This is a genomic window from Lysinibacillus sp. AR18-8 (assembly GCF_001705465.1).
GTDB lineage: Bacteria > Bacillota > Bacilli > Bacillales_A > Planococcaceae > Lysinibacillus > Lysinibacillus capsici.
Genome location: NZ_MDGU01000023.1, coordinates 230,686 through 273,090, shown reverse-complemented (window position 1 = coordinate 273,090; position 42,405 = coordinate 230,686). Strand labels below are relative to the sequence as shown.

The 42,405-nt window shown below is 36.9% G+C and carries 41 protein-coding genes, 8 tRNA genes and 1 rRNA gene; 7 read left to right on the top strand and 43 right to left on the bottom strand.

Going from position 1 to position 42,405, the window contains the following annotated elements; all coding sequences use genetic code 11:
• The 21 genes from BFM98_RS24165 to acpS form a co-directional block, all read right to left on the bottom strand.
• A 16S ribosomal RNA gene (locus BFM98_RS24165) occupies positions 1-171 on the bottom strand; the annotation flags it as partial.
• Positions 172-370: 199 nt separating this feature from the next.
• Positions 371-444, bottom strand: a tRNA-Gly gene (locus BFM98_RS17635).
• A 17-nt stretch (positions 445-461) separates the two neighbouring features.
• Positions 462-538 (bottom strand) — tRNA-Arg (locus BFM98_RS17630).
• A 22-nt stretch (positions 539-560) separates the two neighbouring features.
• Positions 561-646, bottom strand: a tRNA-Leu gene (locus BFM98_RS17625).
• Positions 647-712: 66 nt separating this feature from the next.
• Positions 713-785, bottom strand: a tRNA-Lys gene (locus BFM98_RS17620).
• A gap of 15 nt (positions 786-800) precedes the next feature.
• Positions 801-875: transfer RNA gene (locus tag BFM98_RS17615), tRNA-Gln, on the bottom strand.
• Positions 876-880: 5 nt separating this feature from the next.
• Positions 881-956: transfer RNA gene (locus BFM98_RS17610), tRNA-Asp, on the bottom strand.
• A gap of 30 nt (positions 957-986) precedes the next feature.
• Positions 987-1,058 (bottom strand) — tRNA-Glu (locus BFM98_RS17605).
• A 1-nt stretch (position 1,059) separates the two neighbouring features.
• Positions 1,060-1,136 (bottom strand) — tRNA-Asn (locus tag BFM98_RS17600).
• Between the two features lie 91 nt (positions 1,137-1,227).
• Positions 1,228-1,689, bottom strand: coding sequence for a SprT family protein (locus BFM98_RS17595; RefSeq protein WP_066038034.1), 462 nt, complete (start codon positions 1,687-1,689; stop codon positions 1,228-1,230).
• 67 nt (positions 1,690-1,756) lie between these two features.
• A complete protein-coding gene (locus BFM98_RS17590; protein ID WP_066038033.1) occupies positions 1,757-3,928 on the bottom strand; it encodes a Tex family protein in 2,172 nt (723 codons plus the stop codon).
• A gap of 135 nt (positions 3,929-4,063) precedes the next feature.
• Entirely contained in the window at positions 4,064-4,849 is a 786-nt protein-coding gene (gene sigB / locus BFM98_RS17585; RefSeq protein ID WP_066038032.1) for an RNA polymerase sigma factor SigB, read from the bottom strand.
• On the bottom strand, positions 4,827-5,297 hold the full coding sequence (gene rsbW / locus BFM98_RS17580) for an anti-sigma B factor RsbW (RefSeq protein ID WP_016993413.1): 471 nt from the start codon (positions 5,295-5,297) through the stop codon (positions 4,827-4,829). Before rsbW ends, sigB begins: the two co-directional genes overlap by 23 nt.
• Positions 5,297-5,629: an STAS domain-containing protein gene (locus BFM98_RS17575; RefSeq protein ID WP_016993414.1), complete on the bottom strand. Its 333-nt coding sequence runs from the start codon at positions 5,627-5,629 to the stop codon at positions 5,297-5,299. The genes rsbW and BFM98_RS17575 overlap by 1 nt, the downstream gene beginning before the upstream one ends.
• 63 nt (positions 5,630-5,692) lie before the next feature.
• Positions 5,693-6,643: a PP2C family protein-serine/threonine phosphatase gene (locus BFM98_RS17570; protein WP_048394289.1), complete on the bottom strand. Its 951-nt coding sequence runs from the start codon at positions 6,641-6,643 to the stop codon at positions 5,693-5,695.
• Between the two features lie 58 nt (positions 6,644-6,701).
• Positions 6,702-7,103 carry an anti-sigma regulatory factor gene (locus BFM98_RS17565; RefSeq protein ID WP_048394287.1) on the bottom strand — a complete coding sequence of 134 codons (402 nt, stop codon included), beginning with the start codon at positions 7,101-7,103 and terminating at the stop codon, positions 6,702-6,704.
• Positions 7,104-7,464: 361 nt separating this feature from the next.
• Entirely contained in the window at positions 7,465-7,815 is a 351-nt protein-coding gene (locus BFM98_RS17560; protein ID WP_004232054.1) for a type II toxin-antitoxin system PemK/MazF family toxin, read from the bottom strand.
• Between the two features lie 4 nt (positions 7,816-7,819).
• Complete coding sequence (locus tag BFM98_RS17555; protein WP_004232053.1) at positions 7,820-8,083, bottom strand: hypothetical protein; 264 nt, start codon at positions 8,081-8,083, stop codon at positions 7,820-7,822.
• 301 nt (positions 8,084-8,384) lie between these two features.
• Positions 8,385-9,506 (bottom strand): alanine racemase, encoded by a 1,122-nt coding sequence (alr, locus tag BFM98_RS17550; RefSeq protein ID WP_066038031.1) that lies wholly within the window; start codon positions 9,504-9,506, stop codon positions 8,385-8,387.
• Positions 9,507-9,684: 178 nt separating this feature from the next.
• A complete protein-coding gene (locus BFM98_RS17545) occupies positions 9,685-10,743 on the bottom strand; it encodes a LolA family protein (protein WP_048394283.1) in 1,059 nt (352 codons plus the stop codon).
• A gap of 124 nt (positions 10,744-10,867) precedes the next feature.
• On the bottom strand, positions 10,868-11,221 hold the full coding sequence (acpS, locus tag BFM98_RS17540; RefSeq protein ID WP_066038030.1) for a holo-ACP synthase: 354 nt from the start codon (positions 11,219-11,221) through the stop codon (positions 10,868-10,870).
• A 65-nt stretch (positions 11,222-11,286) separates the two neighbouring features.
• Between acpS and BFM98_RS17535 the strand changes: the two genes are divergently transcribed.
• Positions 11,287-11,910 carry a rhomboid family intramembrane serine protease gene (locus BFM98_RS17535; RefSeq protein WP_048394279.1) on the top strand — a complete coding sequence of 208 codons (624 nt, stop codon included), beginning with the start codon at positions 11,287-11,289 and terminating at the stop codon, positions 11,908-11,910.
• 60 nt (positions 11,911-11,970) lie between these two features.
• Here the strand turns inward: BFM98_RS17535 and BFM98_RS17530 are convergent, their stop codons facing one another.
• The 8 genes from BFM98_RS17530 to BFM98_RS17495 form a co-directional block, all read right to left on the bottom strand.
• A complete protein-coding gene (locus BFM98_RS17530; protein WP_054549589.1) occupies positions 11,971-12,546 on the bottom strand; it encodes a GNAT family N-acetyltransferase in 576 nt (191 codons plus the stop codon).
• 111 nt (positions 12,547-12,657) lie between these two features.
• The gene (locus tag BFM98_RS17525; protein ID WP_048394275.1) at positions 12,658-14,124 is read right to left on the bottom strand and encodes a PH domain-containing protein; all 1,467 of its coding nucleotides are present in this window, start codon (positions 14,122-14,124) and stop codon (positions 12,658-12,660) included.
• A complete protein-coding gene (locus BFM98_RS17520) occupies positions 14,117-14,596 on the bottom strand; it encodes a PH domain-containing protein (protein WP_004232029.1) in 480 nt (159 codons plus the stop codon). The genes BFM98_RS17525 and BFM98_RS17520 overlap by 8 nt, the downstream gene beginning before the upstream one ends.
• Positions 14,597-14,732: 136 nt before the next feature.
• Positions 14,733-16,256: a degradosome RNA helicase CshA gene (cshA, locus tag BFM98_RS17515; protein WP_066038029.1), complete on the bottom strand. Its 1,524-nt coding sequence runs from the start codon at positions 16,254-16,256 to the stop codon at positions 14,733-14,735.
• 352 nt (positions 16,257-16,608) lie between these two features.
• A complete protein-coding gene (locus tag BFM98_RS17510) occupies positions 16,609-17,301 on the bottom strand; it encodes an alpha/beta hydrolase (protein WP_054549593.1) in 693 nt (230 codons plus the stop codon).
• A 75-nt stretch (positions 17,302-17,376) separates the two neighbouring features.
• Positions 17,377-18,744, bottom strand: coding sequence for a UDP-N-acetylmuramoyl-tripeptide--D-alanyl-D-alanine ligase (locus tag BFM98_RS17505; RefSeq protein WP_066038028.1), 1,368 nt, complete (start codon positions 18,742-18,744; stop codon positions 17,377-17,379).
• 11 nt (positions 18,745-18,755) lie between these two features.
• The gene (locus BFM98_RS17500; RefSeq protein ID WP_048394267.1) at positions 18,756-19,835 is read right to left on the bottom strand and encodes a D-alanine--D-alanine ligase; all 1,080 of its coding nucleotides are present in this window, start codon (positions 19,833-19,835) and stop codon (positions 18,756-18,758) included.
• Positions 19,836-20,058: 223 nt separating this feature from the next.
• On the bottom strand, positions 20,059-20,811 hold the full coding sequence (locus BFM98_RS17495) for a hypothetical protein (RefSeq protein WP_048394266.1): 753 nt from the start codon (positions 20,809-20,811) through the stop codon (positions 20,059-20,061).
• Positions 20,812-21,164: 353 nt separating this feature from the next.
• On the opposite strand from BFM98_RS17495, the gene BFM98_RS17490 reads away from it, so the two are divergent.
• Positions 21,165-22,352, top strand: a complete 1,188-nt coding sequence (locus tag BFM98_RS17490) for an FtsW/RodA/SpoVE family cell cycle protein (RefSeq protein WP_036079404.1) — start codon at positions 21,165-21,167, stop codon at positions 22,350-22,352.
• Between the two features lie 57 nt (positions 22,353-22,409).
• Here the strand turns inward: BFM98_RS17490 and BFM98_RS24040 are convergent, their stop codons facing one another.
• The gene (locus BFM98_RS24040; protein WP_004232019.1) at positions 22,410-22,547 is read right to left on the bottom strand and encodes an Lmo0850 family protein; all 138 of its coding nucleotides are present in this window, start codon (positions 22,545-22,547) and stop codon (positions 22,410-22,412) included.
• A 368-nt stretch (positions 22,548-22,915) separates the two neighbouring features.
• Here BFM98_RS24040 and BFM98_RS17485 point away from each other — a divergent pair, with 368 nt between their 5' ends.
• The gene (locus tag BFM98_RS17485) at positions 22,916-24,076 is read left to right on the top strand and encodes an MFS transporter (RefSeq protein ID WP_066038027.1); all 1,161 of its coding nucleotides are present in this window, start codon (positions 22,916-22,918) and stop codon (positions 24,074-24,076) included.
• A 186-nt stretch (positions 24,077-24,262) separates the two neighbouring features.
• A complete protein-coding gene (gene cls, locus BFM98_RS17480) occupies positions 24,263-25,720 on the top strand; it encodes a cardiolipin synthase (protein WP_048394260.1) in 1,458 nt (485 codons plus the stop codon).
• Between the two features lie 49 nt (positions 25,721-25,769).
• On the opposite strand, the gene BFM98_RS17475 is transcribed toward cls, so the two are convergent.
• The 4 genes from BFM98_RS17475 to BFM98_RS17460 all read right to left on the bottom strand — a co-directional run bounded on the left by BFM98_RS17475 (position 25,770) and on the right by BFM98_RS17460 (position 28,735).
• The gene (locus BFM98_RS17475; protein ID WP_066038026.1) at positions 25,770-26,549 is read right to left on the bottom strand and encodes a M15 family metallopeptidase; all 780 of its coding nucleotides are present in this window, start codon (positions 26,547-26,549) and stop codon (positions 25,770-25,772) included.
• A 149-nt stretch (positions 26,550-26,698) separates the two neighbouring features.
• The gene (locus tag BFM98_RS17470; RefSeq protein ID WP_054549596.1) at positions 26,699-26,947 is read right to left on the bottom strand and encodes a hypothetical protein; all 249 of its coding nucleotides are present in this window, start codon (positions 26,945-26,947) and stop codon (positions 26,699-26,701) included.
• A gap of 55 nt (positions 26,948-27,002) precedes the next feature.
• Positions 27,003-27,764: a membrane protein insertase YidC gene (gene yidC / locus BFM98_RS17465; RefSeq protein ID WP_004232011.1), complete on the bottom strand. Its 762-nt coding sequence runs from the start codon at positions 27,762-27,764 to the stop codon at positions 27,003-27,005.
• 176 nt (positions 27,765-27,940) lie between these two features.
• Positions 27,941-28,735: a helix-turn-helix transcriptional regulator gene (locus BFM98_RS17460; RefSeq protein WP_048394255.1), complete on the bottom strand. Its 795-nt coding sequence runs from the start codon at positions 28,733-28,735 to the stop codon at positions 27,941-27,943.
• A 505-nt stretch (positions 28,736-29,240) separates the two neighbouring features.
• On the opposite strand from BFM98_RS17460, the gene BFM98_RS17455 reads away from it, so the two are divergent.
• The 3 genes from BFM98_RS17455 (at position 29,241) to BFM98_RS17445 (ending at position 33,062) form a co-directional block, all read left to right on the top strand.
• Positions 29,241-29,891 (top strand): LytTR family DNA-binding domain-containing protein, encoded by a 651-nt coding sequence (locus BFM98_RS17455; RefSeq protein WP_004232004.1) that lies wholly within the window; start codon positions 29,241-29,243, stop codon positions 29,889-29,891.
• A gap of 352 nt (positions 29,892-30,243) precedes the next feature.
• Entirely contained in the window at positions 30,244-31,764 is a 1,521-nt protein-coding gene (locus BFM98_RS17450; protein WP_004232003.1) for a succinyl-CoA:acetate CoA-transferase ScpC, read from the top strand.
• A 155-nt stretch (positions 31,765-31,919) separates the two neighbouring features.
• A complete protein-coding gene (locus tag BFM98_RS17445; RefSeq protein ID WP_066038025.1) occupies positions 31,920-33,062 on the top strand; it encodes an MFS transporter in 1,143 nt (380 codons plus the stop codon).
• A gap of 17 nt (positions 33,063-33,079) precedes the next feature.
• Here BFM98_RS17445 and BFM98_RS17440 read toward each other — a convergent pair whose 3' ends face one another.
• The 9 genes from BFM98_RS17440 to BFM98_RS17400 all read right to left on the bottom strand — a co-directional run bounded on the left by BFM98_RS17440 (position 33,080) and on the right by BFM98_RS17400 (position 42,354).
• Complete coding sequence (locus tag BFM98_RS17440; protein WP_004232000.1) at positions 33,080-33,388, bottom strand: hypothetical protein; 309 nt, start codon at positions 33,386-33,388, stop codon at positions 33,080-33,082.
• Between the two features lie 499 nt (positions 33,389-33,887).
• The gene (locus BFM98_RS17435; protein ID WP_009370656.1) at positions 33,888-34,169 is read right to left on the bottom strand and encodes a GNAT family N-acetyltransferase; all 282 of its coding nucleotides are present in this window, start codon (positions 34,167-34,169) and stop codon (positions 33,888-33,890) included.
• 228 nt (positions 34,170-34,397) lie between these two features.
• Positions 34,398-35,312, bottom strand: a complete 915-nt coding sequence (locus BFM98_RS17430; RefSeq protein WP_048394252.1) for a DUF1002 domain-containing protein — start codon at positions 35,310-35,312, stop codon at positions 34,398-34,400.
• 158 nt (positions 35,313-35,470) lie between these two features.
• Positions 35,471-36,328 (bottom strand): CvfB family protein, encoded by an 858-nt coding sequence (locus BFM98_RS17425; RefSeq protein ID WP_048394250.1) that lies wholly within the window; start codon positions 36,326-36,328, stop codon positions 35,471-35,473.
• 29 nt (positions 36,329-36,357) lie between these two features.
• Complete coding sequence (mntR, locus tag BFM98_RS17420) at positions 36,358-36,777, bottom strand: transcriptional regulator MntR (RefSeq protein ID WP_004231993.1); 420 nt, start codon at positions 36,775-36,777, stop codon at positions 36,358-36,360.
• Positions 36,778-36,899: 122 nt separating this feature from the next.
• Entirely contained in the window at positions 36,900-37,196 is a 297-nt protein-coding gene (locus tag BFM98_RS17415; protein ID WP_369700627.1) for a late competence development ComFB family protein, read from the bottom strand.
• A 170-nt stretch (positions 37,197-37,366) separates the two neighbouring features.
• The gene (locus BFM98_RS17410; protein WP_066038024.1) at positions 37,367-39,490 is read right to left on the bottom strand and encodes a heavy metal translocating P-type ATPase; all 2,124 of its coding nucleotides are present in this window, start codon (positions 39,488-39,490) and stop codon (positions 37,367-37,369) included.
• Complete coding sequence (locus BFM98_RS17405; RefSeq protein WP_054549600.1) at positions 39,471-39,842, bottom strand: ArsR/SmtB family transcription factor; 372 nt, start codon at positions 39,840-39,842, stop codon at positions 39,471-39,473. Before BFM98_RS17405 ends, BFM98_RS17410 begins: the two co-directional genes overlap by 20 nt.
• Positions 39,843-39,984: 142 nt before the next feature.
• A complete protein-coding gene (locus BFM98_RS17400) occupies positions 39,985-42,354 on the bottom strand; it encodes a penicillin acylase family protein (protein WP_083225398.1) in 2,370 nt (789 codons plus the stop codon).
• Between the last annotated feature and the right edge of the window lie 51 nt (positions 42,355-42,405).

The window sequence follows — 42,405 nt, the reverse complement described above, 5'->3', positions numbered from 1 at the left end:
GGGATACCTTCAGAGTTATAAAAGAAACAGCTAAAGGGTAGGTTGCCAACCTTTAACTCACCCGTCCGCCGCTAACGTCAAAGGAGCAAGCTCCTTTTCTGTTCGCTCGACTTGCATGTATTAGGCACGCCGCCAGCGTTCGTCCTGAGCCAGGATCAAACTCTCCATAAAAGAAATTTGATTAGCTCAAATTGTTTTGCTGGCATCATGTTTGATGTCCAAAATTTTTGTTTTGTTCACTAACCTAAGCTAGCTACTTAAAACTTTATTGATTACGTTTTGCTTGTTCAGTTTTCAAGGTTCATGTCATCGCCCTTTTGGACAACTATTTAAATTTACCATACAACCAAGAGGTTGTCAACACTTTTTTTGGAGCGGGTGATGAGAATCGAACTCACGACATCAGCTTGGAAGGCTGAGGTTTTACCATTAAACTACACCCGCATATATTTTCTTGAAAATGGCGCGCCCGGCAGGAGTCGAACCCACAACCTTCTGATCCGTAGTCAGACGCTCTATCCAATTGAGCTACGGGCGCATATGAAATTAATTAATTGACTTGGTGCGGCCGAGAGGACTTGAACCTCCACGGGGTTGCCCCCACTAGGCCCTCAACCTAGCGCGTCTGCCGTTCCGCCACGACCGCATTCAATTAGTAACTTTTTTATTATACTATGATAATTCAAAAAGTCAACTCTTTTTCTTAAAGAGATGAGCCATGAAGGACTCGAACCTTCGACCCTCTGATTAAAAGTCAGATGCTCTACCAACTGAGCTAATGGCTCGAATTAAGAAATGAATGGCTGGGGTACTAGGATTCGAACCTAGGCATGACGGAATCAAAATCCGTTGCCTTACCGCTTGGCTATACCCCAATAAGTGGCGGTCCCGACCGGGATCGAACCGGCGATCTCCTGCGTGACAGGCAGGCATGTTAACCGCTACACCACGGGACCAAAATATTATTTACATTAAATTATGAAAAATGACCCCTACGGGATTCGAACCCGTGTTACCGCCGTGAAAGGGCGGTGTCTTAACCACTTGACCAAGGGGCCATGGCTCCGAAGGCAGGACTCGAACCTGCGACAACCTGATTAACAGTCAGGTGCTACTACCAACTGAGCTACTTCGGAATAATTCATGTTATGTTGTCGTCGTTATCTTGTCGACTTTTACTATTATAGGGACAACTCAACAAAACGTCAACTATTTTTTAAACTTTTTTTACTCTACTAATTTTAATTTCCCCAAACACTTACTGCAACAATACCTTTCAACATTCATTTTTATTTTCCGTATATATAATTGGTGGCAATTGACACAAGTATATGTATAGCGTCGTCGTTGTTTTTTAACTGTAGCTTTCGGGACATGTAAAACTGCGCAAAATCGAGGGGCATCTACTTTCCTTAATAATTCTCTAAAATCTTTATCTCGATGCTGATACCCTTTACCTTCAATATGTAGGTGATAATGGCATAATTCGTGTAAAACAATACCATGAATCTCTTTCAAACCGTATAACTCATAGGCTTTAGGATTAATCTCAATATTATGGGATTGTAAAAGATATCGTCCTCCCGTTGACCGTAATCTCGGATTAAAGTAGGCTTGATGCAGAAAAGGCCTCTGAAAGTTTTCTAAAGATAAGCGACGAACAAGCTCTTGTAATTCTTGATTGTCCATAGTAATCACCTCTAACAACAAGAATACCACACTGCGTAGTATAGACAGTGTGGCAAAAATTTAGTACTCAAACTAATGCTTGATTTTTAGGAGGGAGCATCGTTAAAGAGATACGCCCTTTCGTTACATCTATTTGTTCAACCCAGACAGTTACAATATCCCCAAGTGCCACAACTTCTAATGGATGCTTAATACGTTTATTTTGGAGTTTAGAAATATGCACAAGTCCATCTTGCTTCACGCCAATGTCAACAAATGCGCCGAAATCTACTACATTTCTTACCGTCCCCTGCAATTCCATACCTACTTTTAAATCTTCCATTTTTAATACATCAGTCTTAAGCAATGGTTGTGGGAATGCATCACGTGGGTCACGACTAGGTTTCATTAAGGTATCCACGATATCTTGAATTGTCACAACTCCTACTCCAAGCACATCACTTAATTTTTGGATATTTAGTGCTGCAATAGCATCCTCTGCCTTCTGTGTCCCTAACTCTTTTTTATCTATTTGAGCCTCTGCTAATATTTGCTCAGCAAGGGCATAGCTCTCAGGATGAATACCTGTAGCATCAAACGGATTTTTTGCTTCTGGGACACGTAGGAAACCAATAGCTTGTTCATACGTTTTGGCGCCTAACCTTGGAATCTTCTTTAATTGCGCACGTGTAGTAAATTGACCATTTTCCTCTCGCGTCTTTACGATATTCTCTGCAACAAGTTTTGATAGACCAGAAACATATTGTAAGAGTGATGATGAAGCCGTATTTACATCTACACCAACTTGGTTAACAGCTGTTTCTACTATAAAAGATAGCGATTCATTTAATTTTTTTTGAGAAACATCATGCTGATACTGACCTACACCCACAGCTTTTGGTTCAATTTTCACTAACTCTGATAAAGGATCCTGTAAGCGACGTGCAATGGAGACAGCACTACGTTGTTCAACCTGTAAATCAGGAAATTCTGTACGTGCAATTTCAGACGCTGAATAAACAGATGCCCCCGCTTCATTGACAATCACATAGGCTATGTCAGTAGTAAGTTCATTTAATACATCCGCGATAAATTGTTCTGTCTCTCGAGATGCTGTACCATTACCAATGGCAATTATACTTATTGGATACTTTGCCAAAATTCCTTTTACAATAGCTTTGGATTTTGCCACATCTGGTTTCGGTGGATGTGGGTAAATAGCTGTAACCTCAAGCATTTTCCCAGTTTCATCTACAACCGCTAGCTTGCAACCTGTACGGTAAGCTGGATCAACCCCTAAAACATATTTACCTTTCATAGGTGGTTGTAGCAATAGGTTACGTAAATTTTCGGAAAAAATATGAATAGCCTGTGCCTCAGCTTTTTCTGTAAGCTCGTTTCGTAATTCCCTTTCAATTGAAGGCTGAATTAAACGCTTGTACGAATCCTCGATTGCTAGTTTAACTTCTGCAATAGCAGGAGACGAACCAGTTGCAGGTATCCATTCTTTCCACATAATCATTAATACTCGGTCCACCGGCACATGAATAGAAACCTTTAAGATTTCTTCTTTCTCTCCTCGGTTTATTGCTAAAATACGGTGTGGTACAATGCGACTAACAGGCTCTTCATATTCGTAATACATTTCAAAAACATTTTTCTCGTCGATTTCTGTATTTTTCATAGACGTCACAAGAATTCCATCTTTCCATGAATAAGCTCGGATTTTTTCACGAATAGAGGCATCGTCCGCAAAACGTTCTGCTAATATATCTCGAGCTCCTATCAGGGCTTCTTCCGTATTAGCAACTTGTTCGTTGTCCACAAAGTCAGTTGCTAATTGCTCTAATGCATCATCACTAAATGCTAACAGGAGATCTGCAAGAGGCTCTAAACCTTTCTCTTTTGCAATCGTCGCCTTTGTACGTCGTTTTTGCTTATATGGTCTATATAAATCCTCAACACGTTGTAAGATTGTTGCAGAAAGAATAGCCTGCTCTAATTCTGGTGTAAGCTTTTCTTGCTCTTGGATTAATCGTATAACTTCTTCTTTTCGTTGTTCAAGTTGCTGTATGTAGTGATAACGATCTTCTACAGCTTTAATTTGCACCTCATCAAGTGATCCTGTAACCTCTTTTCGATAGCGCGCAATAAATGGTACCGTATTTCCCTCTTCTAATAAGTTAATAACAGCTTCTACTTGCCCTGGTTTGACTGCTACATCCTTTGCAATGAGCTGTAACATTTGCTTTTGCTCCACATCATCACTACCTTTTTCTTTTCATTTTACCATTACACTTTACTAAAAATGCAAAAAAATAGTCTACTCAGACGAATATGAGTAGACTATTTCCATTCATTTTAAAGGTATTTTTCATTAAACACCCACGAAAGATTAGAGCGAAACACCGCCACTTGCTAGAATAGCCTCTTGTAATTTCTTTATTGCTTTCCTTTGTATCCTCGATACATGCATTTGAGAAATCCCTAATCGTTCTCCAGCTTCTTTTTGACTAAGTTGCTCTAGATATGTAAGCTGAATAATTTGTTTTTCCCTCTCATTCAACACAACCAGCGCCTCTGAAACAATCATTCGTTTATTGGTCATTTCATAGCCATCGTCTTCCCTGCCCAAAATATCGAATAACGTGACTGTACTACCGTCTGAGTCTGACTCTATCGAATGGTCCATAGAAAGAGCTTGATAACTACGGCTCATTTCCATAGCTTCTAGTACCTCTTCCTCTGCTACTTCTAATCGTTCAGCAATATCTTTAATGGATGGAGAACGCTGTAATTCAATTGTCAGCGCCTCCACAGTTGATTTAATCCTCGGCCCAAGTTCCTTTATACGTCTAGGCACATGCACATCCCATGTTTTATCACGTAAAAAACGTTTGATTTCCCCAACAATTGTTGGCACGGCAAAAGCTTCAAAACTACGACCAACATTCGGATCAAAACGTCTTATTGCACCTAACAATCCCAGCATCCCTACTTGAACAATATCATCATAATATGATTTACCATTCGAATATTTACGAGCTATAGATTCAACTAGATATCGATAATGAATCACTAAATTGGTTTGTGCTTCATCATCCTCCGTTGACTGGTACAATTCAATCCACTTAAGTACATCTTCTTTAGATGAAGATTTATGTAGTGATTCTTTCGACATTTTTCTCCACCTGCTCCCTAGTGACATACTTTGTCATGAAGACAGTTACGCCACCATCGTTATTGATCATCACCTCATCCATCAAAGTTTCCATTAAATAAAGTCCCAAACCACCTTCTCTTAGCCCTGCAATACTTTCTTCAGGATGATACGGCCCAATCTTAGACTTAATCTCTTCAAAATTAAAACTATTGCCGTAATCCGCAATCATCATTTCCATTTTATTGTCGTACAGCGCACACCCGATGACAATTTCACCCTCTTCTTCGTCTTTATAAGCATGGTGAACAACATTTGTCACAGCCTCACTTGCTGCAATTTTTAAATCTTCAATATCATCATAATTAAAGCCAATCCTACTCGCTAAGCCCGAGACAGTTAATCGAATGACACTGACAAATTGCGGTTTAGCAGGAACTCTAATTTCAATATAGTCAAATTCCTTCATTATCTTAATTCCACCTTTTTATCAGTTTCGATATCCATCAAATCACTAAGACCAGTAATTTCAAATAATCTTTGTAACCTATTCGATAAACCAACGAGCTTTACTTTACCATTTTCACGTAATGCTCTTTTATAAAAGGCAACAAAAATCCCAAGTCCTGTACTATCCATGTAATTTACCTTTGATAGATCAAGCTCAATTTCTAAACCCTCTGTAATCTTTACAGCTTCTAATTCGTCTCGTAATCCTGAAGCAGTAAACGTATCAATCTCACCCTCAACAAAGCCAAATAATTTATGATCAATTTCTTTAAAATGTATCGTTACGTCCATATAGCACACCTCCACCATATTTGTTAGACTATTTTCTCTACCCTGTTCAATTTAAACTTAAACCTATTTTTTTAAAATAACTACAGTAAAATCATCAAATAGTTTAAAATTTTGCACTCTCTCTATTTCCTTATAAAGGAGCTGACACAATTGCTGGGCAGATAAATGTCTATTTTCTTTTATTAAAGTTGTGATTACCTCTCGCGAATTTAATTCTTCTTTCACTCTAAATTCTGTCACACCGTCGGTCATCATAATAATCAAATCATTCTCTTCTAACACAATTTCATGAAACGTATAGTTTGTTTCAGACAATACACCCAATAGTAAACCTTTAGCCTCTAAGGTAAAGAACTGATCGTTCTTTGCACTATAATGTAAAGCTGGTTCATGGCCTGCCGAAGCATAAGAAAAAATGTTTTGCTCTACATCTAAGCAGCCATAAAACATCGAAACAAACATACTGTCATCCACACCTTTTTCTATTACCCTATTAATAACTTCTAAAACATATGAGGGATCTTTATATGCATATACTAATGTTTCAAGTCCATATTTCACCATCGACATACATAAAGCAGCAGGAACTCCTTTACCGACAACATCTGTCACAGCCACACTCAAATATTCTTCTCCATCATGAAAAAAATGTACATAATCGCCGTTCATTTTTCGAATAGGTACTGAAATCATACCTATATCAATATTTTGCATATTCGGCACATAAGTTTTCAACAATGTTTTTTGGATGTTTGTCGCTATTTTCATTTCCATTTCATATTCAGCTTGCTTTTGAAGTAAACTTTGATGCTCTCTATGTGCCATTCCATAATGCACCATTACTTCAATCAAAAAATCATAAGCAGGCTGTGATTCGTTCATTTGATTCGGAAATATTTGTTCTACAGCATTTTTATGAATGCTAATAACATCCTCGGGAGAAATATTTTTTTGAATTAACTGACGTGTGAAGTTCTGAGCGATATATAAATTTCTTTCTGTTTGGTTGACCATATAATCTGCTAATATTTTTTTATACTGAGCTTCTAATTGTTTCAGTTTTCTTCACGTCCTAACGCAACCATTTTTCCGCTCTTATCGTTGTTCCCTCTCCAACGACAGATTGAATATCTAAACTATCCATCAATCGTTTAACACCTGGCAAACCAGCACCTAGCCCCCCCGAGGTGGAATAACCATCCTCCATTACTTTACGAACATCTTTAATACCAGGCCCTTGATCTGTTGCAACAACAACTATTTTCTTTTCAGTATCTGCTTCAACCCTTTCAATTGCTATGATACCTATACTTGCATATAAATAAATATTTCGTGCTAATTCACTAATTGCCGTGGTGATGCGGGCTTGATCAACAGTGCCAAATCCAAGTGCTTTTGCTTCATTGCGCCCCAGTTGTCTAGCTGCAACAATATCCCACTCTGTAATAATTTCAACCGAAGACCTATATGTCACTGCTGTCCCTCCATTTCCTTTGGAGTTATACTCTTACACTTTTATTCAAACTGCTTGCCATCATTTAAAATGAATGAATTGCCTCTATAAATGGAATATTCTATGTAAATTTTCATATACCTTTTAAGAATTTTTTCAAAAATCTATTTTTATTAAAAATCTTGTGTATATCTTAAAGCTTTTTGTAACATTTATCAATTACACCTTGGCTTAATTATTTCAGGTACTTCATCTTTCGTAGCAAAATCGCTTGCTGAGCAAGATCTATCGTAATTCAAATTATGGTAAAGACATTTCAAGGATATAAGACAAAAAAGCATCGAGATATCATAATCTCGATGCTTCTATACACATATGTATATCAAAATTTAACTAGACCTAAACTAATCATCAACGCACCATCAACTTTTTCCATCACAGCATGATCCAGTTGCGTAATACGATCCGTCAATCTTGACTTATCAATTGTCCGCACTTGTTCTAGCAAAATAACCGAATCACGTTCAAAACCATACTTTTCAGCATTGATTTCAACGTGTGTCGGTAACTTTGCCTTTTGAATCTGTGCAGTGATAGCTGCGATGATGACAGTCGGACTAAATCGATTGCCAATATCATTTTGAATAATCAGCACCGGCCTAGTGCCTCCTTGTTCAGAACCTATTACCGGTGATAAGTCTGCAAAAAAAACGTCACCACGTTTTACATTCAAAGTGTCATCCCCCGCTAACGAGACGCTCCACCATATGTTGTGCTTCATACTCTGCATGCAAGCATTCGCTCGCAATCATTAAATTAATATGAGACATTTCAACATATCCTTTAATCATAGCTTCCCGTATTTGATTTGGTTGCTCCTGCATTAAATTTTTGCGCGCCAAAATACGCACAAAAGATTCACCTTCAATTACTTCCTTTGTTTGTAGAAATAGTCTGTCTTGAACAGCAATTGTAGCTTCTCTTAACTTTTTCTCGTACACAGCAAGCACCTCCAACGGAACCATACACTTTTCATTACTTCCCATTCTATCATTGAAAGATATTGTTGAAAAGACATGAAATGACAAAATATCTGACAATTTGAAGTACAAATTGTAAAAATATGTTGGTTGTCGAAGGTATATGCTGAATAATTATTATTGCAATGTGTTTTCAAATATGAGCCATTACTATGTTTTGGAAAAGAAATAAGTTCTCCAGTGCTAATTTATTTACCAAATTCAACTTGGAACATTGCTCATGACATTACATTGAGATTTGACTTATTCTAATGAAAGACAACTAAAGATATGTTCTAGGAACTCTTGTTGTTATAATGCATGGTATTTCATAATTAATTGTTTCGAGCTTTGTTGCCCATTCATCGATCGATACTCCAGTATTTCCTTGTCGACCAATGAGTGTTACCTTCTCACCTATATCATATGCTTTTGGTAGGGCAACCATACATTGGTCCATACAAATTCGTCCAACAATCGGCATTCTTTGTCCATCAATTAAAACCTCTTGTCCACCTAACTTGCGAATCACGCCATCTGCATAGCCAATTGGAATTGTTCCTATCCACATATCTGTCGGAGCAACATATGTAGCTCCATAGCCAACTGGATCACCTGATTTTATTTGCTTTACATGAACAAGTTCACTTTCAAGCGAGAACGCTGGTAACAAGGGAAAAGGTAATATACTTTTCACATATGAAGAGGGTGATAATCCATACATCGAAATACCAAATCTAACAGCATCATATTGTAAATGCGGATCTTTTACTAATGAGGCGGCTGTATTAGATGCATGAACAAGTCGCGGCTTATTAGGTATTACAGCTAAACATTTCTCAAAAAATTGTACCTGTTGATCAAAATGTAGCGTATCCTCTTCATCAGCTGTCGCAAAGTGTGTAAATATTCCATCCAGCTCCATGTGATCTGTAGACTGTATTGTTTGATAGAGCTCTAATAATTCCTGCTCTGAGCGAATACCTATTCTACCCATTCCGCTATCTATTTTTATATGAAGTCGTAAAGGAAGCGCTTCATCTACTAAAAGAGAAGCAGCTTGCTGAATCCAATCATCGGCAAATGCCGTAAGTATAATACGTTGCTGCGCTGCATAAGGAGCAAACGAAACTGGAGATGCACCTAATATTAATATGTCTGGTTCTTCAAAATGTGCTCGAATATGTAATGCCTCATCGGGCGTTGCCACTGCAAGTACTGTGGCACCAGCTTTAAGAGCTGCCCGTGCAACGGCTACATCTCCATGACCATACGCATTTGCTTTTACTACAGCGATAATTTGAACATTAGGTCGTAAAAATTCTTTTAAGTTTTTTACATTTTGTTGAATTGCTTGTAAGTCTATTATTGCTTTTGTTGGACGAAAAAACTGCTGTGTCTTCATAAGAATACCCTCTTTATTTTTAATTAAAACATTATGTAGGACATACATATTGCAAAGTATGTCGATTTAGCTTGTACACACAAAGTTTTAGTTTTCGGATGAGCCTATACTTTATAGGTTCATTTTAATTATCAATAAGCTACAGCCTCCGTATTCCAGAAGGCTGTAGCCAGAAAAGTTACTTCATACTACTTATCGTCATAGATGTAGCAACTTCAATCATTTCTTCTCGCGTTAATTTACTTGATGCTACAAAGAATTCAACGCCATCTTTTTCCCAACTAATTGATGTATCTGTAATAGCACCAATTGTATAGCCTAAATCAACTGGATCACCAGGTGACGATACAGGTAACATTGAATTTTCCTTCATTACTGGTTGCTGCATAACAGTAAATGCCTTCTCACCATCGTATGTTAAGATTACTCGTTCCATTCCACTTTCCTGCACAACCTTTTCATTCGCTAATTGTGCCCAATTTACAACAGGATAATGTGTTTGGAATTCTTGATATTCAACTTCTGCTCCAACAGCTTCCTTATCCTCATTATCTTCTTGCCCTTCTTTTTCGGCAGGTGTAGCTTGTTCACCTTTCGTGTTATCTTTATCAGTGAATTGCTCAACTGCATACTCTTTTGCAGCATGTTGTACACCTAGCTTAATTTTCTTAAATGTGATTTTGATTTGCTCTTCTTTCACATCATTCATAATCACTACTGAGGTTGGCAATAAAGTTTTCTTATCTACTGTTATAACCTGATGTGGCATACTGTTCTTATAGCTATTTCTAGTAGCCGCTTCAAATATATATGCTTTTTCTTCTTCTTTCATGACAAGATTTTTATCTTCTGCTAAATCTTCTGCTAGCGCTCCAATTAAGTATGCCTGACTATTTTTCTTTGGCCAATCACTTTGGAATTTATACATTTTGTTTAATGTCGGTGTTACGACAAAAACACCATCAGCATTACGTACAATCATTTGAGAAACATCTTTCCCACTTTCAACTACTTCTACTCGATAGAAATCAGGTTTTGTGTGCCATACTGTTACATCATAATTTCTAGGTTCCCCACCCGATTTAATTTCCATCGATGCATTTAATTCATAACCATTCGTCTCTGCCCATTTACCATTCACTTTCTTCAACACTTTTTCCTGTGAGGCTGCACCACATGCCGACAGAAGTAATATCGTACAAAGTAAGACGAGCCATTTAACTATACGGTTGCCCACGCTTTCACCCTTTCTTCTTTCAAATCCACTACGACAATATATGAACCGTATTTGTCAGTTATGTCATTTGAAGAAAGGGCAATATATTTAAATTTACATGCAATCCTTTTAGACAAGTTAAGTACTATTCTAATAAGATTACTTGAGCAGCTGCGTATTGCTTAGAATGCGTAATACTAACAAAACCATTGACAAGTTCATCCTTAAAATATAAAACAGGATTGCCAGCTGCTCCTTTTAACACTTCCAAATCATGAAGCTTACATTGTTCCCCAAGCCCTGTTCCCAGAGCCTTCGAAAATGCTTCTTTTGCAGCAAATCGCCCAGCTAAAAATTCTATTTTGCGAGTTTCCGAATAACCATCAAATATTTTTTTTTCATTTATCGTTAAAATGCGGTCTTTCAATTTATCTGTTCGTTTCATAGCCTTTGCAATACGATCAATCTCTACAATATCGAGGCCAATTCCCTTAATCATGTGAACCTTCTCCTTTACCTATTTCCAACAAGGCATGTATAATAATTGTAAATTGAGGTGGAGCCATGTTTAGTAGAACGGAAAATTTTAAGCAATATACAAAGTATTACCCTGTTGTTTCAACTTTAATAGCAATAAATCTTACTCTTTATGTATTGTCTCTCATACCCAGCATAGGAACACTCTTGTGGAATTACGGAATCCAAGCAAATTTCCTGATTCAAAGTGGTGAATGGTGGCGTGTTTTCTCTGCCATGTTTTTACATGCAGGTTTTATGCATGTGTTTTTTAATATGTTTTCCTTATATCTCTTTGGACCAGAGCTAGAAAAAATCGCAGGGAAAGCACGTTTCATTACAATTTATTTAGTATCAGGTATTGTAGGCAACATGGCAACCTATATATTCTATGATAGTAGTTATGCGAGCCTTGGTGCAAGTGGGGCTATTTTTGGAATTTTTGGTGCATTTGGGGCATTAGTTTACTATACTCGACGTACAATGCCCATGCTTCGTAAGCTCATTTTACCAATCATCGTCATCAGTGTCATTATGACCTTTCTCCAACCAAATGTGAATGTCTTTGCTCATTTAGGCGGTCTAGTAACCGGATTTATCCTTGGACTTGTCTATTTACATCCAAAAAGAATTTTAAGCTGGCGCAAACAAAAGATGGCTGGTAGACCATAACATTAAAAAGAGGAGCTGCTCACCTATAGAGCAGCTCCTCTTTCCTTACAATGACCTCCATTATAAAACCACTGTAGCTTCATTTGACATCTTTATTTTTTTCCATTCAGTTGCTGTTAAACCATAAACAACCTGATCTACGTAGTGATCATATAGCCACTCAGCATCCCTTAAACGCCCTTCTTCATGAAAGCCCAATACCTTTGGGATTGTACGACTACGAATATTACCAACTGCAACACGCACTTCTATACGATTTAACTTTAAATAATTAAAGGCAAAATCAATCAATGCTTTCATGGAATTCGTAACGAGCCCCTTTCCTACAAATTCATTCCCTAGCCAGTAGCCAATACTTGTCCATTTATGTTGCCAGTTGATTTGGTGATAGCCGATAACACCGGCAAGCTTTCCATCATAGTAAATCCCTGCTTGTATGCCATTGTGATCAGCATATTGTTGCATAGCATTTTTTACGAATTGCTCAGTATCCTTTACTGTTTTGACATCATCTACAAAGGGCAACCATTCACGTAATGTATCCCTTGAACGGTCAGTTAAAGCGAATAACTCTTCTACATCACTTAAATCCAAAAGCTTTAAATAAGCGCTTTCATTAATGTCATATTTAAACAATGTCTCCACCCCTTTTGTTCTATTTATTTTATTATAAACAGCATCTCTATTTATTTATAGTTAAAAAAGCTAATCCTTCCATAAAATTGAAAGGATTAGCTTTTTAGTTCATTAATGTTCGTACCATGTTAAGATCGTCTCGGCATCTTGTTGCTCTAAGCTGGAAACACTCCCCGTTGTACCAGTTGCTCCTGACATGACGGTTGCTTTTACAGACATAACATTCTTTCTTTTTTGAAAGTATGATTGTGTACTTTCAATAGATTGAATTCGCTTCTTCTCCATGATTAACGTAATTCGACTAAACACACGATACTGCATAGCCAGTTGCTTGCCATCTATTTGATAGCCTGCTGTTTTATGTTGCCAAATACCAAGTAACATTGTTAATGGAATTAACAGCAACGACAATAGCCCGTATGGATAAAAGAAATAGATAGATGCACCGATAATCGGAACTAGCCAGAAAAAATCAATGCGATAAAAAAATGGTCTTGCCCTTTTTGGTGAGCGAGTAAATGTAGGCTGCCAATTCATTTCTGGGAAAAGCTGTTCTAATGTTTGCATACAATCCGGCTTCTTAATAAGTGGAAATAGCGTAATTTTTTTATCATTTCCATTTTCACCATTACCACCAGCACTTTCAACAACCACTGTAGCATAGCCTGTTAACTGACGTAGTGGATTTTCCACAATACGAATTGCCTGAATTCGATTCAACGGCAAAGTAATACGCTTTTTTTCTAACAGTCCCTTTGTGATAATCAACTTTTCTTCCTCAATGCGGACAGTGTAATCATAATAATTTATCAGTGTGATGACCACTGATACAATCCAAGCAACAATTAAAACAACCATCACCGTCAATGCCACTAAAAATGCGCCGATTTTCACGAAATCAGCTAACTCATGAAATACAGTTTCATAAGGAATAATGTCGGAAAATTGTGAAGCAACGGCTGCAAGACCTGATAACACAACACCAATTCCACCAGATGTTGTTGCTAATACTAGTAAATCTCGCATTGACATATGGTAAATCATCGGAGTTGGTATAGCTTCCTCTACAACCTGCATTTGATCCTGTTGTTGAACTGCTTCGTTTTTAGCATGACGCATTTCTAATTCAATAACATCTGCTGCTGCTTTGCGAATGGCTGTCAGCTCAACCTCAGGTTTTCCCCCTTTACTACCAGCAGTCTCCACCTGAACTTTCACTAAACCAAAAATACGATGAAAAACACCTTCATTGTAATTCAAACTTTGAATACGTTCAAAAGGGATATAACGTTTCTTTTTAACAAATAATCCATATGTCACACGCAACTCCCCATCTTCAAACCAGTAAACAAATGTCCGCCATTTTATGATTCCTCCCACGAGCGCAAGAAGTGCTGCTACTCCCCATACACCGAAAAGTAAAATGGTTTCAAAAAAATGATCACTACGAAAATTCAAAGAAAAATTAAAGCCGTTACTTATGATAATAATGGCAATTGGTAATATCATACTTTTCAATGCTTTTACACTCGTTATAATTGCAGACACTGGGTGTAAACGATTAATTTCCTTAGACATCATCTTCAGCCACCCTTGCTAAATCAGAAATACGCGCACGCAGTACGTCTGCTTCATCCATAACAAGTGCAGGAATCGTATGTACAGTTGCAGCTGTAGAAATAGAGATATTACCTAAGTCGTATTTTTTTAATATCGGCCCTTGTGTTGTATCAACATGTTGCACACGTACCATTGGAATTAATGTGCGTTTCACAACAAATAAACCATGTTGTACTTCGATTTCATGCTCTCGAACTTCATAGCGCCATCTTTCCCATCTTATTTTCGGGAAAATAAAAATAGATAATATCGCACTTAGTAAAACAATTGCACATGCTATGAAGTAAATAAATGAAGGCCATTCAAAATAATAAGTACCATAGCTTACAAGTCCTGCTACAACTAACAGCACCAATGTTTGTATGACTCCATATAAACGCCACACTGTTAGCCCTTTACGAGAAATTTGATGAATCGGTTGTGCTCTCATTGTCGTTCCCCCTCTTTCTTCATTAGGTGTATACGAATTCACTCACCTTTTTGTTTCAACTATAGCCGAAAAAAAACCTTACAGCCATCATGACTGTAAGGTTTACTGTAAAAAATTAAGTGTATTTCGTCTAAAATTATCCTTCGTGACGTCTTGGAGAACGAGAACGACCTTGTCCACCTTCACGACGTCCGCCTTCACGGCGTCCACCCTCTCGACGGCTACTGCTACTGCGACGCTCTCCACTGCGAGCATTGTCACGACGTCCGCCGCCAAAGCTACGGTTAACACGGCCACGATCACCGCCACCACGGTTATTGCTAGAACGTTCACGACGCATTGGTAATGGACGTTCTTCTGTGATTGTTACTGGTGTATCGTCTGGCTCTCTCGTTAATGAACGCAGAGCAGCTGCAACAACATCAACAGCATCATGATTGTCTAATAATTCTGCTGCAAGTGTACGGTAATCACCTAAATTGTTATTAGCAATAAGACCTTCCAGTGTTTCAACAGCTAAGCGTTGTTGACCTTCTAATGCTTCGTCCGTTGTTGGTGGGCGAAGAGGTGTCATACGTTTTTTCGTAGTTTCTTCTACAATACGTAAGTAACCCATTTCACGAGGTGTTACAAATGTTACGGCAAGACCTGATTTACCTGCACGACCTGTACGTCCAATACGGTGAACATATGATTCAGGATCTTGAGGAATATCAAAGTTATAAACATGTGTTACACCAGAAATATCAAGTCCACGAGCGGCTACATCAGTCGCAACAAGGATATCGATTTTATTTTCTTTAAACTGACGTAATACTGAGATACGCTTCGCTTGGCTTAAATCACCATGAATACCTTCAGCTAAATAACCACGAATAGATAGTGCCTGTGCAAGCTCATCTACACGACGTTTTGTACGACCAAAAATAATTGCAAGCTCTGGTTGGTGTACATTTAATAAACGAGATAAAATATCGAATTTTTCACGTTCAGCAGACTTAACAAAATATTGATCAATGTTATCAACAGTTAGTTCTTTAGCTTTAATTTTTACAATCTCTGGATCACGCATAAATGTTTCTGCAATTTTACGGATTGCTGGTGGCATTGTTGCTGAGAACAGTAATGTTTGGCGCTCAGAAGGTACGTTTTCTAAGATTGAATTAATATCATCAATAAAGCCCATGTTTAACATTTCATCTGCTTCATCCAATACTAATGTTTGAACATCTTCTAATTTTAACGTACGACGATTAATATGATCAATAATACGACCTGGCGTACCAACAATGATTTGAGGTCTATTTTTCAGTGCACGAATTTGACGACCTATTTCTTGACCACCGTATACTGATAATAATTTTACGCGTTTGTCATAGCCAATTTTATAAAGCTCTTCTGAAACTTGAATTGCTAACTCACGAGTTGGAGCAATGACTAATGCTTGAATATTAGGGTTTTTTGGATCGATTTTTTCAATTAGTGGAATCCCGAAAGCGGCAGTTTTACCAGTACCTGTTTGTGCTTGACCTAATACATCACGGCCTTCAATCGCAAAACGAATAGTACCTTCTTGGATTGGTGTTGCTTCTTCAAATCCCATACGCTTTACTGAGCGTAATGTAGATTCGCTAATATTTAATTCTGAAAAATTTGTCAAACTTCTCAATCTCCTTTTTTTCCTTTTAAGTTGACAAATGGTTACATTTTCAGATGAAGTTGTCGGCAAATTCGAGCCTGTGTAGTGGAACGTTTCCGTTACTTAAAAATTTTCTCTACATGATAGTCCATATAGAGCTCTCTTATATGAAAAGGAAAGCCCGGTCTTTACCGAGCGGTTCGATTCTGTCGTAATTTTTCACTTTAGAATAAAACCGTTGTGTTCAAAAAAAAGTACTCTTCAACCAAATATGAAGAGTCTTCGCACAAAATGTATCCATTGCTTACACTAGTCTAACATGGCTTTAAATCCTATGCAACGATAACGCATGAGTCGTAATAATCTGACTACTTTATTTACCTTTTAAAAACATTAAAACCTGTGGAAACCATTCAGAGCAATCTTCCTCAAAACATATATGGTGCTTGCCATTATCAGAAAAATACAAAACCTTGTCTGTAGAGGCTAATTCATCAAAAAGAAATTGAGCCGTATGATAAGGCACTATCCCATCCAACTTCCCCTGCACAATATATACAGGAATTTGAATATGCCGATAATATGGCTCCACCATTCTTACCAACTTCATAAATTCTACTGTTGAGGCAAGTGGCACATTGTTAAACTTCTGATGGTATCGTAGATAGAGTTCGTTATTAGTTAAATTATGGTGATAGGCTTCAGTAGCTAACATTTTAAAATCTTTGACTAGCTGTTTAGGGCTCACATACTTTGCAGCAGCACTTAGTAATACAAGCTTTTTCACTTTATAGCGTTTAGCTAAATATAGCGCTATAATTCCTCCCATTGAAAAGCCAACAACGATTACCTCGTCAACTTTTTTTGCCAACGATCGGAAAGCTAATTCGGCATCCATTAACCAGTGTTTCGCCTTAAAACCACTCATATGTAATTCTTCACCATGTCCAGACAATGTTGGCTCTTCAATTATCCAATCTGTATGTGAACGTAAATAACTTGTGAATGGCTTCACCTCATATGGTCCACCTGAAAATCCATGAATACATAGTACACCTACTGACAAATTCTTCACCTCATTTAACAAAGATAAACCTACACAAATAAATCGGTGAGCGTTTCTCTCACCGATTCATTGCTACTATGACGTAAATGCCTTTAAGATTGTCTCTAATTTCATACCACGTGAACCTTTAAGTAAAACAATAGATGATTCATTCGCTTGTTTTAGCTTTTCAATAATAGCCGTATAATCATCTTCTGTATACAATAAACGTTCAGCCTCAAAGCGCTCTTTTAATATTTTGTAAAGATATAGCATCCGAGGGCCAAACAAACAGACATAATCAATTTCATCCTCATTAATATGCTCAGCCAGACCCTCATGGAAACGTTGCTCATTTGGTCCAAGCTCTAGCATATCTCCTAACACAAGCCATTTTTCAGGTCGAATAGTTGATGTAGCCATAAATTGAATGGCAGCTTTTACAGAGGTTGGAGCTGCATTATAGGCATCATTGATAAATAGAGCGCCATTCGTTCCTAGTACCTGTTGCATCCTCATATCAGTTAATACGACATGCTCTAAGGATGTACGTATTTGTTCATTGCTTAAACCTAGCTTATGAGAAATTAACATGGCCACAAGTGTATTTTTTACTTGATGCTTGCCAAGCACTGAAATAAAGAAATCACCCTCGATCATACCGTGTGTAGTGAAGTTGCTGCCATCAGCGTTAGCATGAATATTGTCAGCGTATAAAAGATTATTGGATTCTAACCCGAACGGCACTGACTGTAATTGCTGTTCTTTTGCCACTAATTCCTTGAGCAAAGGTTCATCACCATCATAGAATAATAGACCATCTTCTTGCATTCCTTGAATAATTTCAAACTTAGCTTTTGCAATACCTGCACGTGACCCCAAATCCTGCATATGGGCCTCACCAATGTTGGTAATAACCGTCATATGTGGACGAGCAAGCTTCGTTAAAAACTCAATTTCACCAAATCCACTCATGCCCATCTCAAGGACAGCCACATCTGTATCTTCATCAAGCTGTAAGATAGTAATAGGCAAGCCCAATTGATTATTAAAGTTCCCGATCGTTTTTTGTACTTTAAAGAATGGAGCTAGTGTTCCCGCTAAAATATCCTTTGTTGATGTCTTACCATTTGAACCTGTAATGCCTATAAATTTTGCTTTATGTTCATTACGATATGCTCTAGCCATTTCTTGCAAAGCTAATTCTGGATCATCCACAAACAACAACGGGTAACCTTCTGGTGGATTCGGCTCATCCTTTTGCCAAAGAGAAGCTCCGGCACCTTTCTTAAATGCCTGCATTACAAACTTATGCCCATTTGTATGCTCACCACGAAATGGAACAAATAGGTCTCCTTGTTGAATTGTTCTTGTATCAATAGAAATTCCTGACACAACAGTGTCACCCAAAGCCGCCATATCCTCATTTAACCATGCAGCTAATTGTTTTAAAGTTTTTTTCACGATAATCCCACTCAGTCTTTTTTATAGTGAAGCTGTTGTTTTTCTTCATAGCGCTCAATTGCTAGGGTAATTAAACGGTCAATCAGCTCTGGATAACTCACATCTGTATGCTGCCATAATAATGGATACATACTTACAGGCGTAAAACCTGGCATTGTGTTTACTTCATTAATGTAAACGTTATTTTCAGTTGTTACAAAAAAGTCCGCACGAACTAAGCCGCTACCATCTATAGCCTTAAATGCACGCTTTGCCAGTTCTTTTAAGCTTGCCACAGTTTCTACTGGAAGCTCAGCTGGAATAATAAGTGCTGTAGAACCGTCCTTATATTTAGAATCATAATCATAAAAATCAGTAACGGGTTTAATTTCTCCTGGCACTGATACTTCAGGATAGTCATTTCCTAACACCGCTAGTTCAACTTCACGAGCGACAATTCCCTGTTCAACAACGATTTTACGATCATATTGTAAAGCAACCTCAATTGCTTTTACCAATTGCTCGCGATCTGTTGCCTTGCTAATCCCAACACTTGACCCTAAGTTTGCAGGCTTCACAAACATTGGCCAATTCAGGTTATTTTCACAGCGTTCAATGATTGCGTGTTGCTCATTCTTCCACTCACTACGAATAAAATACGTATAGGGCACTTGAGGTAATCCAGCAATTTCAAATAATTGCTTCATTACCACTTTATCCATTCCAGCAGAGGATGCCAATACACCATTTCCTACATACGGTAAATTTAGAACCTCAAGTAAACCTTGCACTGTTCCATCCTCACCATTCGTACCATGTAACAATGGGAAAATGACATCAAACTTTACCTCATTGCCATTTTTATCAAGCAAAAAATCAGTGATATTATTTTCTAAAATTGTAGTATTATCACCAAATTGTAGTTCTTCTATTGCACTGACGGGTTTTTCTAAACGCTCTCCACGGCGCCATTCCCCGTCAGTTGTAATGAAAATCGGATATACTTCATACTCCTCGAAATTCAAAGCTCCTGTGACTGCACGTGCTGTCGATAACGACACTTCGTGCTCCGCTGACTTTCCGCCGTATAATAAACCGATTCTTTTTTTCATTTTTGTGCCCTCCACATACTTCTTGAGTACTATTAGTTTATCATGAAACGTCTTGACAAATGACATAAAAATCTCACCGTATTTTTAACGGTGAGATTTTGCGTGTACATTTCTTCGATTATGCCCCAGCATCAATACTTCCTGCTATTAAATTGTACAGGAATAATGCAACATAAATATTGTCTACCAACATCTTAGTTCTTTGATTGCGTCACCATGAAGTTTAAATAATATAGATTAATTCATCATGCTCTGTTTTTAAAATCGTATTTAAGTCATCCCAAACTTCGTCAGGAAAAGAATATTCAGACAGATTGCGAACTTCTATTCCATACGCTACTTTTGGTTTCTCAATCCGATACAAAGATAGTAACGCTCCATCTTTCGCAAAGGATCGGTAAGAACGTAAAAAATCTGGTGATATAGCGGGAATACTCGCTTTTACTTTTCGACGCCAAAATCCAGTGCTGCGTTCCTTTTCACGAATTAAACTATTAAAAACATTGGCAACCAATAAATCCGAATCACTTAAATGACGAAAATAAATTTTAGTCATTTTCTCTAAGTCTGAAGAATAATAGACGAATCTATTTTGTAATTTATTAAAAAATGCTGACGTAATTGGTTCTTTCTTGTGACTTATGTACAGCAATTCTCCTTGTTCCATCGGTGTTAAATGATCTAGCCTCTTCTCGTCCATAAAATCTACCCAGCATAATTCTTTAGATTCAGCAGATTTTTTCACAAAACGAGGAACATCTTCTTCTAATACATATTCAAATTGTGTATGCATATTAAAAGAACCGTCTTCATAGGAATGTTTTAATAACAGTAAGTGATGTAGTGGTTCAAGTGCAGCCACAAATTGCGAGAATTTTAACCCGCTAAATATAACAAATTTATCGACATCATTCATATGAACATAAATATGATACATAAAATCATCAGCTGACTTTAATTTTTTAGCCACAACCATCACCCCATTCTTCACTACATTATAAGACTAAACATGATTTTTTTGAAACATTTTATGTTAATTGTCGTCACTACTATATACGCAGGCATAAAAGTAATTTTTGCGTTATAATTAGGAATGTTAAACATGCATTTGCATATAAAGTTTAGATTACTCAATGAGTTCAAGTATTTGCTTAAAATTCCATTGACAATATTCAAAGCAAATTGCAAGCTTATCAATAGATATGAGCTATTTTCACACCACTGCTGGTTATTAATTTGCTTTCTTCTTTGACCAATTATAAACGAAATAGGGAGAATCGCATCACATTTACTCATATTGAGATACTATTTTAATTTTAGGTGGCTTTTATGGAAAATAAACGAAATTTCGCAAATCGTTTTGACTGGACACTTGCATTTATACTCTTCACTTTTCTAGTCATTAGTTTGTTAGCTATTGCATCTGCCCAAACTTCAGGACAATATGGCATTAACTACGTACCAAAACAAATGCAATGGTATGTGATTGGTGCAGTAATTATTGGTATAGTCATGTTTTTTGAGCCAGATCAATATAAAAAAATGTCATGGTATATGTATGGAGCAGGGATTGCCTTACTGGTACTGCTTATTTTTATGCCAGAAGGAGAAGGTCAAATCGGTGCACCCGTTAATGGTGCTAAAAGCTGGTATCATACGCCGATTGGAAATATTCAGCCTTCTGAGTTTATGAAAACTTTTTACATTTTAGCACTAGCTCGATTAATTAGTAAGCACCATGAAATTTATTCATTACGATCAATTAAAACAGACTTTTTGCTACTAGGTAAAATCGCTATCACCTTAATCGTACCATTAGCTATTATTTTAAAGCAGCCTGACCTAGGTTCAGCACTTGTATTCTTTGCCATTACGGCAGCACTTATCATTGTAGCAGGTATTTCTTGGAAAATCATTCTACCAACATTTTTAGGTGGCATGGTAGCAGGCGGTACCCTACTGTGGATGGCACTCTATATGCAGGACTTTCTAGAAAAAACATTTGGTTTTAAGGCCTATCAATTTGCTCGTATTTATTCTTGGCTAGACCCCTATTCCTATTCATCCAGTGATGGCTATCATTTAATTACCTCTTTAAATGCCATTGGATCAGGTGAAATTTTTGGTAAGGGATTTAGAAATCGTGAAGTATATGTAGCTGAAAACCATACCGATTTCATTTTTACAGTTATCGGCGAGGAATGGGGCTTTATTGGCGCTAGTATTGTTATTTGTATTTTCTTCTTATTAATTTATCATTTAACAAAGACAACCCTATTATTGAAAGATCCCTTCTCGACCTATGTATGTGCTGGGATTATTGCTATGATTACCTTCCACGTTTTCGAAAATATTGGTATGACTATTCAATTATTACCTATCACAGGTATTCCACTTCCGTTCATTAGCTACGGAGGAAGTTCACTTATGGGGAATGCTTTAGCGATTGGGCTAGTCTTTAGTATGCGATTCCATTATCGAACGTATATGTTTACCACACATGATGAAGATGAATAACTATAGAAAAAGGGAAGTCTCGCGTATTGAGACCTCCCTTTTTCTATTGGAAACGAGTTAAGCTTGAACTTGCGGAGTTTGCGTTGGTGGTGTTAGCACTTTTAAAAGTTCTAGTCGAGACTTTGTTACAGTGGCTGTTACACCCAACTTAGATAAATTCGAAACAATCTTTTTCAAATCTACTTCTTTTGTCATACATTCCACCTCAATCTTTCCTCGATTTTATATAACGTTTTATTTACGAAAAAGTTTCATTTTTCTACGAGTATGATGTCTGACAAATTTATCATACCATTTAACTTACCTTTAAAATTTTTCAATTTTGTTACATTGTAAATTTTTCACATCATCAAACTTTTCCATCAAACATATTTAAATTACCCAAAATGGCTACATTTTATTCAAAAATCAGAACATAGATTTAAAAAATCTAAAATGCTTCATTTCTTTCTTTACTAAATTGTTCCACTTTATTCAAGCTTCCCCTCCCCTATTGTTGTAATCGCAAGAACAAGAGAGGTAGAATATACATATTGAAATATCGTATGAAAGCAGGGAACTGTATGAAAAAGGCTATTTTACTATTGATGTCTGTTCAATTCCTCGTTTATCTAGGGTTCGGCATTATTATTCCCGTCTTACCAGAGGTAATTGTGCAGCAAAATTGGCATGATCTCCACGTAGGTGGTTTATTGACCGTTTATTCACTTGCAAGTTTTTTCACAGCACCGTTTTGGGGGATGCTATCTGATAAGGTAGGACGAAAACAACTAATCCTTACTGGTCTAATTGGCTTTAGCCTTAGTTTTGTTATTTTTTCACTATTTATAGATAACCTAGCTATATTGTATGTTTCACGTATTATTGGTGGTTTATTTTCAGGAGCATTATATACAGCAGTAACAGGATTTATCGCCGATATATCTAGTGAAGAGGATCGCAATAAGTATATGGGCTTTATGGGCATGTCCATTGGTCTTGGGTTTATTTTTGGTCCAGCAATCGGGGGAATGCTAGGCCATTATAGCTTGCAGTTACCGTTTACTGCATCAGCATCATTAATTGCACTATTATTTATTTATGCAAGTTTCGTCCTAAAAGAACCTAAAAAACGAAAAGATTCAAATAAACGTGCTATAGTGCCAAAGGGTGCTGCAACAATGTTACAATTCCGTGTGCGCTATCTATTTATGTTTTCTTTTTTAGTAACTTTTATGCTAGCTGGCGTAGAGGCTACATTTCAGCTATTTCAAATCGAAAAAATTCACATTACACCATTACAAATTGGTTACTTGTTCATGTTTAGTGGATTTGTCGATGCTGCTATTCAAGGAGGGGTCGTTCGACGCATAAAAAATGGCAGTGAAACGACATGGTTAATCGGTGCACAAATTGTAACTGCTATCGGCATGCTTTTATTTACATTGACAGCTAATCTTTTTATCGCTGGGCTTGCCCTTTGTGTCTTTACAGCAGGTAATGCACTTGCAAGAACATGTGTTGTATCACTCTCCTCTAAAGAATCTGGAGGACAATATGGAACTGCCGCTGGACTGTCCTATTCAATGGATAACTTAGGACGTATTCTTGGTCCACTCTTTTTTACATGGTTATTTACCGTACAAGCAAGTCTTGGTTATTATATTTCGGCTGCAATAGCCATTTTTTCTATAAGCCTAATCTTTATATATAAGGCATCCCGTAAATCATTACGTCTTCCGTAAAATATAGTAGGTTGCATTTTATAAATTTCTAACTATTAGAGAATTACTAATTAAACCATGCGGATTATTCCTATATATCAAAGGGATAATCCTTTTCCATGCTATCTAGCCATTTCATATCTTCTTTCCGCATTTGAAGTAGGCTATACTAAGTATGTTATTAACAATACAAAGGCAGGTGTAGAAATGAGCATTTTTACAGATATAGAATATTTAGTTCCTTTAACTTTGTTTTTTAATATTTTATTAGCCATGACCATCATTTTCTTAGAACGTAAAGATGCTACCTCTACATGGGCATGGATCCTCGTGTTATTTTTCCTGCCATTAGCTGGATTTATTTTGTACTTATTACTTGGAAGACAATTACGAAGAAAGCACCTATTCCGTTGGGAAGGACGCAAGGATATTGGGATTGATAATCTGATTACCTATCAGATGGAAGCGATTCGTGATGAAACGTTTGAGTTTCGTATTGCGAATGCAGAAAATTATCAAGAGATGATTTATATGCACCTCAGAACAAACAATGCGGTCTTAACACAGGACAACCATCTGGATATTTTTGATGATGGTGCCGATAAGTTTGAGCAGCTCCTTAAAGACATTGAAGCAGCTAAAGATCACATTCACATCCAGTATTATATTTTTAGACTTGATGACTTAGGTACACGTATCGTCAATGCATTGATAAAAAAAGCAAAGCAAGGTGTTAAGGTGCGTCTTCTCTATGATGAAATGGGATCACGTAATGTTAAAAGACGCCATTTTAAAGAGTTGCTGCATGCTGGTGGTGAAGTAGAAGTTTTCTTCCCATCCATTTTGCCACTTCTTAACCCTCGTTTAAATTTTAGAAATCACCGAAAAATCGTTGTCATTGATGGTCGAATTGGCTATATTGGTGGTTTTAACGTCGGTGACGAGTATTTAGGTTTACAAAAAAAGTTTGGTTATTGGCGAGATACACACTTACGTATTGAGGGTAGTGCCGTACATCCTTTGCAAACACGCTTTTTACTCGACTGGAACCAAGCTAGTGCACAACAAAAAATGGGGTACTCTGATCGTTACTTCCCTGCCATCCCGAAAAAAGGTGATGTGGGTTTACAGATTGTTTCAAGTGGACCAGACTCAGACTGGGAGCAAATAAAAATCGGTTACTTAAAGCTTATTAATATGGCTCAAAAATATATTTATATTCAAACACCATATTTCATCCCAGATGTTAGTTTTTTAGACGCCATTAAAATTGCCACCTTGTCAGGCATCGATGTACGCATAATGATTCCTAATAAGCCTGATCACATGTTTGTATATTGGGCTACTTATTCTTATGTGGGTCAATTATTACGTGCTGGAGCCAAAGTCTACATCTATGAAAAGGGCTTTATCCATGCTAAAGCTATTATTATTGATGACGAGGCTTCCTCTGTCGGAACAGCGAATATTGATGTACGAAGTTTTAGTCTAAATTTTGAAGTCAATGCCTTCATATATGATGCAAATATATCGCACCAATTGGCAGAACTGTTTGAGAAGGATATTTTTGATTGTACGGAATTAACATGGGAAATGTATAAAAACCGTTCAACACTGATTAAATTTAAAGAATCTATTTCCCGTCTATTAACACCCATTTTATAAAAATAAAAAGGAAGAGAGCCTGTTCACAGAATGGCTTCTCTTCCTTTTATTATTTTACGCCTAAATATTCTTCCAACGTAATGTTTTTCTTTGTTATCTCTTTTGCAATCTCTTTGCCCACATAACGATAGTGCCATGACTCATACATATAACCTGTTATCGCTTCTTTGTTTTGAGGGAAACGCAAAATAAAGCCATACTCCTGTGCATGTGCAAATAGCCATTGCCCTGCTGGAGTTTCCCCAAACTCTTCTGTCAGCCACACATCTTCTTTTCCACGCTCTCCTATATCAAACGCTAAGCCTGTTTGATGTTCTGAGTAGCCAGGACGAGCACTATATCGATCTGCCGCTGCCTGTCCATCACGTTTAACATAGTTATCATAAAGGGTTGTTTGATATTCAAAAGATCGGTAGCCACTAAATGCAACTAAATCAAATCCTTGCTGCTTGGCAGCTGCTAACATTTGATTTAACGCTTCTCGTGCTTCTGGATTTTCTTCAGGTGCAAAGGTAGATGGAAGCGGATAAATTTTATTAGCTAACAGAATTCCATTGATATAGGTTGGTTCCGTAGGTAATGTTTGATTTGGGAGATATCCATTTTCGTCTGGTTGTTGCTCTGGCTTTGCAGGAGTTTCAGTATTGTCTGGTTTCTCTGTTACAGTAGAATCTTGTTCAGTTGTTTTGTTTGTTTCTGTTGTTTTTGGCTGCTCATCAGATGCACTATTTACTTGATTATTTTTATAGTTATAGACTACAAAAATTGCTACAATTAACGCGATAGATATGAAAGCACCAACGATAAGCGGAAGACGATTGTTTTTCACTCTTTATACCCCTTTTAAAATATCAGGTATCTAAAAGGATATTTAAAGCATTTCACCTTGAAAATACCTATTTTATTGTATTACTAGTTATAATCTTATTTTAGCACTGTTCACATTTTCAGGTGTAAATTTCCCACGTAAATATTCAATTAATCTGTTAGAACGATGACAAATACTACTATAGATGCAATTGCGAAAAAAATTGCCATATACTGCATCCATTTTGCTTCTTTTACATAACCTTGCTCTTTAAAGCTTTTTGCTCTAAACCCATTTGATAAGGCAAACATGATCGTCATTGCAAGTACAGCAAAATTAAATTTCCCCATAATAATAAATACAAGTGCTGCAATACTAAAAATTGCGACAAGAATAGATGATAGCCATTTTTTGTTCATCTTGCTGTCCTCCTAAAAAAATCGAGGCAGCAAAGGCGCCTCGACATCAATCAATTTATTTTTTTGCTTTCTCAGGATGTTCCGAATAATATTTACGCCCAATATATGTTTGAATAATCAACAATGCACCACTGACAGACCAATACAAAGGCAGTGCTGCCATAGAAGACATGGAGATAAAGACAATCATAATTGGTGAAATATAAATAAACATTTTCATCTGCGCTTTTTGTTGCTCTGGTACCGTCCATAAAGATACACGAGCCTGGATTAGGTAAACAATCCCAGCAACAATAGTCATCACGATATCAGGTGAACCTAAGCTAAACCATAAAAACTCATGGGATTTAACATCGGCAGAATACAAGATCGAGAAATACAGACCCATAATAATCGGCATTTGAATTAACATCGGTAAACAACCCATATTAAGTGGATTAATGCCATGCTTTTGATATAGAGCCATCATTTCTTGTTGATATTGCGTTTGCTCTTCTTTTGTCTTAGCTTCCTTCATTTTTTTCTGAACGGCTTCCATTTCAGGTTTAAAAGCATCCATCTTCGTTTTCATTAATTGCTGTTGACGATAGTTTTTTAGCATAATCGGCATTAATACTAAACGAATTAGAACAGTAATCGCAATGATTGCTAAACCATAGCTCCCTGAAAAGATATCATTCCCGAAAAACTCCAATAAAAATTCCATAGGTTTTACAAAGATACTATAGAAAAAACCTTCTTTGTTTTGCACAGCTTGACAGCCACTAAGAACAAAAACGGCAATACCAAGCATTGAAAATAGCTTCAAATTTTTCATTTTTCCACCTACTATTATTTATCAACTACTGTGAAGTATACCTTATAGGGTCTCTCTTTATCAAATAGCAAGTGCTACTTATTCCTTAAGCTGGTTCCTCAGATGATTCATCAAAAAAGATGCGAGCTTTAGCAACGCTAATATGTTCGCACCTTCTCATTTTCTATGCTCAAAATCTACACATTTTGTAATTCAGCTTCTGCCATTTCAAAACGATAAAATTCATGATGAAGCTCGTCTCTAAAATGTTTTGGCGTAACTCCAGTATATTTTTTGAAAATACGAGTAAAATAACTTTGATTACAGAAATGGAATTGATCTGAGATAGAAGTAATACTTTTGTTTGTATGTCGTAAGTAGTATTGTGATTCTTCTACACGTCTAACATTTAAATACTCAACCAATGTAATGCCCACATGTTCTCTAAAAATACGTGATAAGTGACTAGTACTTATATGAAAGTTATTTGCTATACTTTCAACAGTTAAATCATTTTCAAGCTCGTCATTTATATACATTATCACTTTGTTAACAGTTTGATGTCGGAAAGTCGGTTGTTTGCGATCTGCAATAAAGTAAACAAAGAAATCAATTAAATCATCAGCAAATTGTAAAAACTCTGCGTCTTTCATTTGATTTTCTATCATATCGTTACACGCAATATTGAAAGCAAATGCTTTTTTCGAAGGTACTTGATTGTCCAGCAATTTACGAGCAACAATTGATGACAAAACAGAAAAATAACTTCGAACGATTTTAATGACCTGTTTGCCAAAACGAATTGAGAGAATATCAATTAACTCATGCAAAGATTTTTTCGCTTTTGCAGATTCTAAATGGTAAATTTCAAAAATTAATTTCGACTCAATATTAAAAAATTCTTCGACACCGATATATTGATTAATATTATCGATTTCTTGGAAGTATCTTTTGGATATCGTTTCTGACATAGAATGTTGATGTAGTTGCATAATCTTCCCCATCTTTCCTCAGAGTGCACGAATTGCATGACAATATTTGACACCAATCCCGACGAATTAAAAATAAGAAAATAGTATTTACTTATTCAATATAAGAACTGAGTCCTATTTCACAAATTTTATTAACAAATAAATCAAAAATAACCCTACTAAAACACCAGATATAAAAAAAATAGACTATACAGTGAATTTTACCATATTCTGCGATTTCCTTTCAACCACATTTTAATTGCTACTCTAGTTCTAATTTATCACATATGCATAGTAGAAACCTCGTAAACTTATTCCTAACAATTAAATTTTACCATATACATATCAAAATAAATTAGTCATTTTATAAATTTATTTACAAATTATACAAAACAACTTACATCATTCTAATGGATCATTCGACATTTTTCTATTTTATTCCTAAATCTTCTCTATATAATTTATATGAATATGTAGTAAAATAGATGATAATACTATTTTTAAAAGTTTAGACGAGGTGTTTAAAGTGGATCCAAAACAAATAGAAGAGATCATGGAAATTATTAAGGAATTCTTCCCTGAAAATACGTCCATCGCTATCTCTGATACAAATGAATATTTGTATTACCAACCAAGCAAGAAAGTTGATTTAAAAATTAAACCTGGTGACCCTATCAAAGAAGGTTCAGCCGCACACAAAGCATTAAGCTATGGTCAAAAAATCAGCTCTTATATCGAACCTGATGTATTCGGTGTCGCTTATTATGGCATGAGTATTCCTTTAATGGAGGAAGGCGAAACAAAAGGAGCTATTACTGCTATCTTCCCGCAAAAACCATCAGCATTCTTAACTAACTACATTACAATCAAAATTGATGATTGCTGGTACCCAATCAAACATGATCAAGTTATTTATTTAGAAACACAACTCCGTAAAACATTTGTTAAAACAATGACACGTGAAGGTTATCACCGTTTAAACTTAAGTGATCTAGAGCTATTTTTAGCACCTGACTCATTTATTCGTTGTCACCGCTCTTATATCGTTAACATTGACTACATCGATGAAATTCAACCAGATTCACACTCAACGTTTTTATTAATTATGAAAGATGGTACACGTATTCCTGTTAGCCAACGCTATGCAAGCTATTTCCGTCGTTCTTTAGGTTTCTAATTTGTATGAACAGCGAGCAATTTTTATAATTGCTCGCTGTTCTTTTTTGCGCACAAATCCGCCTCATTTACCTCAACATTTAACTATTTTTGCACTATTTTTAATATAGAAAACAACTAAATTTATACAGCTCTACAATAAAACGTTTTCTCTGTCGAAAAATCATCTTAATGCTCGATTTTCCTTTTTTTACTCAATTTAATGCTAATTCTAAAGTTTTTGTGACAATTTGGTGATAGTATTATTCAAATGGTTGGAGTCATACTACAACTGAATAAACAGAAAATTCTTAAATGTTTTTTCTAGTTTTGTAATCGGTTTCCATCAAAATTATTTAGGGGAGGATTTTTTTATGGATGCAAATGTTCAAAAACGCCTAGGTTTAAAAGAACTTGAGAGTAAAATTGTAACTGCTGAAGAAGCAGCAGCACTTATTTCTAATGGTGATGTAGTTGGGATGAGTGGTTTTACTCGTGCTGGGGATGCAAAAGTTGTTCCAATGGCATTAGTTGAGCGCGCAAAAAATGAAGAATTCAAAATTGATGTATATACAGGTGCATCATTAGGACCAGAAGTAGATAAGTACTTAGCAGAAGCTGGTGCCATTCGTAAACGTGGACCATTCCAGGGTGATGCGGGTATCCGTAATTTAATTAATTCTGGGGATATCTTATATGTAGATGCTCATCTTTCTCATAATGCTGAGCTAGTGCGCCAAGGAATTATCGGACCAATCAAGTATTTAATTCTTGAAGCGGTTGCTATTACTGAAGATGGTTTAATCATTCCAACAAACTCTGTAGGTAACTCACCTATCTTTGCAGAATATGCAGAAAATATTATTATCGAGTTAAATATCTCTCATCCAGAAGCTTTAATCGGTATCCATGATATTTATGTACCTGGAGAACAAGGTAAACGTGAAGCTATTCCAATGACAGATGCTATGCAACGCCTTGGTGATATTGGTATCAAAGTAGATCCAGCTAAAATTAAAGCAATTGTTATTTCTGAAGAGCCAGATGCTCCTTCATTAATCGTACCTCCAGATGAAGAAACACAAACGATGGCAAACATTTTATTAGACTTCTTCCGTGATGAAATTAAAGCGGGTCGTTTAACAAATCAATTAATGCCATTGCAATCTGGTGTAGGTTCTGTAGCAAACGCTGTACTTGATGGCTTTGCAGATTCAGAATTTGAAGATTTAATTGTTGCATCTGAAGTACTTCAAGATGCTGTATTTAACTTAATCGATGCTGGTAAAGTTAAATTCGCTGCTGCAACTTCAATCACACTTACTGAAGAATTACAGCAAAAAGTTTATGGTAATTTAGAAAAGTATGCTGATAAAATTTGCTTACGTCCACAAGAAATTTCTAACCACCCTGAGCTTATCCGTCGTTTGGGTCTAATCTCAATCAACACAGCTCTTGAGTTAGATATCTATGGTAACGTTAATTCGACGCATGTTTCTGGTACTCGTATGATGAACGGTATCGGTGGTTCAGGTGACTTCGCACGTAACGCACGCCTTGGTATTTTTGTTACAAAATCATACGCAAAAGGTGGAGCAATTTCTTCTATCGTGCCAATGGTATCTCACGTTGACCATACAGAGCATGACGTTGATGTTATCGTTACAGAACAAGGTATTGCTGACTTACGTGGTCTTGCACCAAAAGAACGTGTACCTTTAATTATTGAAAACTGTGCACACCCAGATTACAAAGAACAATTATGGGATTACTATAACCGTGCAGTTGAAGCAACTGGCAACCACCAAACTCCTCATCTGTTAGAGGAAGCACTTTCTTGGCATGTAAATCTTGCTAAAAACAAAACAATGAAAAAAGAAGTTGCAAAAGCTTAATTATTAAATTCTCTACGTCTAATAAGTTAATACTTATTAGACGTTTTTTATACGTGAAAGCAAAAAACAAGTGAGAAGTATTATCGATTGGAAGATGCTATAATAGGACTATATTAATCTTATTGACTATAATGTTCTATTTCATCGGAGGAACCATGAAGAAATTTATCTATGCTATTATTTTCTTTTCGTTTTTCGACCTTTTTACCCAGCTTCCTGTTATGAGTACTTATGCTGAGTCTTTAGGTGCATCGGCATTCCTCACTGGTCTTGCAGTGGGCATGTATTCGCTTTCCAATACATTCGGTAATATCATTTCTGGCTTCTTAACGGATCGCAAAGGACCTTTCATCATACTCATAATAGGTCTTCTAACAACAGGTCTATCATTAACATTTTATAATTTAGTAGAAGAGCCCATTGCTCTATTAATTGTACGTTTTATCCATGGCCTTGTTGCAGGCTTCATTGTTCCTGCTGCCTTTACATTTCTAGCGAACGCTACAGAGCAGGAAAAAAGAGGTAAGGGCAGTGCTATTTCTGGCGCCTTTGTTGGTATTGCAGCCATTATAGGCCCTGCATTTAGTGGCATTTTAGCTAGCCGGACAAGTGTACCATTTGTTTTCAATATCACAGCAAGCTTTATGCTTCTGCTAGGTATCCTTGCGTTCTTTATATTGAAAGCAAATCAAGTAAAAAAAGAGAAGGCTAAACCAAGTAATTATATTCCGATCAGTGTCTTTTTTAATAATACAGGAACATTAAAAGCCTTTTTAGGAGCCTTTTTCTTAATGTTTTCTCAAGGGGTTATTGCGTATCTACTCCCTCTTAAAGTATATTCCTTAGGCTTCGACTCTCGTTTAAGCGGCACTTTAATGAGTACATTTGGTATTATTGCAGTTCTTGTTTTCCTATTACCTACTAATCGTATTTTTGATAAGGTTAATCCACTCAAAACATTGTCTTTTGGTATAGGTTTAATGGGAATAAGCCAGCTATTAATTAGCCAAGCAAATTCTAGCTCTTTACTCTATACAGCAATGGCTTGCTATGGGATCGGATTCGGTTTCCTATTCCCTTCAGTAAATTCGCTGCTAATTGACTCTACAACTGCTGAAGTACGAGGAAAAGCTTACGGTTATTTCTACGCGTTTTTCTCTCTAGGAGTAGTTATAGGCTCTTCTTTATTAGGTTGGCTATCACTTGGTACTGTCAGTGGCTTTGCATTTACTGGCTTTGTATTATTGCTCTTTGCAGGCGCAATTCTTATCCCACACAAAAGACCTTCTCATGCTTAGATGAGAAGGTTTTTTGTTTACTTTTCCTTTTCTTGAATTTCTTCATTATAGAAATGAACACCAGTATGTCCTCCACCTTCAGCTACCATTTCATTCGAGGCAATTTTAGTTGGTGAAGTACCAGCCTCTGTTGCTACCTCTGTAGCTACACGTTCTGCAATATTGTCATGCATATCAGGACCTGTAGTAAGATACGACTCTAATTTTGCTTTCATACTATTAAACATTGTTAGTGCTTTATCACGATTCTCTTTTTTACTGAAATAAGATGCTGCTAGTCCTGCTAATCCTGCAACGACAACACCTGTTCCTTTTCGTTTTGCCATAGTTTATAACCTCCTAAAAATATAGAAACTAGCTCTGTAGTATAGTTTTTCCCTATTCTTAAAAGAATAAACATTATTTTTTTATACCCTCTAGCATATATATTAATGTATGGATAAATACTTGCCCTTTTATCTAGTAAAAACTCCGTCAATCCATTGTAGTTCGTCTAGTTTTTAATGCAGACAATCTCACTCTATTTCCTATTAAAGCCCAGTTATCGTACCCTTATTTTTAGCATTCGTCAAAATTTTGTAACTATTTATGATTATAAAAGGCAAGTAAAGGGAATTAATGAATTAATACTAAAATAGGAGAGTGGTTAAAATGAAAGATTTCGATTTAGCATATGATTGGATAGATATGGCTTCATTAATTGGCGGGGCTGGCTTCTTAACAGTACTAATTTATAGTGTCATTCTATTATAAGGAGCTATTTACATGATTTGCTCTAGCAATTAAAAGGCAATCCGCTTAATTAAAAGCAGATTGCCTTATTTTTTATTGTTTTACATCATTGTATGCATCTGACTTTTCAAATGCTGCCACCACATAGGAACAAACGGCCTTCATTTTATAACCATTTTCGCGTGCATACGATGCTGCTTGATCGAGTAATTGTTTGGCCACACCTTGACCACGGAGCTTATCAGATACATATGTGTGATCCATTACCATTACTGAGCCATTTTGCTGCCAAGTAATTTCTGCTAGTTTTTCCCCTGCTTGCTCATTCAAAAATGCAAACTTATTTTCTGCTAATTGTTGTAATTGGAATTCCATTTCTCACCACTCCTTTTATTCATAGTACCATAGCTTTTTATATTTTCACAAAATTTGTGTACGCTTCTTTTATCAAATCAGCGAAGCTATGTCCAGATATTCGGTTAGCTTTCCTATGTCGAAAACATCACACTTCAAAATCTTTCACTTGTTGCATCAAAAAAAATCTGTACACCTTCTCTAGCAAAGTGAGAAGGTATAACAGATTCCTTTCTATCAACTATAAATTTAGTTAAACCATGAAGAAATAGTATCTTTTAAATTAGCAAAAAAGCTTTTTACGCTTTCCCAGAAACCTTTATCTTCCATAAGTGAGCCGAATTTTTCTTGGATTGTATTACTGATATCATTTAATTGATCAGACCATTTACTAAAATCAATGTCCAACTTGCTTATTTTATCCATTAGATCCACTAGCAATTGACGGTCCTTTTCACTTAAATTAATTTCAAGCTTACTTAATTGCTCTTCTACAATTTTCTCCACATCTTCACGTGTTGCTGGCTTTAGCTCTGCAATTTGCTTTTTAATTTCTGTCAGTAATTCCGCAACCTTTGCATCGTCTACCCCTGCAGATTCTGCAATGGATGTTGCTACTGATAATTCTTCGTTTGCTACATCTGTACGATCAATATCCAGTGTTTCCCCTGTAGTGACCTCATATGCCTTGTAAATACCTACTAATGCTGAATGCCCTGTAACGGCTTTCGGTGCAGCTACTTGTACGGATGCATCCTGAATTCCTGCTGTTAACATCGCATTTGCGTACATCTCTGAAGTTACCTGCGTTATATTTGATGGTGTGACAATTTGTATTACTAGACCCTCTCCTGCTTCTCTGCGTGTAATCTTTGCAGAAGAGTACATACGTGAGCTTGAATTACTATCTTTAATGTATTTTACTAGATCCTCACCAGACACAGTAATTTCTTCAATTTCAGGTTCTTCGCTTACTTTTAATGATTTTTTTACAGACTCTTTTTCAGCCTCAGATAAATTTGCTCCATACACGACGATCGGTACGCCTAGTTTTTCATCAATTGCTTTTGGAGGCGTATTGTCAGATGCAAATCCTGTTGCTGGTGCCATCACTCCAAATACTAACATTGTAGCAGTTAGTATTTTAATCCATGTTTTTTTCAAATCGTGTGACCCCTTTCGCTAAAACTTCATAATTAGCAAGTATAATGTATGCCACTATACAATAATTAGTACGAAAAAAAGACGAGAAGGTTTCAAGGATGTCTCTCGTCACTTTTCCTGTTGTAAATGTTTTGCTAGCTAGTCAAACAAACCATCCTTTAAATTTCTTCAGTCCAACCGTCCTGTTGTTTCACTTTACCAGCTTTCATTAACGTTCCTAAGGCACGTTTAAATGCCCCTTTACTCATATTAAACATTTCTTGAATCTCTTCAGGAGACGATTTATCACCAAATGGCATTTTACCGCCCACATCCTGTATATACTTTAATATTTGTTGCGCATCATTTGAAAGACGCTCATGTTTTCTTGGTAAAAGTGAGCCATTCATGGAACCATCGTCTTTTACATCAATAATACGTACAACTACATCTTGTCCTAATCGAGGCTCATTATTTCGCTCAGACTCATGCACAAAAATACGGTAAGGAACCTCTACACCTAGCAAAAATGTCCCGATCGGTAACAAACGATATGGGCGTGCTTGGATATTCTTATTGTGCATATCTTCAAATGCACCTTCATATAGCTCCGAAATTTTTTCCTCTGTGGCTAAACGACCAAATAAATCACCGTTACGATCTGTACGTAGTGTCATAAATAAATGATCGCCTGGTTCTGGCCATACCTCTTTTAATGCAGGTAAATCTTCTGCTCTTACTAATACTTCACGAGATGTACCAATATCCACAAAAGCACCTTCACGTTCCACTACTTTCAAGACACGTGCCCAGCCGTATTCACCTTGTGTAAAAGCTGGAATAGCCGTTGTTGCAGCCAAATCTCCACGACGGTCTGCAAATAAAAATACTTCAAGGCGGTCACCTACTGTTAGTGGCTCTGTTACCTCTGAAGCATTTAAAGGTAGTTCTTCAACTCCATTTGTTAAAATCCATTTTGATGCTTGTTGTTCTAATACCGTTAATGTAACGACTTCACCTGATTTTAATGCGTTCATATTGTCTCCCTTTCCTTCACACCATCATTTTAAAGATTGTGCTGTGTCTTAGATGCCTCTAATTTTTTCACGATGTCTGGATTTTCTTCCATTACTTGCACAAGATCTGCAATACGATCGATTGAATTCCAACTTAAATGATGTTCAATTCCCTCTACATCATCATAAATACGTTCTTCATCCACACCAATCATTCGTAAAAACTGCTCGAGCAATTCATGACGCTGCACAAGACGCTTTCCGAGCTTATCCCCTTTAGGCGTCAATGTCAGTCCACGGTACTTTTCATAAACTAAATAACCATCTTTATCTAATTTTTGAACCATTTTTGTAACAGAAGAAGGAAGAACAGATAATGCTTCAGCAATGTCAGACACTCTCGCATATCCCTTGTTGGCAATTAATAAATATATTTGTTCGATATGGTCCTCCATACTAGGTGTTGGCATATCCTTTTCCCTCTCTTTCCTTTTCTTACTCTCTAGTTTACTACAAGCTTGGCTTAAAAGTTAACTGAAAATACATTGCCTAGAAAAACACTTCCTATACAACTTAAATAGAGCCTCTTCTATTAAGAAGTAGGCTCTATTTTGTGTCGAGGATACTTATTTACCACATGTAACGCATGAATAATCTCTTTATTAATACGCTCAATGTTTCCAGGAGTATTCATTTCTTTAAATGCCTCATCTCTAGCTTCCATAGATGTAACATACTTACTTGGCAATGCATTTAGTGTAAGTGCCACCGTGTCTAATTCACAGATTTCGCATTTACAAAATGTTTGATATTCTGGTCCTCGTAGTAAAAAGCTTACTAAACCACGCACAATTTCTTCTGTAACATTTACTAAAATAGGATCTGACATATTCAAACTTTCGCCTCATTTATATTTAATTGTTACATTACTCCTGAAACTATAATAGCCTTAAAAAAAGTCTTTTTCAAGAATCACAAGTAGCATCTATTCACATAAAATCCCTTGTGTCAAAGCAAGATTAATTTCCTACCTTTTCAGATTGTTCTACACCTTACTTACTACTTTTTTGCTCTAATTAGTCTTAATGAATTAAACACAACTAATAGTGTCGCACCCATATCGGCAAAAATTGCTATCCATAATGTTAACCAACCAGGTATGACAAGTAGCAATGCAATTAATTTTAAAACTAGGGCAAATATAATATTCTCTTTAATGATACGTAATGTTTTTCTGCTCAATCCAATAGTGTAAGGAAGCTTTGTTAAATCATCACCCATTAAGGCAATATCTGCTGTCTCAAGAGCTGCATCTGTTCCTGCTCCACCCATGGCAATTCCTACATTTGCAGTGGCCAATGCTGGTGCATCGTTTACACCATCTCCAACCATTGCTACAGCACCAAATTGTTTACGTAAATCCTTAATCGCCTTTAATTTTTCTTCTGGTAACAAGCCAGCGCGCACATCTGTCATCTTTAATGAAGTAGCAATGGCTTGCGCAGTAGGCTCTGCATCGCCTGTTAACATCACCATATGCTTTACTTTTAAGGCATTTAATTTGTTCAATACATCCTTGCTTTCATGACGTAATTGATCAGCAATTGCAACCAGTCCAATAAGTTGATTATTCGAAACAGCTGCTACTACTGTTTTACCCTGTTCTTGCAGATTCTTAACCTGACTTTCTATGTTTTGATCTACAGAAGTTAATGAAGTAGCCCATTTCATGCTACCTACATAAATAATCTGATTATCAACGGTAGCATAGGCACCTTTTCCTGTTACTGATTGGAAATTTGTTGGTATTAGCTCAGATAATTTTTTATCGTGTAATCTATTTAAAATTGCTTTAGCTAAAGGGTGCTGTGACTGTTTTTCTACCGCTGCCACTAGTTGTAACACATAGTCCTCTGACCAGTTTTCAGTCGTTACGATATCTGTTACTGCTGGCTGCCCCTTCGTTAATGTTCCTGTTTTGTCAAAGGCAACAGCTTCAATATGTCCTAGCTGCTCTAAATGAACACCACCTTTGATCAGTACACCTTGCCTTGCTGCATTACCAATGGCTGTAACAATGGCGACGGGCGTAGAGACGACCAGTGCGCAAGGACATCCTACTACTAAAACAGCTAGCCCTTGGTAAATCCAATGCTGCCAATCACCTACTATTAAAGGTGGAATTACAGCTACTAAAAAAGCAATAACCATAATCGCTGGTGTATAATACTTTGCAAAGCGATCTACAAATTGCTGAGAAGGTGCCTTTTCTGCTTGTGCTTCTTCCACTAGATGAATTATTTTAGCGATAGTAGTATCTTCTACACGCTTTGTCACACGTACTTCAAGAGCACCCTCTTCATTTAAAGTCCCAGCAAATACTTCATCATTTACTGTTTTATTTACGGGAATCGACTCACCTGTAATAGCTGCCTGATTGACTGCAGACAACCCACTAATGACTATGCCATCCATCGCAATCTTTTGCCCAGGCTTTACAATCAAAATATCTCCTATTTCTATATCCTCAGTAGGTAACTCAACCTCATGGTAGTGTTCACCGTGGGCTCTTTTGATAATCGCTGTTGGTGGAGCGATATCCATTAATTGACGAATAGATTGACGTGCCTTATCCATTGAATACGCTTCAAGTGCCTCACTCACAGCAAATAAAAATACGACCACTGCCGCTTCTTCCCATTCACCGATAATAGCAGCTCCAATGATGGCGATTGTCATAAGCGTCTTCATATCAAATTCAAAGCGAACTAAATTACGGAAGCCTATTTTAAAAATACCCACTCCACCCACAAGGATAGCTATAATGAACATGGAAATCGGTAGCGGGCTCGATTCCCCATTCATACCCGCAAATAGATAACCTAGAATGACAAAAAGCAATGAAATTCCTGCTAAAACGTTTTCCTTTTTACGATAAAAAGGTGTAGTATTTTCAAGTGCTTTTGCTGCCGATTGTGTAACCTTAATGCCATCAAAGGCACCTGCTTCTTCAATTTGGTCTACACTAATAGCACCGATTACTGTAATTTTAGAAGCACCAAAATTCACTTGTGCATCCTGTACTTCTGGTATAGCCTTTACGTTTTTCTCAAACTTTGCAGCACAACTAGCGCAAGATAAATTTTGCAATCTGTATTCTTGTTTAATTGGCGTCGTTGCCATTCGCAATCCCCTCTTTCGCATGTTCGTAGGCAATTGTTACAATTTGATATACATGCTCATCCGCTAAAGAGTAATACATTTGCTTACCTTTGCGGTGTGATCTCGCTAAATTATTATCTTTCAAATATCGTAAATGATGGGATGCTGTAGCAACTGAAGAACCAATAATAGTTGCAACATCACAAACACATAGTTCATCTTCCACCGTTAAAGCATAGGCAATTTTAAGTCTAGTTTCATCAGATAACGCTTTTAAAAATTTGGCTACACCTGATAAATCAGGCATTTGTTGTTTCACCTTTGTGACTGCTTCTTCATGTACATGCGTCACCTCACATATTTCTTTCGGCATTTTTCTCACCTCATTCAAATATTCGTTTGATTGTTTTCAATGTAACATATTATTCCATCATATTCAAACGAATATTTGAATGTTAGGATGTATATCCTTCAATAAAAAAAGTTAGCGCACTTTCTGTACGCTAACTCTTTTATTACTTCGCTATTAATTGTAATGTTTTCCCTTTTATCTCTTCCTGTTTAATAAATGTTTGATGGTAATCACCATTTGCCCAATCCAGCACCTGATCTTGATACCAATCAGATTTTACATGACCACTTTGACCAGGACCAACAATATGATAGGCTGAGCTTAAATCACCTACATCCACCACAAAACGCCAAGATGCACCGTGATCTACATTACCAGCTAAATCATTATCTGCTGCTTGTACGGTAACTTTTGATCCACCAATAGGAACCTTTTTAGCATTAAAATAGGCTGCAAGAATAGGCGATGCACTTCCTAGTGTATGGTCAAAAGTAAGCTGATGGTAATCACCCCATTGCCATTTCGAGGAATTTTTTCCGAATTGATCTTCTAATTGTGCAATTGTTAGCTCAAATGCCTTGTATATGGTTTCATCAATGCCACCCTGCTCCTCAATCCAAATGCTTTTCTCTCCTGAATAGGCTGTACGTAAGAGCTGGTCTGTAATATTAAACTTCCCATACATGATGCCATACATATCTTCAGGCATTTGATCTTTAAACAAAACTTCCTGTAGCTTAATCATTAATGTATGGAACACAAGTGGTGCACCTGATTCCTTTGCGTCTACCATATCCCACTTCTCTAGCATGGCTATAATCTCGGCATACTTCCCATCCTGATCTTTTTCTTTTAAAGATGTTAATAAATCAGGCAGAAATTCTCTCGCATAGAGGTTGTGCTGATCCATTTGCAAAGCCATCATATCTTCTACTGTAATCGCATCATTTGCCTCTAACACTTCTTTAATTCTTTCGAAACGATAAGGTTGCGCCCAGAAATCAGTTATGTGATAAGGGTAGTCCTCTCCTATTACTTGGTTATTTGCCGTTGCAATAAAACCTTCTTTTGGATTTACTAGAGTTGGTAATTCATCCCATGGGATAAAGCCCTCCCAGCCATAGTCACTCGAATCACCTGGAACTGGTAATTGGCCCTCACCTTGCTTACGAATAGGTATTTGACCATTAGCTTTATAGGCAATCGTACCGTCTTTTGATGCAAATACAAAATTTTGTGCTGGCGCTTTAAAGTCTTCTAATGCTTTTTCGAAATCACCCCAAGTTTTTGCCTTATTAAAACCAAGCACTGCTCTTAGTTCAGCTGTCGGTTGTAGTGCTGTCCACTGCATCGAAAATTGTGCGGTTGGCTCTGTATCTTTAAAAGCTAAATCTGTCATTATAGGGCCGTGACGTGTAACAACGACTTCAAAATCTACCGTTTCTCCATCTTTTACCTTAATTGATTCGTCGCGTACCTCTGCTTGTTCCCACTTTCCATCGTATCGAAATTGTGTTGGATTATCTGGATTTGGTATTTCAATATATAAATCCTGTACATCTGGACCCACATTGGTTACCCCCCAAGCAATTTCATCATTATGGCCTAAAATAATACCTGGAATCCCTGCAAAGATAACGCCACTAACGTTTTGCTGTGGTGATTGCAGATGCATTTGATACCAAATAGAAGGGGTGCTTAACCCTAAATGTGGGTCATCTGCTAAAATAGGCGTTCCTGATTTCGTTTTATCACCTGAAACTACCCAGTTATTACTTCCGTTAAATTCGTTTGGTAACATTTCCGCACTGAATTGCCCAGCTACCGCTACAGGATTTTGGATATTGGCCTCGATAATCGCCGAAGCATTTTCTGGATATTTAATAAATAATTCTTTTGCCTTTTCTTCATCAAAATTCTGTAGTGCCCAATGACGAAAAGCTAACGTATTCCAATTTCCACCCAGATCATAGGCCATATATTTTCCAATGGTTAAGGAATCAACAACTGTCCACTCCTCAGGCTCATAGCCTAACAAAGCGAATTCATAGCTTAGTGTATTGCTTTCCTTTGCCTGTGCAATAAAAGCATTTACTCCTTCAGCATACCATTCAAGTACTTGTTTGCTTTCGTCATCATAGGCAGCTAATGACTTCTCTGCAGCATCTCGTAAGCTAAATGTACGGAAATGTTTGTCGGTATTAACCGTTGCTTCTCCAATAATTTCAGATAATCGACCACTTGCCTGCCTTCGTGCTAAGTCCATTTGAAATAGTCTATCCTGTGCTTGGACATAACCTTGTGCACGATACAAATCCGCATCTGTTTTGGCAAAAATATGCGGAACCCCTTTTTCATCTCTCGTGACTGTCACATCCTGATCCAGAATAGTAACAGCTAATTCACCATCAATCACCGGCTTAGATTTATTCATAAACCATGTAAATCCAATAAAAGCCACAAGAGCCAAAGCAGCTATTATCCCAGCTATGACAATGAGCCACTTTTTCCAATTAAACTTTCTCTTCCCCACTGAATAACCCCCTTTTTGCACTATATTCCCGTACTACCTTCCCAAACCCGC

Excerpts from the sequence above, each read along its gene's own strand:
- BFM98_RS17595 (WP_066038034.1), bottom strand. The coding sequence starts at position 1,689 with ATGGACAATCAAGAATTACAAGAGCTTGTTCGTCGCTTATCTTTAGAA.
- sigB (WP_066038032.1), bottom strand. The coding sequence starts at position 4,849 with ATGTCGAAAGAATCACTACATAAATCTTCATCTAAAGAAGATGTACTT.
- rsbW (WP_016993413.1), bottom strand. The coding sequence starts at position 5,297 with ATGAAGGAATTTGACTATATTGAAATTAGAGTTCCTGCTAAACCGCAA.
- BFM98_RS17575 (WP_016993414.1), bottom strand. The coding sequence starts at position 5,629 with ATGGACGTAACGATACATTTTAAAGAAATTGATCATAAATTATTTGGC.
- BFM98_RS17570 (WP_048394289.1), bottom strand. The coding sequence starts at position 6,643 with ATGGTCAACCAAACAGAAAGAAATTTATATATCGCTCAGAACTTCACA.
- alr (WP_066038031.1), bottom strand. The coding sequence starts at position 9,506 with ATGAAGACACAGCAGTTTTTTCGTCCAACAAAAGCAATAATAGACTTA.
- acpS (WP_066038030.1), bottom strand. The coding sequence starts at position 11,221 with ATGATTAAGGGAATTGGCCTCGATATTGTAGAGATTGATCGTATTGCA.
- BFM98_RS17535 (WP_048394279.1), top strand. The coding sequence starts at position 11,287 with ATGTTTAGTAGAACGGAAAATTTTAAGCAATATACAAAGTATTACCCT.
- BFM98_RS17525 (WP_048394275.1), bottom strand. The coding sequence starts at position 14,124 with ATGTCTAAGGAAATTAATCGTTTACACCCAGTGTCTGCAATTATAACG.
- BFM98_RS17520 (WP_004232029.1), bottom strand. The coding sequence starts at position 14,596 with ATGAGAGCACAACCGATTCATCAAATTTCTCGTAAAGGGCTAACAGTG.
- BFM98_RS17500 (WP_048394267.1), bottom strand. The coding sequence starts at position 19,835 with ATGAAAAAAAGAATCGGTTTATTATACGGCGGAAAGTCAGCGGAGCAC.
- BFM98_RS17495 (WP_048394266.1), bottom strand. The coding sequence starts at position 20,811 with ATGGTTGTGGCTAAAAAATTAAAGTCAGCTGATGATTTTATGTATCAT.
- BFM98_RS17490 (WP_036079404.1), top strand. The coding sequence starts at position 21,165 with ATGGAAAATAAACGAAATTTCGCAAATCGTTTTGACTGGACACTTGCA.
- BFM98_RS24040 (WP_004232019.1), bottom strand. The coding sequence starts at position 22,547 with ATGACAAAAGAAGTAGATTTGAAAAAGATTGTTTCGAATTTATCTAAG.
- BFM98_RS17485 (WP_066038027.1), top strand. The coding sequence starts at position 22,916 with ATGAAAAAGGCTATTTTACTATTGATGTCTGTTCAATTCCTCGTTTAT.
- cls (WP_048394260.1), top strand. The coding sequence starts at position 24,263 with ATGAGCATTTTTACAGATATAGAATATTTAGTTCCTTTAACTTTGTTT.
- BFM98_RS17470 (WP_054549596.1), bottom strand. The coding sequence starts at position 26,947 with ATGAACAAAAAATGGCTATCATCTATTCTTGTCGCAATTTTTAGTATT.
- yidC (WP_004232011.1), bottom strand. The coding sequence starts at position 27,764 with ATGAAAAATTTGAAGCTATTTTCAATGCTTGGTATTGCCGTTTTTGTT.
- BFM98_RS17460 (WP_048394255.1), bottom strand. The coding sequence starts at position 28,735 with ATGCAACTACATCAACATTCTATGTCAGAAACGATATCCAAAAGATAC.
- BFM98_RS17450 (WP_004232003.1), top strand. The coding sequence starts at position 30,244 with ATGGATGCAAATGTTCAAAAACGCCTAGGTTTAAAAGAACTTGAGAGT.
- BFM98_RS17445 (WP_066038025.1), top strand. The coding sequence starts at position 31,920 with ATGAAGAAATTTATCTATGCTATTATTTTCTTTTCGTTTTTCGACCTT.
- BFM98_RS17440 (WP_004232000.1), bottom strand. The coding sequence starts at position 33,388 with ATGGCAAAACGAAAAGGAACAGGTGTTGTCGTTGCAGGATTAGCAGGA.
- BFM98_RS17435 (WP_009370656.1), bottom strand. The coding sequence starts at position 34,169 with ATGGAATTCCAATTACAACAATTAGCAGAAAATAAGTTTGCATTTTTG.
- BFM98_RS17425 (WP_048394250.1), bottom strand. The coding sequence starts at position 36,328 with ATGAACGCATTAAAATCAGGTGAAGTCGTTACATTAACGGTATTAGAA.
- mntR (WP_004231993.1), bottom strand. The coding sequence starts at position 36,777 with ATGCCAACACCTAGTATGGAGGACCATATCGAACAAATATATTTATTA.
- BFM98_RS17415 (WP_369700627.1), bottom strand. The coding sequence starts at position 37,196 with ATGTCAGATCCTATTTTAGTAAATGTTACAGAAGAAATTGTGCGTGGT.
- BFM98_RS17410 (WP_066038024.1), bottom strand. The coding sequence starts at position 39,490 with ATGGCAACGACGCCAATTAAACAAGAATACAGATTGCAAAATTTATCT.
- BFM98_RS17405 (WP_054549600.1), bottom strand. The coding sequence starts at position 39,842 with ATGCCGAAAGAAATATGTGAGGTGACGCATGTACATGAAGAAGCAGTC.